This is a genomic window from Nocardia sp. NPDC005745 (genome assembly GCF_040630775.1).
GTDB lineage: Bacteria > Actinomycetota > Actinomycetes > Mycobacteriales > Mycobacteriaceae > Nocardia.
This window is the reverse complement of sequence record NZ_JBEXYF010000009.1, coordinates 1-57,671: the sequence shown is the minus strand read 5'-3', so window position 1 is coordinate 57,671 and position 57,671 is coordinate 1. Positions and strand designations below refer to the sequence as shown.

General features: G+C 68.0%; 49 protein-coding genes (1 of these 49 running past the window's edge). 26 read left to right on the top strand and 23 right to left on the bottom strand.

Features of this window, described 5'->3' with window-relative positions:
• The 4 genes from ABZ420_RS12005 to ABZ420_RS11990 all read right to left on the bottom strand — a co-directional run.
• Nucleotides 1–790: the 5' portion of an RNA polymerase sigma factor gene (locus ABZ420_RS12005; RefSeq protein ID WP_357120657.1), read on the bottom strand. 452 nt of this gene lie to the left of the window's left edge; 790 of the gene's 1,242 nt are visible here — the first part of the coding sequence; its start codon is at nt 788–790; its stop codon lies beyond the left edge, outside the window.
• A 3-nt stretch (nt 791–793) separates the two neighbouring features.
• Nucleotides 794–1,129: a YciI family protein gene (locus ABZ420_RS12000; protein WP_062970751.1), complete on the bottom strand. Its 336-nt coding sequence runs from the start codon at nt 1,127–1,129 to the stop codon at nt 794–796.
• Nucleotides 1,130–1,142: 13 nt separating this feature from the next.
• The gene (locus ABZ420_RS11995; RefSeq protein WP_357120653.1) at nt 1,143–1,730 is read right to left on the bottom strand and encodes a dihydrofolate reductase family protein; all 588 of its coding nucleotides are present in this window, start codon (nt 1,728–1,730) and stop codon (nt 1,143–1,145) included.
• A gap of 92 nt (nt 1,731–1,822) precedes the next feature.
• Nucleotides 1,823–2,659, bottom strand: a complete 837-nt coding sequence (locus ABZ420_RS11990) for an isocitrate lyase/phosphoenolpyruvate mutase family protein (protein ID WP_357120650.1) — start codon at nt 2,657–2,659, stop codon at nt 1,823–1,825.
• A gap of 64 nt (nt 2,660–2,723) precedes the next feature.
• Between ABZ420_RS11990 and ABZ420_RS11985 the strand changes: the two genes are divergently transcribed.
• The 7 genes from ABZ420_RS11985 to ABZ420_RS11955 all read left to right on the top strand — a co-directional run bounded on the left by ABZ420_RS11985 (nt 2,724) and on the right by ABZ420_RS11955 (nt 9,409).
• Entirely contained in the window at nt 2,724–3,431 is a 708-nt protein-coding gene (locus ABZ420_RS11985; protein ID WP_357120647.1) for a winged helix-turn-helix domain-containing protein, read from the top strand.
• A gap of 136 nt (nt 3,432–3,567) precedes the next feature.
• A complete protein-coding gene (gene argC, locus ABZ420_RS11980; protein ID WP_357120643.1) occupies nt 3,568–4,626 on the top strand; it encodes an N-acetyl-gamma-glutamyl-phosphate reductase in 1,059 nt (352 codons plus the stop codon).
• Nucleotides 4,623–5,840, top strand: coding sequence for a bifunctional glutamate N-acetyltransferase/amino-acid acetyltransferase ArgJ (gene argJ / locus ABZ420_RS11975; RefSeq protein WP_357120640.1), 1,218 nt, complete (start codon nt 4,623–4,625; stop codon nt 5,838–5,840). Before argC ends, argJ begins: the two co-directional genes overlap by 4 nt.
• Entirely contained in the window at nt 5,837–6,772 is a 936-nt protein-coding gene (argB, locus tag ABZ420_RS11970; RefSeq protein WP_062970740.1) for an acetylglutamate kinase, read from the top strand. The genes argJ and argB overlap by 4 nt, the downstream gene beginning before the upstream one ends.
• Nucleotides 6,769–7,971, top strand: a complete 1,203-nt coding sequence (locus ABZ420_RS11965; RefSeq protein WP_357120637.1) for an acetylornithine transaminase — start codon at nt 6,769–6,771, stop codon at nt 7,969–7,971. The genes argB and ABZ420_RS11965 overlap by 4 nt, the downstream gene beginning before the upstream one ends.
• Complete coding sequence (argF, locus tag ABZ420_RS11960; RefSeq protein ID WP_357120634.1) at nt 7,968–8,912, top strand: ornithine carbamoyltransferase; 945 nt, start codon at nt 7,968–7,970, stop codon at nt 8,910–8,912. Before ABZ420_RS11965 ends, argF begins: the two co-directional genes overlap by 4 nt.
• Nucleotides 8,909–9,409, top strand: coding sequence for an arginine repressor (locus ABZ420_RS11955; RefSeq protein ID WP_357120631.1), 501 nt, complete (start codon nt 8,909–8,911; stop codon nt 9,407–9,409). Before argF ends, ABZ420_RS11955 begins: the two co-directional genes overlap by 4 nt.
• Nucleotides 9,410–9,415: 6 nt before the next feature.
• Here ABZ420_RS11955 and ABZ420_RS11950 read toward each other — a convergent pair whose 3' ends face one another.
• The 6 genes from ABZ420_RS11950 to ABZ420_RS11925 form a co-directional block, all read right to left on the bottom strand.
• Nucleotides 9,416–12,877: a DEAD/DEAH box helicase family protein gene (locus ABZ420_RS11950; RefSeq protein ID WP_357120628.1), complete on the bottom strand. Its 3,462-nt coding sequence runs from the start codon at nt 12,875–12,877 to the stop codon at nt 9,416–9,418.
• Between the two features lie 14 nt (nt 12,878–12,891).
• Nucleotides 12,892–14,097, bottom strand: coding sequence for a restriction endonuclease subunit S (locus ABZ420_RS11945; RefSeq protein WP_357120625.1), 1,206 nt, complete (start codon nt 14,095–14,097; stop codon nt 12,892–12,894).
• On the bottom strand, nt 14,094–15,602 hold the full coding sequence (locus ABZ420_RS11940; RefSeq protein WP_357120622.1) for a class I SAM-dependent DNA methyltransferase: 1,509 nt from the start codon (nt 15,600–15,602) through the stop codon (nt 14,094–14,096). Before ABZ420_RS11940 ends, ABZ420_RS11945 begins: the two co-directional genes overlap by 4 nt.
• 818 nt (nt 15,603–16,420) lie before the next feature.
• Entirely contained in the window at nt 16,421–17,032 is a 612-nt protein-coding gene (locus ABZ420_RS11935) for an AAA family ATPase (protein ID WP_357120619.1), read from the bottom strand.
• Nucleotides 17,033–17,052: 20 nt separating this feature from the next.
• Nucleotides 17,053–17,667, bottom strand: coding sequence for a 3'-5' exonuclease (locus ABZ420_RS11930; protein ID WP_357120616.1), 615 nt, complete (start codon nt 17,665–17,667; stop codon nt 17,053–17,055).
• Nucleotides 17,664–18,494 carry a radical SAM protein gene (locus ABZ420_RS11925; RefSeq protein WP_357120613.1) on the bottom strand — a complete coding sequence of 277 codons (831 nt, stop codon included), beginning with the start codon at nt 18,492–18,494 and terminating at the stop codon, nt 17,664–17,666. The genes ABZ420_RS11930 and ABZ420_RS11925 overlap by 4 nt, the downstream gene beginning before the upstream one ends.
• Before the next feature lie 517 nt (nt 18,495–19,011).
• Here ABZ420_RS11925 and ABZ420_RS11920 point away from each other — a divergent pair.
• The 5 genes from ABZ420_RS11920 to argH all read left to right on the top strand — a co-directional run bounded on the left by ABZ420_RS11920 (nt 19,012) and on the right by argH (nt 25,851).
• The gene (locus ABZ420_RS11920; RefSeq protein ID WP_357120610.1) at nt 19,012–20,415 is read left to right on the top strand and encodes a helix-turn-helix transcriptional regulator; all 1,404 of its coding nucleotides are present in this window, start codon (nt 19,012–19,014) and stop codon (nt 20,413–20,415) included.
• Nucleotides 20,415–21,128 carry a creatininase family protein gene (locus ABZ420_RS11915; RefSeq protein WP_357120605.1) on the top strand — a complete coding sequence of 238 codons (714 nt, stop codon included), beginning with the start codon at nt 20,415–20,417 and terminating at the stop codon, nt 21,126–21,128. Before ABZ420_RS11920 ends, ABZ420_RS11915 begins: the two co-directional genes overlap by 1 nt.
• Nucleotides 21,129–21,251: 123 nt before the next feature.
• The gene (gene tyrS, locus ABZ420_RS11910) at nt 21,252–22,376 is read left to right on the top strand and encodes a tyrosine--tRNA ligase (protein ID WP_357120602.1); all 1,125 of its coding nucleotides are present in this window, start codon (nt 21,252–21,254) and stop codon (nt 22,374–22,376) included.
• Nucleotides 22,377–22,712: 336 nt separating this feature from the next.
• Nucleotides 22,713–23,915: an argininosuccinate synthase gene (locus tag ABZ420_RS11905; RefSeq protein WP_040866126.1), complete on the top strand. Its 1,203-nt coding sequence runs from the start codon at nt 22,713–22,715 to the stop codon at nt 23,913–23,915.
• Between the two features lie 520 nt (nt 23,916–24,435).
• Nucleotides 24,436–25,851, top strand: a complete 1,416-nt coding sequence (argH, locus tag ABZ420_RS11900; protein ID WP_357120599.1) for an argininosuccinate lyase — start codon at nt 24,436–24,438, stop codon at nt 25,849–25,851.
• Nucleotides 25,852–25,878: 27 nt separating this feature from the next.
• On the opposite strand, the gene ABZ420_RS11895 is transcribed toward argH, so the two are convergent.
• Nucleotides 25,879–27,141 carry a hypothetical protein gene (locus tag ABZ420_RS11895; RefSeq protein WP_357120596.1) on the bottom strand — a complete coding sequence of 421 codons (1,263 nt, stop codon included), beginning with the start codon at nt 27,139–27,141 and terminating at the stop codon, nt 25,879–25,881.
• Nucleotides 27,142–27,264: 123 nt separating this feature from the next.
• Between ABZ420_RS11895 and ABZ420_RS11890 the strand changes: the two genes are divergently transcribed.
• Nucleotides 27,265–27,588, top strand: a complete 324-nt coding sequence (locus ABZ420_RS11890) for a multidrug efflux SMR transporter (RefSeq protein WP_040866129.1) — start codon at nt 27,265–27,267, stop codon at nt 27,586–27,588.
• Nucleotides 27,589–27,722: 134 nt separating this feature from the next.
• Here ABZ420_RS11890 and ilvA read toward each other — a convergent pair whose 3' ends face one another.
• From ilvA to ABZ420_RS11860, 6 genes are all read right to left on the bottom strand, one after another.
• On the bottom strand, nt 27,723–28,943 hold the full coding sequence (ilvA, locus tag ABZ420_RS11885; protein WP_357120593.1) for a threonine ammonia-lyase: 1,221 nt from the start codon (nt 28,941–28,943) through the stop codon (nt 27,723–27,725).
• A gap of 391 nt (nt 28,944–29,334) precedes the next feature.
• Nucleotides 29,335–29,685, bottom strand: coding sequence for a hypothetical protein (locus tag ABZ420_RS11880; RefSeq protein ID WP_062970726.1), 351 nt, complete (start codon nt 29,683–29,685; stop codon nt 29,335–29,337).
• Nucleotides 29,686–29,980: 295 nt separating this feature from the next.
• Entirely contained in the window at nt 29,981–30,556 is a 576-nt protein-coding gene (idi, locus tag ABZ420_RS11875; protein ID WP_357120590.1) for an isopentenyl-diphosphate Delta-isomerase, read from the bottom strand.
• Nucleotides 30,553–31,425, bottom strand: coding sequence for a geranyl diphosphate 2-C-methyltransferase (locus tag ABZ420_RS11870; RefSeq protein WP_357120587.1), 873 nt, complete (start codon nt 31,423–31,425; stop codon nt 30,553–30,555). Before ABZ420_RS11870 ends, idi begins: the two co-directional genes overlap by 4 nt.
• A gap of 41 nt (nt 31,426–31,466) precedes the next feature.
• The gene (locus tag ABZ420_RS11865) at nt 31,467–32,969 is read right to left on the bottom strand and encodes a family 2 encapsulin nanocompartment cargo protein terpene cyclase (protein WP_357120584.1); all 1,503 of its coding nucleotides are present in this window, start codon (nt 32,967–32,969) and stop codon (nt 31,467–31,469) included.
• A gap of 14 nt (nt 32,970–32,983) precedes the next feature.
• Complete coding sequence (locus ABZ420_RS11860) at nt 32,984–34,390, bottom strand: family 2B encapsulin nanocompartment shell protein (RefSeq protein WP_357120581.1); 1,407 nt, start codon at nt 34,388–34,390, stop codon at nt 32,984–32,986.
• A gap of 788 nt (nt 34,391–35,178) precedes the next feature.
• Between ABZ420_RS11860 and ABZ420_RS11855 the strand changes: the two genes are divergently transcribed.
• Both ABZ420_RS11855 and ABZ420_RS11850 read left to right on the top strand, forming a co-directional pair.
• Nucleotides 35,179–38,130, top strand: coding sequence for an acyl-CoA synthetase (locus ABZ420_RS11855; RefSeq protein ID WP_357120578.1), 2,952 nt, complete (start codon nt 35,179–35,181; stop codon nt 38,128–38,130).
• 56 nt (nt 38,131–38,186) lie between these two features.
• On the top strand, nt 38,187–38,786 hold the full coding sequence (locus ABZ420_RS11850; protein WP_040866135.1) for a class I SAM-dependent methyltransferase: 600 nt from the start codon (nt 38,187–38,189) through the stop codon (nt 38,784–38,786).
• Between the two features lie 31 nt (nt 38,787–38,817).
• Here the strand turns inward: ABZ420_RS11850 and rffA are convergent, their stop codons facing one another.
• Together rffA and ABZ420_RS11840 are read right to left on the bottom strand one after the other, a co-directional pair.
• On the bottom strand, nt 38,818–39,957 hold the full coding sequence (gene rffA / locus ABZ420_RS11845; RefSeq protein ID WP_357120575.1) for a dTDP-4-amino-4,6-dideoxygalactose transaminase: 1,140 nt from the start codon (nt 39,955–39,957) through the stop codon (nt 38,818–38,820).
• Entirely contained in the window at nt 39,947–41,047 is a 1,101-nt protein-coding gene (locus tag ABZ420_RS11840; protein WP_357120573.1) for a glycosyltransferase, read from the bottom strand. Before ABZ420_RS11840 ends, rffA begins: the two co-directional genes overlap by 11 nt.
• Before the next feature lie 269 nt (nt 41,048–41,316).
• On the opposite strand from ABZ420_RS11840, the gene ABZ420_RS11835 reads away from it, so the two are divergent.
• The 6 genes from ABZ420_RS11835 to ABZ420_RS11810 all read left to right on the top strand — a co-directional run bounded on the left by ABZ420_RS11835 (nt 41,317) and on the right by ABZ420_RS11810 (nt 47,828).
• Nucleotides 41,317–43,488, top strand: coding sequence for a hypothetical protein (locus ABZ420_RS11835; RefSeq protein WP_357121044.1), 2,172 nt, complete (start codon nt 41,317–41,319; stop codon nt 43,486–43,488).
• The gene (locus tag ABZ420_RS11830) at nt 43,485–43,976 is read left to right on the top strand and encodes a GtrA family protein (RefSeq protein ID WP_357120570.1); all 492 of its coding nucleotides are present in this window, start codon (nt 43,485–43,487) and stop codon (nt 43,974–43,976) included. The genes ABZ420_RS11835 and ABZ420_RS11830 overlap by 4 nt, the downstream gene beginning before the upstream one ends.
• A 71-nt stretch (nt 43,977–44,047) precedes the next feature.
• On the top strand, nt 44,048–46,300 hold the full coding sequence (locus ABZ420_RS11825; protein ID WP_357120567.1) for a hypothetical protein: 2,253 nt from the start codon (nt 44,048–44,050) through the stop codon (nt 46,298–46,300).
• Nucleotides 46,301–46,338: 38 nt separating this feature from the next.
• Nucleotides 46,339–46,878 carry a GtrA family protein gene (locus tag ABZ420_RS11820; protein ID WP_357120564.1) on the top strand — a complete coding sequence of 180 codons (540 nt, stop codon included), beginning with the start codon at nt 46,339–46,341 and terminating at the stop codon, nt 46,876–46,878.
• A gap of 9 nt (nt 46,879–46,887) precedes the next feature.
• Nucleotides 46,888–47,118, top strand: a complete 231-nt coding sequence (locus ABZ420_RS11815; RefSeq protein ID WP_040866139.1) for a Trm112 family protein — start codon at nt 46,888–46,890, stop codon at nt 47,116–47,118.
• A 200-nt stretch (nt 47,119–47,318) separates the two neighbouring features.
• Nucleotides 47,319–47,828: a L,D-transpeptidase gene (locus ABZ420_RS11810; RefSeq protein ID WP_051175090.1), complete on the top strand. Its 510-nt coding sequence runs from the start codon at nt 47,319–47,321 to the stop codon at nt 47,826–47,828.
• A 31-nt stretch (nt 47,829–47,859) separates the two neighbouring features.
• On the opposite strand, the gene ABZ420_RS11805 is transcribed toward ABZ420_RS11810, so the two are convergent.
• The 4 genes from ABZ420_RS11805 to ABZ420_RS11790 all read right to left on the bottom strand — a co-directional run bounded on the left by ABZ420_RS11805 (nt 47,860) and on the right by ABZ420_RS11790 (nt 51,625).
• On the bottom strand, nt 47,860–48,504 hold the full coding sequence (locus ABZ420_RS11805; RefSeq protein WP_357120561.1) for a TetR family transcriptional regulator: 645 nt from the start codon (nt 48,502–48,504) through the stop codon (nt 47,860–47,862).
• Entirely contained in the window at nt 48,501–49,295 is a 795-nt protein-coding gene (locus ABZ420_RS11800) for an ABC transporter permease (RefSeq protein ID WP_357120558.1), read from the bottom strand. The genes ABZ420_RS11805 and ABZ420_RS11800 overlap by 4 nt, the downstream gene beginning before the upstream one ends.
• Nucleotides 49,292–50,023 carry an ABC transporter ATP-binding protein gene (locus tag ABZ420_RS11795; RefSeq protein ID WP_357120555.1) on the bottom strand — a complete coding sequence of 244 codons (732 nt, stop codon included), beginning with the start codon at nt 50,021–50,023 and terminating at the stop codon, nt 49,292–49,294. Before ABZ420_RS11795 ends, ABZ420_RS11800 begins: the two co-directional genes overlap by 4 nt.
• A gap of 87 nt (nt 50,024–50,110) precedes the next feature.
• Nucleotides 50,111–51,625, bottom strand: coding sequence for a multicopper oxidase domain-containing protein (locus ABZ420_RS11790; protein ID WP_357120552.1), 1,515 nt, complete (start codon nt 51,623–51,625; stop codon nt 50,111–50,113).
• A gap of 244 nt (nt 51,626–51,869) precedes the next feature.
• Between ABZ420_RS11790 and ABZ420_RS11785 the strand changes: the two genes are divergently transcribed.
• From ABZ420_RS11785 to tyrS (ABZ420_RS11765), 5 genes are all read left to right on the top strand, one after another.
• The gene (locus tag ABZ420_RS11785; RefSeq protein WP_357120549.1) at nt 51,870–53,042 is read left to right on the top strand and encodes an FAD-dependent oxidoreductase; all 1,173 of its coding nucleotides are present in this window, start codon (nt 51,870–51,872) and stop codon (nt 53,040–53,042) included.
• 2 nt (nt 53,043–53,044) lie between these two features.
• Entirely contained in the window at nt 53,045–53,935 is an 891-nt protein-coding gene (locus tag ABZ420_RS11780; RefSeq protein WP_357120546.1) for an RNA polymerase sigma-70 factor, read from the top strand.
• A 24-nt stretch (nt 53,936–53,959) separates the two neighbouring features.
• A complete protein-coding gene (locus tag ABZ420_RS11775; RefSeq protein ID WP_357120543.1) occupies nt 53,960–55,105 on the top strand; it encodes a low temperature requirement protein A in 1,146 nt (381 codons plus the stop codon).
• Between the two features lie 192 nt (nt 55,106–55,297).
• Nucleotides 55,298–55,939: a DNA-3-methyladenine glycosylase gene (locus tag ABZ420_RS11770; protein WP_357120541.1), complete on the top strand. Its 642-nt coding sequence runs from the start codon at nt 55,298–55,300 to the stop codon at nt 55,937–55,939.
• Nucleotides 55,940–56,196: 257 nt separating this feature from the next.
• Entirely contained in the window at nt 56,197–57,486 is a 1,290-nt protein-coding gene (gene tyrS, locus ABZ420_RS11765) for a tyrosine--tRNA ligase (protein ID WP_357120538.1), read from the top strand.
• The last annotated feature ends 185 nt before the right edge of the window (nt 57,487–57,671 follow it).

Genomic DNA, 57,671 nt, shown 5'->3' with positions numbered 1-57,671 from the left:
TGCGATCCTGTTCCGCGAGGGGGATCAGGGAGCCGTCGGGGCCGATACGCGCGGACCGGCGGGACTCGCTGAGCAGCATCAGTGCCAGCAGGCCGGTCACCTCCGGCTCGTCCGGCATCAGCTCCGCCGTGAGACGCCCCAGGCGAATCGCCTCGGCGCAGAGATCGGCCTTGACCAGCCGCGCACCGGAGGAGGCCGTGTGCCCCTCGGTGAAGATCAGGTAGACGACGGCGAGTACCGCGCGCAGCCGGGCGGGCAGGTCCGCGTCGGCGGGCACCCGGTACGGGATGCGGGCGTCGCGGATCTTGCCTTTGGCGCGAACGAGGCGCTGCGCCATGGTCGTTTCGGAGATCAGGAACGCGCGGGCGATCTCGGCGGTGCTCAACCCCCCGAGCAGCCGCAGAGTCAGCGCCACCTGCGCCTCCGGCGCCAGAGCGGGGTGACAGCAGGTGAAGATCAACCGCAGCCGGTCGTCGCGCACGGCGCTCACCGCCTCCTCCGGCTCGTCCTCGGCGTGCAGGAGGGCTGCCTGCGCGTGCCGGTCCGCGCGGGAGGCCTCGCGGCGCAGGCGGTCGATGGCCCGGTTACGCGCGGTGGTGATGATCCAGCCGGGCGGGCTCGGCGGGAGACCGTCGGCGGGCCAACGCTGGACGGCGGCGGTGAAGGCGTCCTGCACCGCGTCCTCGGCGACGCCGATGTCGCCGAAGACGCGGATCAGGCTCGCGACCGCACGGCCGTAGTGCTGCGCGAAGACCGTTTCGATCACCGAGCCGGTCACGGGTTCGCCCATCCGTCAGTCCTGGATCGGACGGACCTCGACGGGCAGGCCGACGACGGCGGTGAGCTTGCGGCCCCATTCCAGCGCTTCGTCGAGATCGGCGGCGCGGATGACGGTGAACCCGCCGATGTGCTCCTTGCCTTCGACGTACGGGCCGTCGGTGATCAGCACGTCCTCGCCGCGGGCGTGCAACACGGTCGCGGTGCCGGGCGCGTGCAGACCGGCGGCGAACACCCAGGTTCCCGCCGCCCGCATCTCGTCGTTCAGCGCGCCGAGTTCGCGCATGATCTCGTCCAGGTTCTCCGGCGCGCCCGCGTCGGGCTGGTAGATGCTGAGCAAGTAGTGCTTCATCGCGTCGTCCTCCTCATCCGCGCCGGTAGGTGGTGATGACGACACCGGTTCCGGTCGTCACCGTGTCGGTCATCCGCAGGCCGCCCAGCGCCACGCCGTCGAACAATCGGCGGCCGGAACCGAGTAGCAAGGGGTGGATCAGCAGGAGGTACTCGTCCACCAGATCGTGGCGCATCAGCGAGCGCAACAGGTCACCACTGCCCAGCACCACCAGATTCCGGTCCGGTTCCCGTCGCCGCAACTCGGGGACCGCCGTCACCGCGTCGCCACCGAGCCATGTCGAGTTCTGCCAGGCCAGCGGCCCGCTTCCGGTGCGGGAAGCGACGAACTTCTCGGTCTTGTCCAGCGCATCGGCCATCGGGTTGCCGACCTGTCGCGGCCAGTATCCCGCGAAGTCCTCGTAGGTGCGCCTGCCCAGCAGCAGCGCGCCGCGGTTCGCCGCCATGTGCCTGCCCATGACCTCGGCCTGCACCGGGTCGTCGTGCCGGTGCGCCCAGCCGCCGCCGTGCGCGAATCCGTCTCGGGTGTCCTCGTCCGTTCGCCCGGGCGCCTGCATGACGCTGTCCAGCGTCAGGTGCTCCACCGCGATGATCTTGCTCATCTCCGCTCCTTCCGGGACCGGCGCGGCGCCGGTCGCACCATCTACACGAACGGGCCCCCGGCGGATCGACAGCGTCGCCGGAAAATCTTCGCTCAGGATGAACAGCCGCGCGAAGCCTCGACGGGTGCCGGCAAGAGACGTTGGATCTCGGCATAGCTGACGATTCCCGGCGGAACGGAGGCGTCGTGCCGCACGGCGCGTGCGACGTCGAGCGCGGCCGACAGCGCAGCCCGGTACAGCAGCGATCCGGTACTGATCCGGCGCACGCCCAGCGCGGTCAGCGTCGCGAGGCCCGGGCCCTCGGCCGTGTAGAGGACGTTCACAGGCACTTCGCTCGCCGCCACGACCCGCTCGATACGCGCCGGGTCGGTCAGTCCGGGCACGAAGACGCCGTCGGCTCCGGCCGCGGCATACCGGCGTACGCGATCGTGGGTGGAGCCGTGATCGAGCCCCAGCCAGTAGGTGTCGACGCGAGCATTGACGAACAGTTCCGGTGTGCGCTCCTTGACCGCCGCGATCAGCGCCGCTTGGTGCTCGGGCGCGGCGAGCGCCGATCCGAGGCGGCTGTCTTCCAGGTTGACGCCCGCGATCCCGCAGGCCGCGAGCTGTCCGGCGAAATCCGCGACCGCGCCGGGCCGCTCGTCGAACCCGGCCTCGATGTCCACGGTGACCGGGATCGGCAGCCGCGCGAGGCGCCGGGCCGAGGCGAACGTCTCCGCCTTCGTGACGCCCGCGCCGTCGGTGCGCCCGGCCGCGGCGGCCACACCCAAGCTGGTGGTGCCGATCGCCGCGAATCCCTCGTCGGCCAGCAGGGCGGCCGAGGCGAAGTCCCAGGCGTTCGGCAGGACGAGGGGACGGTCGCGGTGGTGCAGGCTGCGGAAGATCTCGAACATGGTCGGCGGGGTCGCCGCCGCAGAAGACGAAGTCATGTCGCGACCGTAGCGACGGGACATTTCGGTGAGCGCCGAAACGACGGCCCGCCATGATGGTGTGGTGCCGACCAGAGGAACCGAACTGGCGGGCTTGGCCGCACTGCTCGCCGACCGCACCCGCGCCGACATCTGCCTGGCGCTGGTGGACGGGCGGGCCTGGACCGCGGGCGAGCTCGCGCGCCACACCGGCGTCGCGCCGTCCACAGCCACCGAGCATCTGGACCGCCTGCGCGACGGCGGGCTGGTCGTCGAGCACCGGCAGGGCAGGCACCGCTATCTGCGGCTGGCCGGCCCGCAGGTCGCGGAGTTGCTCGAAACCATGGTTGCCCATCTCGGCCCGCCCGCCGCACCGGTCACCGGGCTGCGCACCGCTACCGTCGCGGCCGGGCTGGCCCGGGGCCGCACCTGCTACGACCATCTCGCGGGGCGACTGGGCGTGGCCGTCACCGACGCCATGACAGCGCGCGGTCTGCTCAGCGGTGACGGTGGTTTCGCCCTCACCGGGGCCGGCGCGGCGTGGCTCACCGGGCCGATGGGCATCGACCCCGCCGCGTTGCGCGCCACGCGCCGCCCGGTGGCGCGGCCCTGTCTCGATTGGACCGAACGCCGAGTCCATCTGGGCGGCTCGGCGGGCGCGCAGCTGTGCCGCCGCCTGAAAGAGCTGCGGTGGATCGAGAGCGTCGGCAGCGGACGCGCCGTCCGCGTCACCGCGCAGGGCGAAGCCGGATTGGCACAAGCGCTGCACATCGATCCGCTCGCACTGCGCTGACCTGCGACGAACCGGCTGGGCGGGATTCGGGCCGCCATGCCGTTTGCGCGCGAACCGGGTGGGTATCAGGTCCTCGTGACCACGCTCGCGGCGACCAGGCTGTGAATGAGCTTGCATGGTCATGCATAATCATCACATGGTTGATTCCTCGGTCGGACCCGTCGTGCGGGTCGCGGTAGCCGGTGCCAGCGGGTACGCGGGCGGCGAAGTGTTGCGTCTGCTGCTGGGGCATCCGGCCTACCGAACCGGGCGCCTCGTCATCGGGGCGCTGACCGCGGGCTCGAACGCAGGCACCGCGCTGGGAGAATTGCAGCCGCATCTGCTGCCGCTGGCCGACCGGGTGCTCGCACCGACCACGACCGCCGAACTGGCCGGCCACGATGTGGTCTTCCTCGGCCTGCCGCACGGTCAGTCGGCGGCCATCGCCGCCGAACTCCCCGAGTCCACGGTGGTCATCGACTGCGGCGCCGACTTCCGCCTCACCGACCCGAGGGCCTGGGAGAAATACTACGGCAGCCCGCACGCGGGCAGCTGGCCCTACGGTCTGCCCGAGCTGCCCGGTGGCCGGGAGAAACTGCGCGGCGCGACGCGGATCGCGGTCCCCGGCTGCTATCCGACCGTCGCCAGCCTCGCGCTGGCTCCCGCCGTCGCCGCGGGCATCGTGGAGCCCGCCGTGCACGTGGTCGCGGTGAGCGGCGCCTCCGGCGCGGGCCGCAAGCTGGACATCGGCCTGCTGGGGTCGGAGGTGATGGGTTCGGCGCGGGCCTACGGGATCGCGGGCGCGCACCGGCACACACCGGAGATCGCGCAGAACCTGACGGCGGCGGGCGGCACGGACGTCGCGGTGTCGTTCACGCCGGTTCTCGCGCCTATGCCGCGCGGCATCCTCGCCACCTGTACCGCGCCCACGCGCGTGGACGCCGCGCAGGCGCGCGCCGTCTACGAGAAAGCCTATGCCGACGAGCCTTTCGTGCACCTGCTGCCGGAGGGCACGCTGCCGCAGACCGGTTCGGTGCTCGGCTCCAACGCCGTCACCCTGCAGGTCGCGGTGGACGCCGACGCGGGCCTGCTCGTGGTGATCGGCGCGATCGACAACTTGACCAAGGGCACCGCGGGCGCCGCGGTCCAATCGATGAACCTGGCCCTCGGATTCGAGGAGACCGAAGGACTTTCCACCGTAGGAGTGGCACCGTGACGACAGTCGACATCGCCGACGGCAAGCTGGTCCGGACGCAGGGCGTGACCGCCCCGCTCGGCTTCCGCGCGGCGGGCATCGCCGCGGGCATCAAGACCAGCGGCAAGCCCGATCTGGCGCTGGTGTTCAACGAAGGCCCGGAGTACCCGGCGGCAGGCGTATTCACCCGCAACAAGGTGAAGGCGGCTCCGGTGCTGTGGTCTCAGCAAGTGCTGACCGGCAAGCGGCTGCGCGCGGTGATCCTGAACTCGGGCGGCGCCAATGCCTGCACCGGCCCGGGCGGATTCCAGGACACCCACAAGACCGCCGAGGAACTCGCCGCCGCGCTGAGCAATTGGGGCACCGAGACCGGCGCGGGTGAGATCGCCGTCTGCTCGACCGGACTGATCGGCGACCGGCTCCCGATGGACAAACTGCTCCCCGCCGTCACCGAGATCGTGCACGAGATGGGCGGCGGACTGTCCGGCGGCTCGGATGCCGCCTGGGCCATCATGACCACCGACACCGTGCCCAAGGAGGCGGCGTTCCACCACCGCGACAAGTGGAACGTCGGCGGCATGGCGAAGGGCGCGGGCATGCTCGCGCCTTCGCTGGCCACCATGCTGGTGGTGCTCACCACCGACGCGGCGGTGACCGCCGAGCAACTCGACCAGGCGCTGCGCAACGCCACCGCGCGAACCTTCGACCGGCTCGACGTGGACGGCTCCTGCTCCACCAACGACACCGTGCTGCTGCTGGCCAACGGCGCCAGCGAAGTCACGCCCGGCCAGGAGGAGCTCGACGCCGCCGTGCTCGCGGTCTGCGACGACCTGGCCGCCCAGCTGATGGCCGACGCCGAGGGCGTCACCAAGCGGGTGCTGGTCACCGTCGCGGGCGCGGCCACCGAGGACGAGGCCGTCGCCGCGGCGCGCACCGTCGCCCGCGACAGCCTGGTCAAGACGGCGCTGTTCGGGTCGGACCCGAACTGGGGCCGGGTGCTCGCCGCGGTCGGCATGGCGCCGGTCACGCTCGACCCGAACCGGATCTCGGTGTCGTTCAACGGCAAGCCGGTGTGCATCGATGGCGTCGGCGCGCCCGGCGCCCGCGCGGTCGACCTGTCCGGCACCGACATCGAGGTGCTGATCGAGCTGAACGTCGGATCGGCGAGCGCGAGCATCCGCACCACCGACCTGTCGCACGGTTACGTCGAAGAGAACTCGGCCTACAGCTCATGACCAGTCAGGTGCTGCATTCGCTCTCCGCGCTGGACAAAGCGCACGTCTTGGCCGATGCCCTGCCGTGGTTGCAGAAGTTCCGGGACAAGATCGTCGTCGTGAAGTACGGCGGCAACGCCATGATCGACGATCACCTCAAGCAGGCCTTCGCCGCCGACATGGCGTTCCTGCGCACGGTCGGCGTGCACCCGGTGGTCGTGCACGGCGGCGGCCCGCAGATCAGCGCGATGCTGAAGAAGCTCGGCCTACAGGGCGAATTCCGCGGCGGCTTCCGGGTGACCACTCCGGAGGTGATGGACGTGGTGCGGATGGTGCTGTTCGGCCAGGTCGGTCGCGAACTGGTCGGCCTGATCAACTCGCACGGCCCGTACGCGGTCGGCATCTCCGGTGAGGACGCCGGGCTGTTCACCGCGACCCGCCGCACCGTCGAGGTGGACGGCGAGCCCACCGACATCGGCCTGGTCGGCGACGTCACCGAGGTGAACCCGGACGCCGTGCTGGACCTGATCGGCGCGGGCCGCATCCCGGTGGTGTCGACCATCGCGCCGGACGCCGAGGGCGTGGTGCACAACATCAACGCCGACACCGCCGCCGCGGCGCTCGCCGAGGGCATCGGCGCCGAGAAACTGGTGGTGCTCACCGACGTCGAGGGCCTGTACACGAACTGGCCGGACCGGTCCTCGCTCACCTCCAGCATCGATACGGCCGCGCTGGCCGAGTTGCTCCCGCGCCTGGATGCGGGCATGGTGCCCAAAATGGAAGCCTGTCTGCGCGCGGTGTCGGCCGGTGTACCGACCGCGCATGTCATCGACGGCCGGGTGCCGCACGCCGTGCTGCTGGAACTGTTCACCGGAGAAGGAATCGGAACGATGGTGACCCCCGCCCCGCTCATCCCGAACGGGTCCGGCGCACCGAACGGAACGAAACAATGAGCACAGCTGAACTGCAGAAGCGGTGGTCCGCCGCGCTGATGAACAACTACGGCACGCCGAAGGTCGCGCTGGTGCGCGGCGCGGGGGCCGTGGTCTACGACGCGGACGGCAAGCGCTACGTCGACTTCCTCGGCGGCATCGCGGTCAACAGCCTCGGCCACGCCCACCCGGCGATCCTGGAGGCGGTCACCCAGCAGCTCGGCACGCTGGGGCACGTGTCGAATCTGTACGCCAGCGAGCCGGTCATCGAACTGGCCGAGCGGTTGCTCGCGCACTTCGGCGACGGCGACGGCCGGGCGTTCTTCTGCAACTCCGGCACCGAGGCCGTCGAAGCGGCGTTCAAGATCGCCCGGCTCACCGGGCGGCCCAAGATCGTCGCCTGCGAGGAGGCGTTCCACGGCCGCACCATGGGCGCGCTCGCCCTCACCGGCCAGCCGTCCAAGCGCACCCCTTTCGAACCGATGCCGCCCGGCGTCGTGCACGTGCCCTACGGTGACGCCGCGGCACTGGAAGCCGCGGTCGACGAGGACACCGCGGCGGTGTTCCTCGAGCCGATGATGGGGGAGAGCGGCGTGGTGGTACCGCCGTTCGACTACTTGGCCAAGGCGCGCCAGATCACGGCGCGGCACGGGGCGCTGCTCGTGCTCGACGAGGTGCAGACCGGCATCGGCCGGACCGGGAAGTTCTACGCCCACCAGGCCGTCGGCATCGTGCCCGACGTGATCACGCTGGCCAAGGGCCTCGGCGGTGGACTGCCCATCGGCGCGGTGCTGGCCAACGGCCGCGCGGCCGATCTGCTCACCCCCGGCATGCACGGCACCACCTTCGGCGGTAATCCGGTGTGCGCGGCGGCGGCGCTCGCGGTGCTGCGCACGATCGACGAGACCGATCTGCTCTCGCACGTCGAGTCGGTCGGCAAGCGGCTCAGCGACGGGATCGAGCTGCTCGAGCACCCGCTCGTCGAGCAGGTGCGCGGTGCGGGCCTGCTGCTCGGCATCGTGCTCACCGACGAGGTCTCCGCGCACGTCGAGGCGCGGGCGCGGGAGGCGGGCTATCTGGTCAACCCGGCCAAGCCCGACGTGATCCGGCTGGCGCCGCCGCTGGTGCTCTCCGAGACCCAGGCGGACAACTTCGTCGCCGACCTGCCGGAAATCCTCGACGCCGCGCTCGCGGACGCGAAAGGGGCTGCGGCGCAATGAGTTTTGTCAGGCACTTCCTGCGTGACGACGATGTCAGCCCGGCCGAGCAGGCCGAGATCCTCGCCCTCGCCGCCGAACTCAAGAAATCACCTTTCGCGCGGCGCCCGCTCGAGGGCCCGCGCGGCGTCGGCGTGATCTTCGAGAAGAACTCCACCCGCACCCGGTTCTCCTTCGAGATGGGCATCGCCCAGCTCGGCGGGCACGCCGTGGTCGTCGACGGCCGCGACACCCAGCTGGGCCGGGAGGAGACGCTCGGTGACACCGGCCGGGTGCTGTCCCGGTACGTGGACGCCATCGTGTGGCGCACCTTCGAGCAGTCCCGGCTGGACGAGATGGCCGCCACAGCGACGGTGCCGGTGGTCAACGCGCTGTCCGACGAGTTCCATCCCTGCCAGGTGCTCGCGGACCTGCAGACGCTCGCCGAGCACAAGGGCGACCTGACCGGACGCGAACTCGCCTACTTCGGCGACGGCGCCAACAACATGGCGCATTCGCTGCTGCTCGGCGGCGTCACGGCGGGGCTGAACGTGACCATCGCCGCGCCCGCCGGGTTCGAGCCGCAGCCGTGGGTGGTGGAGGCCGCGCGCAAGCGGGCCGCCGAGACCGGCGCCACCATCACGCTGACCGCCGACCCGGTCGCCGCCGCATGGGGCGCCGATGCGCTGGTCACCGATACCTGGACCTCCATGGGACAGGAGAACGACGGCCTGGACCGCGTCGGTCCGTTCCGGCCGTTCCAGCTCAACGCCGAACTGCTCGCCCACGCCGAGCCGGATGCGGTGGTGCTGCACTGCCTGCCCGCGCACCGCGGCGAAGAGGTCACCGACGAGGTGCTCGACGGGCCGCGCAGCGTGGTGTGGGATGAGGCGGAGAACCGCCTGCACGCGCAGAAGGCGCTGCTGGTCTGGCTGCTGGAGCGACGATCCGGGGGAGCGACGTGACCGAGGTCAGAAGCGGCCCGGCCATCGCGCGCACCCGTGCCGGGCGGCAGTCGCGCATCATCGAACTGCTGTCGGCGCACGCGGTGCGCAGCCAGACCGAGCTGGCGGCGCTGCTCGCGGCCGAGGGCATCGAGACCACGCAGGCGACGCTGTCGCGGGACCTGGACGAACTCGGCGCGGTGAAGCTGCGCGCCGCCGACGGCGGCGCGGGCGTCTACGTGGTGCCCGAGGACGGCAGCCCCGTCCGCGGCGTCACCGGCGGCACCGACCGGTTGTCCAAGCTGCTCGGCGACCTGCTGGTCTCCACCGACGCCAGCGGCAACATCGCGGTCCTGCGCACCCCGCCCGGCGCGGCGCACTACTTGGCCAGCGCCCTCGACCGCGCCGCCTTGCCGTACATCGTCGGCACCATCGCGGGCGACGACACCATCGCCGTCTTCGCCCGCGAACCCCTCAGCGGGGCGGAAGTGGCCGCGAAGATCGAGGAGCTCGCCTGATCCGCTTTATCCGTGTGCCGCGTGCTCGGCTTCAGCGGGCAGCGCAGTGGTTCGGATGTTCTTCACGACCGCGACGATTCGGTCCACCTCTTCCTCGGAGAAGATGTCCTCCGGTCCCGTCGGCGCCACCGCTTTGAACGGCTGCTCGTAGAGCGCGCCCACCTCGATCACCCCGTTCTTCCTGACGTACTCGGTGAGTAGGTTCAAGAAGTGGAGTTGGCTGGCGGTGAGAGCGCGGCCTTTGTGGAATTCGTCGAAGGCCGTGGTAGCTGCGGTGGCGTCGAGGCCGGTGAGCGAACGGAGGAACAGGCCGAGTCCGCCGTGGGTGGCGGCGGCGTGCTCGATGTCCTCGACGGTGCCGAATCCGCTGTCCAGGAAGATCTTTTCGAGTTCGCCGAGGTCGGCCGAGGTGATCTGCTTGTTGCGCAGCAGTTTCTGCACCGCGAGCACGTCCTCATGACTGCGCAGGTAGGTGCGGACCTTCGATTCGAAGCGCGCCGTGCCCTTGCCGCCGCCGGGTAGCACGGCTATCGCGACCTCGCTGACATCGCCGAGTTTGTCCCGGAAATCGGTGTAGAGCGGATTCTGGGTGCCTTTGGGGGGAATCGCCTTGACCAATCCCCGCAGTCGTCGGCGCAGCGTTTCGAGCATCGGGAGGGTAACATCCTCCCACCATGCGTCGCCGGCCACATCTTCGAGGAATTCATGCCGCTGCCTGATGGCGGTGATGCTGTTCAGGCTGGGATCCAGGAGCGCGTTGGCGATCTCCTGGACTTTCTCCCGCAGTCCGTCGTAAGTCGTGTCACCGGTGAGGTGCGCGAGTTGGAGCCGCAGCGTGAGCAGATCGAATCGCTTAGCCGCCGGACCGGGGTCGTCGTCGTTGAACTGGGTGGGCAGTCCGGCCAGTTTGCCAACCTCCACCCGGATCTCAGGGGTGACGATGTCCCAGCTGTTCCGCTCGGCGAACTTCTCGACGTACCGCAGTTCCTTGCGCACCTCGACGTTCTGGGTGTTCATGCTGGCCACTTCCACCCGCAGACGTTCGGCCAGCTGCCACCGCACGTCGGGCAGGCTCTCCGGTTCGCTGTCCGAGATGTCGGTGGGCCGGTCATCCGGCGAATGGAGACGGTCGAGGTTGTGCAGCAGGTCGGCGCGGGCCTCGAACACTTTCTCGCTCATCGACGCCTGCGTGCGTCCTTCGGCGGTGGGCAGGTCTTGGTTGAAGTACTCGACGTTCTGGCACAGGTCGAACACCACGAACCGTTCTTTGTCCAGGTTCGGCGCGTACAGGTCTGGGCACAACCGCGTGCCGCGACCGATCATCTGCCAGTACTTGGTGCTGGTGCGCACGGCCTTCGCGAACACCAGGTTCGCGACAGCGGGCACGTCGATCCCCGTGTCGAGCATGTCGACCGAGACCGCGATATGCGGCGCCCTGTCCGGATTCTCGAACTTGTCGATGAGGCTCTGAGCATGGCTGACGCTGTGGGTGACCATCTCGATGAAATCGCCAGGCAGGTCGGGATAGAGCACGCGGAACCGTTGCACGATCAGTTCGGCGTGCCGGTTGTTGCGGGCGAAGATGATCGTCTTGCCGATCCGTTCCCCGTCGGCGACCCGGTCGCCCTGTTCCATGAGCACGAGCAGCATCTGATCGATGGTGTCGTGGTTGAAGAGGAACTGGTTCAGCGCGTGCGCGTCGACCGCTTCGGGAATGTCCTCGTCATCGCGCCATTCGAGGTCTTCCCAGTACGCCTTCTCGTCGTCGGACAGCTCGGAGTATCGGATGCCGGAGCGCAGGAACTTCAACGGCACCGCTTTCGCCACTGGCGGGACCAGATAGCCCTCGGCTACAGCCTGTTCCAGGTCGTAGACGTCGGTCGGCACACCTTCCTCGAGGTGGAACAACCGGTAGGTGTTGCGGTCGATCTCGTTCTTCGGAGTCGCGGTCAATCCCACCAGCAGCGAATCGAAATGCTCGAAGATCGCGCCGTACTTCTGGTACACCGACCTGTGTGCCTCGTCGATGACCACGAGATCGAAGTAGCCGGGCCCGAATTGCCGTTGCTGGGTGTCGTCGATCTGATTGATGAGGTTCAGCATCGTCGGATACGTCGACACGTAGACGCGGGCGCTGCTGTCCTTCTCGGTGAGCAGGTTCACCGTCGGCACGCTCGGCAGGTGGGTCTTGAACGCGTTCGTCGCCTGCGACACCAGTGCCTGCCGGTCGGCCAAAAACAGCACCCGCTTCACCCAACCGGCCCGGATCAGCTGATCAACGAGCCCGATCACTGTGCGCGTTTTCCCCGTTCCCGTCGCCATCACCAGCAGGGCTTGCCTCTGCTTGTCCTTCTCGAACGCCTCACCGATGCGACGGATCGCCCGATGCTGGTAGTGCCGGTTGACGATGGCGTCGTTGATCGGCTCCGTGGCGAGGACCTTGCGCCCCGCGCGCCGCCGAATGAGTGTGCGCAGCTGGTCTTTGGTGTAGAAACCCTGGACCGGGCGGGGCGGGTAGAAGGCGTCGTCCCAGATCTGCGTGTCGTAGCCATTGGTGTAGAAGATGATCGGCCGCTGCCCGTGCTGCTCCTCTAGCGCGTCGGCATACAGCGAGGCCTGATACTTGCCCGATTCCACACTCTTGGACGTGCGCTTGGCCTCCACTACCGCGAGCGGTTTGCCGTTGTCGTCCCACAGCACGTAGTCGACTTTGCCTTTGCCGCTGTCGGTCGGCATCCCGGTGACCGGGTATTCGCGGTCGTCTGGCCCGTCCAGCGCCCACCCCGCCTCCTGCAACAGCAGGTCGATCAGCTGAGTCCGGGTCTCCGCCTCCGAGTAGTCGTGACGGTCCGGAACCGTGGCATTGGCCGCCTTCGCCGCCTTAACCTCGGCCCGCAACCGCTTGACCTCGTCATCGAGCTCCTTGCGCTGCCGCCGTTCCGCCGCCAGCTCGGCTTGCTGCGCCGCGAAATCGGCCGCCATCTGCTGGACTTCGGCGTACTTCTTCCGCCGCACGTCGGCGGGCTCAGGCCGGGGAATCAGCGAAGTATCGAACCGCTGCCCGTCGAACGGCTTGCCCTCCTCGGTGCGTGCATACGTCCGCCCCAGCCAATACAGCACATGGAACAGCTCGCCGACCGCGCCCACCGCATCCTGTAGGGGCACCTCGCCCGTCCGGTGGACGGCGATGTTCCCGCGCCGCCGCACCACATCCATCTTCGTGACGATCACCGACCCCGCCACCCGCACCAGTGTTGGTTCCTTGATCTTGGCGCTCAGATCATCCCGATACGGCATCCGCAACGCATCGTCGGCCTTGAACAGCCAGTTGACTGCCAACTCCAAAGCTCGCCGCGCGAAGAAACACGACACCCGCGGATCACCAACCGCGCTCCGCTCCGCCCGTCTGGCCTCGGCGTACAGCTCCGGCCACTCTGCCTGCAGGAAGTCGAAGTTGCTGTCGGTCACGAAAAACCCTCCCCTTACAGATCTTTCAGGTCATCTTGCCAGAGTTCGCCGCGGAAGGCGCGGGATTGGATGGAGGCGAAGAGGGCGTTGAGGGATTCGAGGTGTCTCTCGGAAACCGCTTTTGAATGACGAATGTGTTGGATTTGCTGAGAATAGCGCTCCTGTAGTTCCAATGGTGGTATGCTAACCGGAAGAGACTTTATGATACCCATGTTCAGGCCGGCCATGATTGCGCCCTTAGCGGTCTGTTGCAGATAATTCTGCGCAGTCGGGTGTCGGAGGAAGTAGCTGTGTAGGTACTCGGGAAGGCATCTCTTGCGATCGAGTGTAATGCAGCACAGGTGCTTGGTGTTGATGGCGGTGGGGATATTGTCAGGTACGACTGCGCACCGGCCACAGGTGCCCATGATCGTGATCAGGACGTCGCCAGGTAAAACGGTATAACGTGAGAGTTTCCGATACTTCTGATCCGTGATGTAGCGCGGTCGTCCCCATTTGAATTCGTTATCTACGGCGTTGTCGATGCCCAGTACCGGTATTCCCTCGTCGACGAACTCTCCGTGGAGAAGCTGGCTCCCAAATGGTCCGGTTCGGATGGAGTTCTTTCCGTGTGCAGCGAGATCCTCAACGGTCCTGACTGGCCAATCGTAATTTGCGGTGCCGAACATGTCGAGGAAGATCGATTGGGTGAGGTCGTCGAGGAGGGCGATGGACTTCCGCCGCTTCTCCCGCAGCTCATCCACCCGATCCAGCACATCTGTAATCCGCCGCTGCGTGGTGAGGTCGGGAACTGGAATCTGGAGGCGCGCTAGCTTGGCCTTGTTGAGAGTTTTCCCCATTGCTGCATTGTCGGACTCTGTAAGCAAGTCAATTGTTCGGAGCGTCCAAGCGAGATAGTTGGGAAGTATCTTCTTATTGTCCCTGATGGGAAGTGTCGCGATTGCCTCGTTGGTGTACATCGGCTGTTGGATGACCCCCACTTTTCCGATGCTTAATTTAAAACTCAATGCAACGGTTCCAGGTGTAACTGGTTTGCCTATAGACTTGGCTGCAAGTGGGGTTATTTGCTCTTTGGTGTCGACGAGACGCGGGCCCTGGTTCATGTCTGCGATCGACAGCCAAGGAAATCCTTTACCCCAGTAGGATCGTTCGCTCCTAGATGGGGTTCGGCCGATATTTATTTCGCACAATTCCCCTAGTGGGACTGTTGGTAATATCACGACAAAATTCCCTTCAGCTCCGACAGTCCCTGTTGAATCTCCGCCTCGGTGGCCTCCAGTTCTTCGATGATAGCTAGCGGCGGCCGGTGCTCCACGTCTTCGTGGATCGTCTTCTTGTATCGGTTAAGACTGAGGTCGTAGTCCTGAGCGGCGATGTCCGCCTTCGGCACGCAAAAGCTCTGTTCGGTGCGTGCGCGGTCTCGTTCGCTGGTCGTGTGGCGAGACCAGCGGGCGAGCACGTCGGGCAGGTTGTTCTTGGCGTGCTCGTCGGCGGTAAGAGTCGCTGTGACACTGAGCTTTTCGTCGGGAAGGAGGGGGTTGCGTCTGTCATCGAGACTGAATCCGTCGGCGGTGACGTCGTAGAACCATACGTCGTCGGTCTCGTCATCCTTGGTGAAGAACAGGATCGCCGTCGACACTCCTGCGTACGGCTTGAACACACCGGAGGGAAGTTTGACCACGGCGTCGAGTCCGTGCTCCTCGACGAGAAGCTTGCGCAAGTCTTTGTGCGCCTTGGTCGACCCGAACAGCACGCCGTCGGGGACGATCACCGCCGCCCGACCACCCGTCTTGAGCAGGCGCAGAAACAAGGCGAGAAACAGCAGTTCGGTCTTTTTCGTCTTCACCACCTGGAGAAGGTCTTTTGCGGTGGTTTCGTAGTCGAGGCTTCCAGCGAAGGGGGGATTGGCCAGGATCATCGTGTAGCGCCCCGCTTCGCCCGCCACCGACTCGGCGAGAGAGTCACGGTAGCGGATGTCGGGGTGCTCGATCTGGTGCATAAGCATGTTCATGCTGGCGATGCGCAGCATGGTCGAGTCGAAGTCGAAACCGTGGAACATGCTGCGGTGGAAGTGATCCTGCTGCGCCGACTCAAGCAGAGCTTCACGGTGGGTCTTCTGGATGTACTCGGCCGCACCGACGAGGAAGCCTGCGGTGCCGCACGCCGGGTCGCAGATCTCGTCGTTCGGGCCAGGCGCCATCATCGCGACCATCAGGTCGATGATGTGACGCGGGGTGCGAAACTGTCCGTTGTGGCCAGCGGTGGCGATCTTGGACAGCATGTACTCGTACAGGTCGCCCTTGACGTCGCCGCCCTCGCTCAGCGGCAGTTCATCAAGCATGTCGACGGCCTTGGTGAGCAGGCTCGCCGTCGGAATGGTGAACCGGGCGTCCTTCATGTGCTCGCCGTAGGTCGACTCGTCGCCGCCGAGCAGCCGCAACCAGGGGAATACGTCGTCGCGGACGGTTCGCAGCAACTGATCCGGCCCGAGCTCGCGTAACTTCGACCAGCGCAGCGGCTCGGTGTCGGCGTCGTAGATCGGATTCTCGATCGCCCGCCCGCTGCGGTTGGCCTTACGCTCCTTGCCGATCTGTAGATCATCGAGACGCTTGAGGAACATCAGGTAGGTGATCTGCTCGATCACCTCCAGCGGATTCGAGATGCCACCCGACCAAAACGCATTCCACAACTGGTCGATCTTGCTCCGCAGTTCCCCTGTGATCATGGCGTCAGGTTATATCGGAGGGCGCCGACAGGTTGCAGAGACTGAGCGCTTCCGTCCCGCAGGTGCGATGGGCACGCTGGTCACAGCCGCACGCCGGGCCGCGGGCATCGGTAGGCGCGGCCGAGCTCGAGAGTCAACATTGTGCGGACCAAGTCGGTTTCCGCGACTTATGAACAGATGGACGCCAACGCCCCGGGGCCGGGGTGTGTAAACCGGTACCGGGGCGGGTCCAGGGTGCGCGCGTCAAATATGTCGAGTAGCTCGCCGAACAGCCCGCCAGCCGCTCTCGCGATGGGGCAACTTCAATGCTCAGTGCTCCCGTGATGTGTCCGGCTTCATGCGTCCGGCGTCGATCAGTGTTTGCCGTGCCGCCTCCTTGCGAGGGCACTCGATTGCGCGGCAGCCTCGGTGCTGCTGCATGGTCGCGTGGGCTTCTTCGATGCTGAAGGGCCAGTCGGGGGCTGCGTGAGGCCAGCCCGTAGGCCCCTGTCGACTGGCTCTCCACTCGGCTTGGACACGGTCGATGATGTCCTGGACGCTGTACCCCCGGCCTGTTGATTCGCCATCGTCTTGCCACCAATTGGAACTCATTGCCGCCTCGATCCTGATGTCATCTCTGGGTTGGGAGTCACCGGGGGCCGGAGGAGCACCCACTCCGGCTCCGGGACGCTTCTGGGGTCTCCGCCCATTTCCGGAGGGCGGTGAGGTAGTCGGCCAACACCTCGATGGGCAACCCGCTCCAGGGAGCAAGAGGGCCGACCGAAGGTGTTCGCTGTGGTAGGTCGTTCGTGTGTCTTGCCGTCTCGTACATCGAGCCTCTAGGCCTTGTGATCAGCGATCGTCGTTCTCGTCGGCCACACGTCGAGGCCACCCTGGATGAATGCAGTCACTTCGGCGAGGGCGCGATCGTGTCCGTCAGAGGGCAGCAGCTCGTGCCCGATGCCGAGTCGTTCGAGGACCTTTGCGATGTGCCGGTCGGCCAGCGACCGGAATTGCGGGTCGGTGCCGCGAGGCTTGCTCAGGTCGAGCGGGATTCTCGGATCCAGGACCGTGCGCAAAACGAGGTCATAGTGGCGGGCGTGCCGTGCGACCAGTTGCTCGAGCTGCTCGATGCTTACGGGATCGGGTTGCTCGCCGCGGTATTCCAGCACGGCTTCGTAGTATCCAAGGGCATCCGGTGCGGGCCGGTCGACCAGGACTACGTCGGCCCGCGTCCATGCCTGCACTTCCAGGGACATTCCGCGTGAGACGATCCATTGCGTGGATGCCCAGGTGTGGTCCTGAAGGATCGGCAACCCGTGCTTCAGGGCCTCGGCGCCGAGGTCGGCGACGACTGCCACTTCGACGCGATCGCGATGTAGCTGTTCGGCGACTTGCCGCAGGAAAGTGCTCTTTCCGGTTGAATGCGTCCCTGTGACCGCGACGGTCATCGGGCGCACGAAATCGGCGCTCACCACAGTCGACCCTCTGGCTCCCTGGGCGGAATGAACTCAGCTGGGGCTGCCGCCTGCACGAGTTCGTCCCAACCGAGTCCGCCGTCATTGACCAGCCGCGCCAGCAGCTGCCAGGCCGCCCAGGTGTCCCACCCGGCGCGGTGATGACCGTGTTCGGAGACTGCGGTGGTGTCCAGTTCAGCGTGGGTAACCAGTTTCTCCAGGGCGTAACTGCCGATGCCGGGCCACACCGCCTTGGCCAGCCTCAACGTGTCGAGCACCATCGGTGGCGTCCAGTCCGGCAGGTGTTCGGAGAGAACCCGCCTTTCCAGATTCGCGTTGTGCGCGACCAAGACCCGGCCTGTCAGGGCCTCCTCGATCTTTTCCGACACCTCCGGCCAGGTCGGGGACTCTGCCACGTCGGCGTTGGTGATGCCGTGGACCTTGCGGGTCACGATAGAGGTGATCGGCCGGGTAGGGCGGATGAGCCACGACCTCATGTCATCGACCTCCACCGTCACGCCCGAGACCGCCAGGACCGCAATCTCGATGATCTCGGGCGGCGTCTGTCCGTTGCCTTCGACGTCTACGACGACGAAGTCTCTACCGTGCAGTGCATTCGGAACCATCATCGTGTCGCCTCCTGGGTGCGAGTCCATCCGGTATCTGCGCGTCCGTGCCGGCCGAAGTGATGCGGGCGCTTGATGTCGTTGACCTGGTAGCCGAGATTGTGCTGAAGGAAGTTGCGCCGCCCTTCAGGCAGTCCCTCCACGATCACAGCCCGGTTGGTGATCTCGAGCATCTGGCCACCGAGCCGCTGAACCCATGCCGCGGTCGTTTCCTCGCCTGGGCGGCGCCAATCGTCTGCGCAGCGTTTGATCTGCGCGGCCGGGCAGATATCGCACAGTTCTCGGACACCGTAGTGCCCGTTGTAGTCGGCGACGCTATGCGCGAAGGTCACCCCGCAACTCGTTTTGCGAAACAGCGGCGATCCGAACCGGGCGCGATCGGCGAGGATCCGCTGCTCCAGGTGCTCGGGGAAGACTTTGCGTGAGGGGTTGTCGTTGTACAGCTCGGGCAGACAGTTGTCGCGGTAGTAGTCGCGGATCTGGTCTTTGAAGAAAAGGCCCGTGAATACTGTGGCGTGGGCAAAGTAGCTGAGTGCGCGCGCCCGGTCCAGGTGGGCGTCGGAGTCGTTGAGGCCCGGCACGATCGGGCGCCAGTACAGGATCACCCGATAGGTTTCGGCGCGCTCGAATGCGGTCCGCAGCGAAGCCGCCGCGATGTTGGAATCGACCGGTTCGATGCGCTCGTCTTCGATTCCACTGTGCGTGACCAGGATGGTCAGCCGGATGTTGTGGAAGGTGTTGAGTATCTCGCAGTCTTGCGGCTCGATCCGCCACCGCGTGATGACCAGGACGTGGTTGGTGATGCCCTGTTCGTCGAGCAGGCGCAGCATCTCGAAGGTGTGCGGCTTCACGGCCGGAAGCATCGGATCGGTCGCCCTGTTCAGCAGCTGGATCGGGGTGACGTGTGGTCGAAAGTGCTTGTTTCGCAGCAGCATCCGAGCCGCGGTTTCCTCGTCCATGAGCCGTCGAGGTACCTTCATCTCGAAATTGTCGAAGGCGTGGCGCACGCAGTAGGTGCAATCCAGCGGGCAACCGATGATCCAGTTCGCCGACAGCCCGCTCTTGCGGTAGTCCATCACCTGTCGCAGACCTGGATTCAGCTCCGCCTGCTGATCGGCGGTGAGGATAGGCAGCGGCCTTCGGGTGGTCGCTCGAATTCGTAGCGGAACAGTGATCGGACCGTGGAAAGTACTCATATCGGCGCCCTTCATGTGAATCGAGCCGTCGTAGCATCGACCTGTGGCTACGATTTTGGGGACATGACCAGCGCGATCAGAAGCGCTGAAAATGCATATGTTTTATGCATCCGATGACTACTCATGTCGATCGAGGGGGAAGGGTTTTCTGATGGTCGATTTCGATGCGGCACCGGATCTGTGTCCGCGGTGCGCAGCGCAGGCGCCGTCGGGGTTTCTCTGCGGCCGATGCCGCGGTGCTGATGATCGGCTGCCTTCGCTACCTGATCACGCATGGTGGTCCGGGGACCTTCGCGAGGCACTCGACGCTCGCGACATCGGCAAGGCGATCCGGGCCTACCGACGTCATCCCCACCATGGGGGGCACCGGGTAACCCAGGAGGACATGGCGCGATGGCTGTCGATCACTCAGGGACACCTCTCTCGGATCGAACAAGGCCGCGTGCGAGTGACCAACCTGGAAACTCTGTCGACGTACGCGCGAATCCTGGGGATCCCCCCGCTGCTGCTGTGGTTTGAACTCCCGCCCGATCGGCGGGAGCCAGTTTCTGCGCCGCAGCGATCGAGCGCCGCGCTTCCAGATCGGCTCGCCGCGGCAATCCATACGCCGACGGAAACTCAACTGGCCGACGCCATGCTGTCCACCTTGGCCGGGCACTCGGTCCGCGACCAGTTGGCCGGGCCCCATGACTTGATCCGAGTCGTGCGACACGACATTACATTCATCGACCAGCGCCTGGCCGCGAGCCGCGACGGCAGCAATGGTCGCAGCCGACTGCGATACGCGGCGGGGCGCTACGCCGAACTGCTGGGCTGGCTACACCAGGACTGCGGGGACCTCGAAGCTGCCGAATCCTGGTCCAGGATCGCCCTGGCGCACGCCACGGCGACGAACGATGTCCAGTTCCACGCCTACGTATTGATGCGAAGTTCCAATATCGCCACCGACGCCGGAAAGATTTCCCACGCAGGACGTTTCATCGACCAAGCGCTGTTACGCGCTGACGCCCTCACTCCGCAACAGCGCGCCGTCCTGCTGCGCCAGCAGGCGAACGTCTATGCGGCACGTGCGCGATCAGGTGAGCGCACCGACGTCATGGCGTGTGTCGAGGCGCTCACCCGGGCGGCGGAAGCGGCGGCCGAGCCAGCCGAGGAACGGGACGATCTCGCTGGCTACTGCTCACCTGCGTATGTAGCGATGGAGGCTGCGCAGTGCTGGATCGAACTCGGGGACCCCGAGCAAGCGCTGGCCATCCTGGAACAACGAATGAGCGACTGGAGTGCGGACAGCCGTCGCGATCTGGGCATGGGACTGGCCCGGCTGTCCACCGCGCACGCAGGAGTAGGTTCGTGGTCGGAGGCGGTGGAGTTCGGAGGTTATGCGGCTGGCATCGTCGCCGAAACCGGGTCTCACCGCACGCTCGGTCAGCTGCGTACCACTGCCACCGTGCTCCACGCTGCGGGCCAGACCGGTGCCGCGCGGGAGTTGACCCACCACGTACGCAGCGCACAACGTGCACGAGCCAGTCATGGTAGGAGCTTCGAGTGGAGTTGATGACCACCGCCAGTTCGACCGACGTCGCCGACGCAGGCGCCCGAATCGCAGTGCTGCCCGTCGGCAGTTTCGAGCAACACGGCGACCATCTACCACTCATCACCGACACCGTCATCGCCTGCCTGATCGCGCGGCAACTCGCCGAAAATTACCCGCTACTCCTCCTACCGCCGCTGACGATGTCCTGTTCGCACGAGCACGAGAGATTCGCCGGAACTGTCAGCCTCAGCCCGGCCACCCTGGTCGCCGTCATCGGCGATATCCGTGGCTCACTCGACCGATCCGGCATCACCACCCTCGTATTGGTAAACGCCCACGGCGGCAACTACGTCTTGGGAAACATCGCACAAGAGGCCAACACCACCGGCCGCAACGTCGTGGTCTATCCCGGCCGGGAGGACTGGAACCGAGCAAGGGAAGCCGCCGAAATGGACACCGACTCACATGGGGACATGCACGGTGGCGAACTCGAGACGTCGATTCTGCTGCACGCCAGACCCGACCTGGTGCGGCCATCGTTCCGGCACGCCGATCACGAGGCATCGGATCGTCCGCACCTCCGATTGCTCGGCATGTCGGCATACACCTCCAGTGGAATCATCGGACGGCCGTCCGCAGCGACCGACGTCAAAGGTAAGGCGGCGCTGGACGCCCTGACGAAGTCGTTCGGTGAATACTTCGCGCTGATTTCCTGCGCCGGGGCAGAAGGCTAGCTTCCTATCGAAGTCTGCTTCGTCGCGTAGCGTTGCACTTGCCGCAACGGGAGTGTCAATGAAATGCCGTTGCTCACTACACTTTTGTCGACGTGGCGACCATCCCGTCGGACGATCGTGAGGTTGTCGATCCTCAGCATTTCATCCGGCCGCATCGACGAGTCGCAGCGGCCGCACCTGCAGGCCCCGGCTACTGAGAGGACTTCCGCAATCTTGACCCAGATTCGGCCCAATGCCCTTGACGAGCTCTCCTGGCGCGGGCTCGTCGCGCTGTCCACCGATGAGGAGGCGCTCCGCGCCTCCCTCGCGGCCGGTCCGGTGACTTACTATTGCGGTTTCGATCCGACGGCACCGAGCTTGCACATCGGCAATTTGGTGCAATTGCTGACGATGCGCCGCCTGCAGGACTTCGGGCACAAACCGATCGCCCTGGTGGGCGGAGCAACCGGGCTCATCGGTGATCCACGAATGTCCGGTGAACGGGTGCTCAACGACCGCGACACTGTGGCGGCCTGGGTGGCTCGAATCCACAACCAGGTCGAGCGGTTACTGTCTTTCGACGGTGACAACGCCGCCGTCGTCGTGAACAACCTGGACTGGACTTCACCGATGTCGGCTATCAGTTTCCTTCGCGATGTCGGCAAGCACTTCCGGGTGAATCGGATGCTGGCGAAGGAAGCGGTCTCGGCGCGACTCGACAGCGAGGCCGGGATCAGCTTCACCGAGTTCTCCTACCAGCTGTTACAGGGCATGGACTTCTACCAGCTGTACCGCCGATACGGATGCACACTGCAGACTGGCGGATCTGACCAGTGGGGCAACCTGACCGCCGGCGCTGACGTGACTCACCGCGTCGAAGGCATAAGCCTGCACGTCTTGGCCACGCCGCTGATCACCAAGGCCGACGGCACCAAGTTCGGCAAGACCGAAGGCGGCGCGATCTGGCTCGACCCGGAGATGACCTCGCCATACGCCTTCCACCAGTTCTGGCTCAATGCCGAGGATGCCAAGGTCGCTGACTATCTCAGGATCTTCACCTTCCGCAGCCAGGACGAGATCGCGGCGTTCGAGGCAGCTGCACGGGATCGGCCCGCTCAACGGGAGGCTCAGTGCGCGCTCGCCGAGGATGTCACCGCCCTGGTCCACGGTGAGGAAACGATGCAGCGGGTGCGTGCGGCCAGCCAGGCGCTGTTCGGCAGCGGCGACCTGCCTGCACCATCGAACTCCGTACTTGGTTTGCCGGGTTGACCCCGGTGCGGCTCAGTGAGATGGAAGACAGTCCCGACATCGTTGAGCGGTTGAGTATGGAGGATGACGGCGATGATTTCGAACCAGCTCACCTGCCCGTCGACCTGAAGGTCCTACGGCTTTGATCGGACCGGCTGACGGGGTCGTCAGTTCGGTGTGGTCGAGAACGCCAGCCCCCAATTGTGAATGGGCTTGCATCGTCGTGCATAATCATTTGCAGAACGACGCGGGCCCGCCGAGGCTGGTCTCGAGGCGTCGGGACCGGGCCGTTCCCAACGCTCGGACACCCGCCATACTGCTGATACACCCACCGAACCATCGAGGAGCACACAGAACATGTCCGAGCGCGTCGTACTCGCCTACTCCGGTGGGCTGGACACCTCCGTCGCGATCAGCTGGATCGGCAAGGAGACCGGCGCCGAAGTGGTGGCCGTGGCCATCGACCTCGGCCAGGGCGGCGAGGACATGAACGTGGTGCGCCAGCGCGCCCTGGATTGCGGCGCGGTCGAGGCGATCGTGATCGACGCCCGCGACGAGTTCGCCGAGCAGTACTGCCTGCCCACCATCCAGGCCAACGCGCTGTACATGGGCCAGTACCCGCTGGTGTCGGCGATCAGCCGCCCGCTCATCGTCAAGCATCTGGTCGAAGCCGCGAAGTTCCACGGCGCGAGCACCGTCGCGCACGGCTGCACCGGCAAGGGCAACGACCAGGTCCGTTTCGAGGTCGGCATCGGCGCGCTCGCGCCCGACCTCAACGTGATCGCCCCCGTCCGCGACTACGCGTGGACCCGGGAGAAGGCCATCGCCTTCGCCGAGGAGAACTCGCTGCCAATCAACGTCACCAAGAAGTCGCCGTTCTCCATCGACCAGAACGTCTGGGGCCGCGCGGTCGAGACCGGGTTCCTCGAGGACCTGTGGAACGCCCCGACCAAGGACGTGTATGACTACACCTCCGACCCCACGGTCAACTTCGAGGCGCCGGACGAACTGATCGTCACGTTCGACAAGGGCGTGCCGGTGGCCATCGACGGCCGCCAGGTGAGCGTGCTGGAGGCGATCGTCGAACTGAACAAGCGTGCGGGCCGCCAGGGCGTCGGCCGGCTGGACATGGTCGAGGACCGCCTGGTCGGCATCAAGAGCCGCGAGATCTACGAGGCGCCCGGCGCCCTCGCACTGATCACCGCGCACCAGGCGCTCGAGCACGTCACCATCGAGCGCGAGCTGGGTCGCTACAAGCGCCAGGTCGAGCAGCGTTGGGGCGAACTGGCCTACGACGGCCTGTGGTTCTCCCCGCTCAAGCGGGCGCTGGACGCCTTCATCGGCGACACCCAGCAGCACGTGTCCGGCGACATCCGGATGGTCCTGCACGGCGGCTCCGCCGTGGTCAACGGCCGCCGCTCGGAGCAGTCGCTCTACGACTTCAACCTGGCCACCTACGACGAGGGCGACACCTTCGACCAGTCGCTGGCCAAGGGCTTCGTCCAGATCCACGGCCTGTCCTCCAAGGTCGCCGCCCGCCGCGACCTCAACCAGAAGTAGGCACCGGGCGTGCCGGTGCCCTGACACGCACCGGCACGCCGACGGCCCGCGCCCGCTGGCTCGAGATGGCATCGGCCGTGCGCGATGCCACTCATACCAGCGACGCGTCGACCCCGGAGACATCGGTCTCCGAGATCAGCGCGGTGCAGCCCGGACGCGAGGTCGTGGCTCGAAACAGTCTTCGGCGTGTGGCGTGAACAGGGGAGCGGTGCTACCCCCTGTCAGCAGCCGCACACAGGGGCGCAAGCGCCCTATTGCGCGCCGGGTGCCCTTGTCGGTAGGTGGCGTCGGAGAGCCTCCCCATCGGAGTGTGTTCACCGTCGACTATTCCGCGGTGGACGGAGCGGCAGGGCGACCCCCGCCGTGGACGCACGACCACGACCGCGACAATTGATCTCGTAGGGACATGGGTAACTCACCGGGTACGCCCAGAACCCGAGCGACATCTGACGCAGGACATGAACGCAACCCACCAGTCACCCGACTGGTACGGCCGGAGAACTCGGAGAGGCGGACGAGCATGAGTGGCGGCACGAACCAAGGCGCGCTGTGGGGCGGGCGCTTCGCCTCCGGCCCGGCCGAGGCCATGGCCGCGCTGAGCAAGTCGACGCATTTCGACTGGGCGCTGGCCCCCTACGACATCCGTGCCTCGAAGGCGCACGCGCGGGTACTGCACAAAGCGGGCCTGCTGTCGGACACCGATCTGTCCCGCATGCTGGACGGGCTGGATCGCCTCGCGGCGGACGTGGCCTCCGGCGCGTTCGGCCCCGTCGAGTCGGACGAGGACGTGCACGGCGCGCTGGAACGCGGCCTGATCGAGCGGGTCGGCGCGGAACTCGGTGGACGTCTGCGGGCGGGACGTTCCCGCAACGACCAGGTGGCCACGCTGTTCCGGATGTGGCTGCGCGACGGTGTGCGCCGGGTGGCCGCGGGCGTGATCGCGGTGATCGACGCACTGGTCGAGCAGGCTGCCGCGCACCCGGACGCCGTGATGCCGGGCAAGACGCACTTGCAGGCGGCGCAGCCGGTGCTGCTGGCGCACCATCTGCTCGCGCACGCCCATCCGCTGCTGCGCGACCTCGACCGGCTGCGCGACTTCGACCGCCGGGCTGCGGTGTCGCCCTACGGTTCCGGCGCGCTCGCGGGTTCCTCGCTCGGACTCGACCCGGAGGCGATCGCCGCGGAACTGGATTTCGACGCGGCGGCCGCCAACTCCATCGACGCCACCTCCGCGCGGGACTTCGCCGCCGAGGCCGCGTTCGTGCTGGCCATGATCGGCGTCGACCTGAGCCGGATGGCCGAAGAGGTGATCATCTGGAGCACCCCGGAATTCGGCTACGTCACGCTGGCCGACGCCTGGTCGACCGGCTCGTCGATCATGCCGCAGAAGAAGAATCCGGACGTCTCCGAGCTGACCCGCGGCAAGGCGGGCAGGTTGATCGGCAACCTCACCGGTCTGCTGGCCACCCTCAAAGCGCAGCCGCTGGCCTACAACCGCGATCTGCAGGAAGACAAAGAACCCCTCTTCGATTCGGTCGCGCAACTGGAACTGCTGCTGCCGGCCATCGCGGGCCTGGTCTCGACGCTCACCTTCCACACCGAGCGCATGGCCGAACTCGCACCCGCCGGCTTCACCCTGGCCACCGATATCGCCGAATGGCTTGTGCGCCAAGGCGTTCCGTTCCGGGCTGCGCACGAGGCGGCGGGCGCGTGCGTGCGCGCCGCGGAGTCCCGCGGCGTCGGCCTCGACGAGCTCACCGACGAGGAGTTCGCCGCCGTCGACCCGGCGCTGACCGGGAAGGTGCGCGAGGTGCTCACCGTGCAGGGGTCCATCGCGTCCCGCAACGCCCGGGGCGGCACGGCCGGTGTTCAGGTCGCGGCGCAGCTCGCCGAGGTGCGTGCGGCGGCGGCCGCGGCGCGGGACTGGCTGGGCTGACGTCGGTCGGGATCGCTGTCGGCGAACTCAACCGGTGACCGTGATATCGGCGCCGCTGAACAGCAGATCGCTGCGCCGCTGGGGACCACTGGAATACGGCAGCAGGTCGGCCTCTGGAACCAGCTCGCGCAACTGCCGCAGGAATACTTCGACGGCCAACGTCGCCATGCTCTTGCCGGGGCACACGTGTCTGCCGAAGCCGAAGGTCAACGGCAACTTGCCGGTCCCGTCCAGGGCCAGGCAGTCGGGGAAGGCCTCCGGGTCACGGTTGGCCGCGGCGAACAGCACGAGCACCGGTCCGGCGGGCAGCCGCGTGCCGCTGGACAGCACGACCGGCGTCCTGGCCTGACGTTTCCATGCCACCAACCCGGGATCCAGTTGCAGGATCTTCGCCGCCACCCGGGTGCCGCCGTCCGGCTCGGCGAGCAGGTCCCACCACACGCGGTCCGGATCACCGAGCAACCGCTGGACGCCTTGCTGGATGCTGCCGCTGACCGTGTGCACTCCCGCGGCGAGCGAATTCGCCATAGCGGACACCGCGATCCGATGGGAGAGCCCGGCGTCGCGCAGCCTGCGGGCGAACCCGGTCGCCTCGCTGCCCCGGCCCTCCCGCACCGCCGCTCCGCTCACCGTGAACAACCAGCCGAGCGCGCTCACCGCGTCGGCCAGTTCACGTCCGCGCATGACCCGGCCGAGCAGTCCCGATTGCGCTCCGCTCCATGCGGCCACCTGCGGCCAGTCCTCGGCGGGCAGGCCGACCGCCGCACCGACGGTCCGGGCCGCGTAGCCGATCGATAGCGCGGTCACGTCCAACGGAGCCCCGGTGTGGAACCCCGTATCGCGCACAGCCTCGTGGAAGTACTCGGCCATCGCCGCGGCCCGGGCGGGCCGATCGGCCGGGGAGATGGTGAAATGTCCCGTCGGTCCGGCCATGGTGTTCCACACGCGCTTGTGCAACCGGTCGTCGGCCAGGTTGGCGGTCGCCTTCGCGGGCGGCGGGATCAGGTGCCGGACGAACGGCGGGATGGCTCGCGGTGTCGCGGCGATCCGCGCGTAACCCACGAGCGGGTCCAGCGAATTCGCGTTGGAGATGCCCGGCGTGGCCGCCTCCAGCACCTCGCGCACGTCGGCGTACTTCCAGATCATCCGCAGCCCGGATCGATGCGCATAGCTCGGCTCGGGCCACTCGTGCAATCGCCGATACCGTTCGTCGCGCCCGGCGTACGGCAACTCGTTGCACGTCACCTCATCGAACGGAAAACCGGTTACCGCAACGCCCGAGCTACGCATCGGCCGATCGTATCGGCGCGCAGTGCACGACGACCGGGCCGCGAATCCCCGGGGCTGGGGAGCGGCTGCGCCGGTGGCCGAGTGCCGCTGTGCTTGCCCCGCGACTCTGGCTACGCTGCGAAAATGACCTTGCTCCTGCTCGCATTGGCCATCGCTTCCGAGGTGACCGCGACCGTTTCGCTGAAACTATCCGACGGATTCGCCAAGCTCGTCCCCTCGATCGTGGTGGTCGTCGGCTATTGCGCCGCGTTCTTCTTCCTGGCCCAGGCGTTGAAGCGGGGCATGCCGATCGGCGTGGCCTACGGCATCTGGTCGGCGGTCGGTGTCGCCGCGATCGCCCTGATCGGCGTGCTGTTCCTGGAGGAGCGGCTCACCCTCGTGCAACTCGGCGGCATCGCACTGGTGATACTCGGCGTACTGGCCTTGGAACTCGGGGGAGCGCACTGACTTCCCGTTGCCGCACCGGTGGCACATGGCTGTGGCAATTCGCGAGTAGGCCCCTCGGTGGTGTACCAGTCGACGGAGGTGGGCGAGCCAGGCCGTGGAGTTGGACGTGGCCGTGGTGGGCCGGCGGTGTCCGGTCAATCCGCGGCGCGGACCGCGTATCCGGCGTTCGCGAGGGCGGTGAGTACGTCGTCGCGATGGTCGGAACCGCGTGTTTCCAGCGTGAGCGCTACCTCGACCTCGTCCACCGCCAGCCAGGTCCCGGTGCGCGAATGCGCCACGTCGACGACGCTGGCGCTCGTCTTGCCGATCACCGCGAGCAGTGCCCCCAGCGCACCCGGGCGATCGGAAATCGTCACGCGCACCGCGAGGTAGCGGCCTGCCGCGCTCAGCCCGTGCCCGATCACCCTGGTCAGCAGCAACGGGTCGATGTTGCCGCCGGACAGGATCGCGCAGACCGGCCCACGCAGGCCGAGTTCCTGCGGCGTGCGACTCATCAGGGCGGCGACCGCCGCGGCGCCCGCGGGCTCGACGATCAGCTTCGCGCGTTCCAGACACAGCAGCAACGCCTGCGACAGGGCTTCCTCGTCTACCGTCACAATGTCCGAAACATGCTGCGCCACGTGGGAGAACGGCACCACGCCCGGCCGGCCGACGGCGATGCCGTCGGCCATCGTCGCCATCCGCTTCACCCGGACCGGACGTCCCGCCGTCAGCGAGTCCGGCCAGGCGGCCGCTTCCGCCGCCTGCACCCCGATGACGCGTACGTCCGGCGCCAGATGTCGCAGCGCGACCGCGACGCCGGCCAAGAGCCCACCGCCGCCGGTGGGTACGAGGACCGTCCCCACCCCCGGCAACTGCTCCGCGATCTCCGTGCCGACGGTGGCCTGACCGGCCACGATATCGGGATGGTCGAACGGGTGGATGAGCGTCGCGCCGGACCGGTCGGTGAACTCCAGCGCGGCGTCCAGTGACTCGTCGATGGTCTCGCCGACTTGGCGGACCTGCGCCCCGTACGCCTTGGTGGCCATCAGTTTCGGTAGCGACGCCCCGATCGGCATGAACACCGTCGACATGAGGCCGAGCGCCGCCGCCGACCACGCGACCCCTTGCGCGTGGTTACCCGCGCTCGCGGCCACGACGCCGCGTTCCCGCGCCTCCTGGGGCAGATTCGCGATCCGGTTGTAGGCGCCGCGCGGCTTGAACGAACCGGTGCGCTGCAAGTTCTCACACTTCAGCCATACCTCCGCACCCGTACGTTCGGACAGCACCCGCGAGGGCAGCAGCGGTGTGCGCCGGATCACCGGGGCGAGCAGCCGCGCGGCCGACTCGATCCGGGACATATCGACCGACTCCATACCGTCATGCTGCCATCCGGCAGGCGGGACCGGAGGCAACCGCTCACGCGCTCGTAGGTCCCGGCCAGGATGTGCGGGAGCGTCACCGCCGATTTCTGTGCGCGCGGCTACTTGCTGAAGTCCGTACCGGTGGTGGACAAGCGGGACGCGTGCGCGATCGTCACGGGCGCGGGCCGGGAAGCGGTCGAGGCGTACGAACACGATCGGCCCGAATTGCCCGACATGGTGGATCCGTGGGTGCAGATGTCCGCTGAGGTCGGTGTGGCAGTGGGGGACGGTGTGGTCGGGACGCCGAGCGACCGTCGCTGCGACCGTCTGCGCGAGCCGGAGCGAGAGTCCCCACCGCACCACCGCACACCGGCCCGCTGCGAGCAGGCGGCGCTCGAACGGGTCAGGCAGCCACAGCGGTGGCGAGCTTGCGCAACTCGGTGTCCGGGTCGGCCACGTCGACCACGAGCCGTGTGACATCAGCGCCCGCCAAGTCGATACGGATGGCGTGCCCGTCGAAGCGCGTGTCCCAGAATTCCTTGCGGCCCTTGCCGCGGAATGTCCCGGCCGCGATCACGCCGGGGAAGAAGGTGCCGGGCGTGCGCACCCACGGCGGGCGGCGGTCGACTCCGGCCACGCCGAGCGCGGTGATGTCGGACAGGTCGAAGGTCAGCTGGTCGCGCAGCGCCAGCAGTTGATGGGTACCGAGTACGTGCACTGTCACCCTCGTTCCGGTGACTTCGAATTCCACCATCACGCACCTCACTTCACCGAGAACTCCGACAACGTCAACGATGCCGAACGGTCCTGGCCGCAGCCTGTGCCGTTCCTTTGAGTTCTCTCAGTTTCCGTCCATGGTGTTACAGAAATATGCGCATCTATGGATGTGGCCAGGTCCGTGAGCCAGGGCGACAGGGGGCGACTCGACCTGCAACACAGCCGGGAAGGGAGGCCCTTCCGAACTCCGAAGCTGGGCCGAGGCAGCCGCGCGGCCGCAGGCCATGACGCGCTCGACTGCCTCGGACCAGAATAGTGCTGAACGCCGACGATCAGGGGGCTGAGATTCTTCTGCCCTGCGCGTGCTCCGCGACGTCGAGGACACCGGCCAGCCACGGCGTGTAGGCATCCGGATTGTCGGCCAGCGCGTCCCGTAGGGCGTCCGGGTGGATCCAAGCGAAATCGGCGACCTCGGCCGGGTCCGGGCGAGGCGCGCCGATGTCCAGCCGCCCGATCAGGACGTGGTCCCATTCGGACTCGACGCGCCCGGTGCGGAGGTCTGCCGCGTGGTAGCGGTAGATCCCCGCCTCGGTGAGCGCGATGGTCAGGCCCATTTCCTCCGTCAGCCGCAGGCCCGCCGCGGTAGCGACCGGTTCACCCGGTGCCGGATGGCCGCAGCAGGTGTTGGCCCACAGCGACGGGAACCTGGTCTTCACCGCCGCGCGCTGCTGCAGCAGCACGCGGCCCGCCGAGTCGAACAGCAACACGGAGAACGCGCGGTGCAGCCGTCCCGGGGCTAGGTGGGCCTCCGCGACCGAGCACGCGCCGACCGCGCGGCCCGCGTCGTCGACGAGTTCGACGGGCAGGGCCTCGCGGTCGGTGTGCGGCTGGGCGAGGGCGTCGGTCACCTTCCCACCTTATCGGCGGCTATGAGCAGGTACTGGAAGCTGCCCTCCCGATAGGCGGTCAGGAACGGCTTCTCGACACCCGTGGCGAGCTCGGATTTCGTGCGCAGCTCCCAGTACGGGATGGTCGCCGCGGTGAGGTCGGTCACGGTGATGGGCACCAGGTTGTTCTCGGCCATGGCGCGGAAGTACTCGCTGCGCGGATGGATCATGCAGCCGTAGTGCGCGTCGATCCAGCTCACCGAGGACGATCGGCCACCGGTCACGTCGTTGGAGCAGCCGGTGATGCACACGTAGCGCCCACCCGGCTCCAGCAGCCGGGAGAACTCGCGGAACAGATCGAACAGGTCCACATACATGGTGGTCTCGTTGGTCCAGATGCCGCGCTTGGAACCGGACTCGAAGCCGGTGTCCAGCATGTTGCGGAAGTGGAACCTCACCTTGTCCGCGACGCCGCGATGCACGGCCTGGTCGTTGGCGAAGCCCACCTGATATTCGGAGATGGTCACGCCGTCGACCTGACAGCCGAAGCGCTGATTGGCCATGAAGCTGGTGCCGCCGCGGCCGGAGCCGCCGTCCATCAGCCGGTCGCCGGGCCGGATGTCGCCGAGATGGTCGAGCAGGAAATCGGCCTGTGCGGTCTCCAGTCGATGCAGTTCGGTGACGAGACGTTCCTCGCGGGTGTCCTCCGGACCGGTCAGCACCGACAGGTCCGGGTCGCCGATGCCGTAGTGATGGTGGTAGAGCCCGTCGACCTCACCGAGTTTGGTGTTGACCCGGTCGTCGTTCGGGTTGTTGTTCCAGTACGCGGCGACAGACTTCTGGTAGCTGGTACGCAGAACGGTCCCGGTCTCCGGGTTGAGCATGGTCATGCGCGATCATCCTCTCTCGGTGCGGTACTGCTTCATTGCTTTCACTGCGGGTCGCGATAGCGTTTGCTGTCGGCGTGCCAGGCGCGGTTTCCTCCCATCCACGCCCACAGGCCGGTGAGGAAGCGGCGTAGTTCCGGCGACCCCGCCGCGGCCAACGGCGCCGCCTCCCGTTCGAACCGGTGCACCAGCTCGTCGTGCACCTCGGCGGTGCGCAGCACGGCTTCGCGGCGCGAGCAGCGCTCCTCGGCGGCGAGGACGGTCGGCAGATTGAACTCCCTGCCGTTGGACAGGTCCTCGCGAGCCATCGAGTACAGGTCGTTGACCATCTGGCTGGCCAGCGCCGCCGTCGTGACCACGCGGCGCACCGCGGGGGCGGTGTACTCCGCGGCCTGCAGCTCGTAGCCGCCCACCACGTCGGTCGGTGCCATGCACGGCAGGAAACTGTGCGGTTGCCGGTTGGTGAGGTACTCCCAGACCGGCGGCATCCGCCCGGCCGCGCGCCACCCAGCTTCCGCACCGAGGGCGATGAACCAGCCCGCGATCTCGGTGCGTAGCCGGGCCAGTTGCGCCGGGCGCGCGTAGCGAGCCATGTGGTCGAAGGACGTGCGAAACGCGCGCAGGATCGGGTCGGCCTCGAGGGCCGCCTCGAGTTCGGCGACGTAGCGCGCGGGAAGGTGGACCGGATCCATGGCCGCGGCTGCCAATTCGAGCCGGGGACCCAACTCCGCCTCGGCGCTGGAGGGGGTGCCGTCCGGTGCCCGGTCGTCGGCATCCTCCTCGCAGTAGTAGTCGTCCACCGACCATTCCGAGACCGCGCACTTCGCCGCCGCCAGCAGGCGATCGGCGTCGTCGCAGTCCGGGTGGGCGAGCATGATCAGCCGTCCGAAATCGGCGTCGCGCAGTTCGTCCAGCCGGCCCTCGTACAGCCCGATCTCTTCGGCCCAATCCACGATCCCGGTGTTGACCGCCTCTGCGAGCGCCGGATCGTCCCGCAGCGGCGGCGGGCAGTACAGCGGCGGAATCGGATCCGGGCGGTCCCGGTCCACCGTCGCGGTGCCCGGGCCGCTCGGCCCCCGCGGAACAAGTGCGGGACCGCGAGCGGAGTCCGACCCGGTTCGCGGGGCGGGCGCCGCATGCGTGGCCGTGCGTGGCGTTGCGGCGATGCCATGTCGTCCGAGGAACGCCGACGCGGTGCCGAGCCCGGTGGGGCCGGTCGGCAACGGTGTCCGTCCCGCTAGCGGAATCGGTCCCGGTGCTACTCCCACTCCGTCGGTGGCGGCGGCCGGAGTGACGGCGGGCATCGTGGCACGGTCCGGGCTGCCCGGAAGCAGCAGCGCGGCAGCGCCCAGGCCGGACGGGCCGAGCAGCCCGCGAGGCGTCACACCGGACGGTCCATCCGAAGCCGAAATACCCTGCGGTTCAGTCACTTTCGGTGAAAAGAGCTCGGACGGAGCGGTCGTCCGGGTGTTGGTGAGTAGCGCGACGACGGTGGCGGCCACCTCATCGGTGGCATGCGCCGCCGCGGCGCGGGAGAGCACCGACATGCCCATCACCCCGGTCAGTCGGCCTGCCGGGCGACCAGGACGTTGCCGAGCACGCCGAGGGCATCCGGTACCAGGACGGCGGCCGAGTAATAGCAGCTGACCAGGTAGGAAATGATCGACTGGTCATCGATGCCCTTGAAGCGCACGTTGAGGCTCGGTTCGTATTCGTCCGGGATCCCGGTCTGGTGCAGGCCGATGACGCCCTGGTCCTTCTCGCCGGTGCGCATGGCCAGGATCGAGGTGGTCTGGGCATCGCTGATCGGGATCTTGCCGCAGGGGAAGATCGGCACGCCCCGCCATGCGGGAACGCGGTGCCCGTCCACCTCGACCGGGTCCGGGTAGAGCCCCCGCTTGGTGCATTCGCGTCCGAACGCGGCGATCGCCTTCGGATGGGCCAGGAACAATTTCGTGCTGCGCCGCATGCTGAGCAGTTCGTCCATGTCGTCCGGGGTGGGCGCGCCGGACTCGGCGTAGATGCGCTGTTTCAGGTCGCAGTTGTGCAGCAGGCCGAAGTCGGGGTTGTTGACCAGGTCGTATTCGCGCCGTTCGTAGAGCGCTTCGATGGTCAGGCGCAGCTGCTGCTCGACCTGATTCATCGGGTCGTTGAACAGGTCGGCGACGCGGGTGTGCACCCGCAGCACGCTCTGCGCGAGGCTGAGTTCGTACTGGCGCGGGGAGGCGTCGTAGTCGACGAACGTGCCCTCCAGCAGCGGCTCGCCGGAGTGACCCGAGGCGACCTCGATGTCCGCCTCGCCTTTGTGGTTCTGCGGACGCGTGGGCACGGAGGCGACGCGGGAGAGTTGCTCGCGCAGTGCCGGAGCGCTGTCGATGAACTCGGTCAGCGATCGCCGCGGGAGGACCAGCATGGTCGTCGGCGTGACCGTCTTGATCGTGACCGGCCAGATCGCCGATGGCTCGGTGAGTATCGTGTCGCCGAAGAAGTCGCCGCCACCCAGGATTCCGAGCTTCGTCTGCTCGCCGTACTCACCCGACCCGATCTTGCTCAATTTGCCGTGCACGATCAGCAGAACCTGATCCATCGGATTTCCGAATTCCGCTACTACAGTGCCCGGTTCGAGATCGCGCTGTTCGAAACGGTCTGCGAGGCCGCGCAACACGTCCTCGTCGTCGAAGCCGCGCAGTGCCGGAAGCTCTTGCAATTCGAGGGGAATGACCCGAGCGGTGGACCCGTCGATGACGAATTCCACCTCGCCGTTGCCCACCGTGTGGGTCAGACGGCGGTTCACACGATAAACCCCGCCGTTGACCTGCGTCCATGGCAGCGCGCGCGTGAGCCACCGCGAGCTGATGCCCTGCATCTGCGGTTCGGATTTGGTGGTGTGCGCGAGCAGGCCCGCCGTGCTGGTACTCAGGCTCTTGCGCACGTTGTTTTCCGTATGGACTGGCATTTCTATGGTCATGCGTGGTCCTCACCTCGAGACGGCCGCCGAGACATGGTGACGGGTTTTGGGGCAGGGGAAATCGAGAAGTCGTCGATAGTTCAGAGTCGCTGGGTGTTCACATCAAACAGCAGCGGGCATGCCCGCGGAGAGCTCATCGAACGAAATTGCCTACGCGCCACGGCGTTCCAGACGTGTTCGATGGTAGACGCCGAAAGGGGCTGTGCACAGGAAAATTTCGAAGATCGTCCCGGTGGCCCACGGATGGTCACGACACGCGCCCGATTCCGGTAACGGCGGGTGGCGTTGCGGAGCGATGCCGCAATTGCCTTCTAGTAGCGATGAATTAGCTGTCTGCGGCGGTCTGCTGGCCTCCCCGCCCGGCGCTCGTCCCGCGCTCATGCCGATGGGTCCGAGAGCCGGGGCGATCCATCGGAGCCGCGCCGGGTGGTCGCCGAGGACGTCGCGTCCGGCCGCCGGAAAGCGATGAGACGTTCGACCGAAGCCGGACGTGTCGTGTCGCTCCTCGGTCGAGCCGGGTAGGCGATCACGTCCCGAACGGACACCGGCCTCTACTCGCTGTGCGGGAGTCGGCCGAGGCGGCGCGCCCGGTCGCGCCGGGCGGTGCGGTTCGAGCGTCCGCGGGGGTGTGCTCGGGGTCGAGAGGGGAATGCCGAGGGGGAGCCGACCGTGGCAACCTGGCATGCGACGTGTCACAGCGGACACATAATGGACAGGTGGTATGGGAAGCTCGTCTGAACACCTCGCGGTGTGTGATGCGGGTCACGTTCTAGGGTAGGCCAGGAGCGATGGTGAAGTTGAACGCGAATGTTGTGGTGGGCTCGGTGCAGCGGTTGATGGCGACCGCGCAGAACGGCCTGGAGGTCATCCGCTTCGGCGGGCTGACCCATGACGTCGCGTCCTCGCCGTTCGAGGTCGTGGAACGCAGACGCATGTACCGGCTGCGCCATTACTTCCCCGACGACACGACCCCGGGGCGGCCGGTGGCGCTGCTGGTGCCGCCGCTGATGGTCAACGCCGACATCTGGGATGTGAACGCCGAGGACGGCGCGGTCGGGATCCTGCACCGCGGTGGAGTCGACTGCTGGGTGGTGGACTTCGGCTCGCCCGCGAGCGAGGAGGGCGGCTGGCAGCGCGACCTCGCCGATCACGTGCTGGCCGTCAACAGCGCCATCGACACCGTCAACGAGGCCACCGGCTCCGGCGTGCACCTGATGGGTTACTCGCAGGGCGGCATGTTCGCCTACCAGACCGCCGCCTACCGGTACGGCAAGGGCGTGGACAGCATCGTGACCTTCGGCAGCCCGGTCGACATCGTCGCCGGCATGCCGTTCGGGCTGCCCTACGGCATGGTCTCCGACCTCGCCGACTTCCTGGCCGATCATGTGGTCACCCGGCTGCCGATCACCGATTCCATGGTGCGGATCGGCTTCCAGCTGCTCGACCCGGTGAAGACGGCCAAGTCGAGAATCGATTTCCTCCGGCAATTGCACGACCGTGAAGCGCTGCTGCCCAAGGAGCGCCAGCGCCGCTTCCTCAACAGCGACGGCTGGGTCGGTTACGCGGGCCCGGCCGCGGCGGATCTGCTCAAGCAGTTCGTCGCGCACAACCGGCTGATGCTCGGCGGTTTCGTCATCCGCGATCATCCGATCTCGCTGGCCGAGCTGAAATGCCCGATCCTGGCGTTCGTCGGCGAAGTCGACGACATCGGACAGCCCGCCGCGGTGCGCGGCATCGTGCGGGCCGCGCCGAACGCGGAGGTCTACGAGGCGACGCTGGTCGCGGGACACTTCGGCCTGGTGGCCGGGAGCACGGCCACCAATCACACCTGGCCGCTGGTGCGGCAGTGGGTCGGATGGATGAACGGCGACAAGCCGCTGCCCCCCGAGATCGTGCCGATGGCCGAGCACGTGGCGAGCAATCGCCCCCGGTCGGCGGCGACCCGGGTGGTGCACACCGCCGCGTCGCTGGCGGAGGCTGGCACCGGCGTGGGCAAGGCCCTCGAGGGCATCGCGAACAACACGGTGCGCGGTTCCATCGAACTGGCGGGCGAAGCGGCGCGGGCACTGCCCCGGCTGACCCGCCTCGGCATGATCCAGCCGCACACCCGGGTATCGCTCGGCCGGTTGCTCACCGAGCAGGCGCGGCGCGCGCCGCGGCGGGACCTGTTCCTGTTCGACGACCGTGTGCACACCAACGAGGCGGTCAACCAACGCATCGACAACGTGGTCCGCGGCCTCATCTCGGTCGGCGTGCGCCCCGCCATGCGGGTCGGCGTGGTGATGGAGACCCGGCCCAGCGCGCTGGCCTCCGTCGCGGCGCTGTCGCGTCTCGGCGCGGTGGCGGTCCTGCTGGCCCCGAACGGCGAACTGAGCCGCGCGATCGAGCTGACCGGCGTGGAGACCCTGATCGCCGACCCGGAGAATCTGCGGCGGGCCGCCGAGACCGGCGCCAGGGTGCTGGTGCTCGGCGGTGGCGACACCAGGGAGCTGGCGCTGCCCACGAGTGACCGCTTGATCGACCTCGAGCAGATCGATCCGGCGCGGGTGCGGGTGCCCGCGTGGTACCGGCCCGATCCCGGCCTGGCGCGGGAGCTGGCGTTCGTGCTCGTCACCGGCACCGGCGAGCGGCTGGAGACGAAGTACATCAGCAACCACCGCTGGGCGCTGTCGGCGTTCGGCACCGCGACCACGGCCGACCTCGATCGCAAGGACACGGTGTACTGCCTCGCGCCGCTGCATCATTCGTCCGGGCTGCTGGTCAGCCTCGGCGGGGCGGTCGCGGGCGGAAGCCGGATCGCGCTGGCCCGGTCGCTGGACCCGCAGCGCTTCGCCGAGGAGGTGCACCGCTACGGCGTCACCGTGGTCACCTACACCTGGACCATGCTGCGCGACATCCTCGATGCCGAGGTGTTCCCGGTCGGCCATCGCCATCCGATCCGGTTGTTCATCGGCTCCGGCATGCCCGCCGGGCTGTGGCGGCGCACCGTCGAGCAGTTCGACCCGGCCCGCGTGCTGGAGTTCTACGCCTCGATCGAGGGCGACGTGGTGCTGGCCAACGTGGCCGGAGTGAAGCGCGGGTGCAAGGGCAGGCCGGTTCCCGGCACCGCGAAGGTGGAGCTGGTCGCCTACGACCCGCTCACCGAACGCATCCTGGTGGACGGATCCGGCTTCGCCAGGCGTTGCGCGGACAACGAGGTGGGCCTGCTGATCGGCAAGGCGTCCGACGGCGTCGACATCTCCGCGGGTGGCCTGCGCGGGGTCTTCACGGCGGGCGACTCCTGGATGCCGACGGAGAATCTGTTCCGCCGCGACGGCGACGGCGACTACTGGCTGGTCGACCGCACGGACACGGTGATCCACACCCGGCGCGGACCGGTCTTCGGTCAGCCGATCGTCGACGTGCTCAACGACATCACCCCCGTCGACATGGAAGTCGCCTACGGGCTCAATGTCGGCGACCACTGCCTCGCGGTGGCCGCGGTGAGCGTGCGCGAAGGCTTGCGCCTGGAACCGAAGGACGTCACCGAGGCGTTGCGGGTGTTGGAACCGGACCAGCGGCCCGATCTGGTCTACGTGGTGGACGACATCCCGCGCAGCCCGTCGTTCCGTCCCTCCGCCCGTGCGGTGCAGGCGTCCGAGCGGCCGGAGCCGGGACCGGACACCTGGTGGTACAACCGCGCCTCGGACGCCTACGAGATCCTCACCGAGGACCGAGCGAGCATCCTGTTCGGCGGCTGATGCGATTCCTGTTGCCGAAACACCGGATTCGCCGACCGATGGCATAGTTTGTGCCTGTGAGAACGAGCCTCATCTACCGCAACGGGACCGTCTACGAGGTCCTGATGCGCGGGTTGTACGGCAGGCACTACGCGGCTCGGTATCGCGCTATCGCGGAACTCGTCCCGGAGGGTGCGAGCGTGGTCGATCTGTGCTGCGGACCCGCGACGCTCTACACCCGCTACCTGCGCCACAAGTCGGTCGACTACACCGGCCTCGATCTGAACGAACGCTTCGTCGCACGCGTGAACGAAGCGGGCGGGCGCGGGCGGGTGTGGAACCTGCGTTCCGGTGACGCGCTGCCCGCGGCCGATTATGTCGTCATGCAGGCCAGCCTCTATCACTTCCTGCCCGAGCCGGGCCCCCTGCTCGATCGGATGCTCGCGGCGGCCACCGAGCGGGTGATCGTCGCCGAGCCGGTGCGCAACCTGGCCAGCAGCGCCAATCCGTTCCTCGCCACGATCGGCAAGCGGTTCACCGACGCGGGCGACGGCGAGCAGGCGCATCGCTTCACCGAGCGGACGCTGGACGAGTTCTTCACGCCGTACCGGCCGCGGGTCGCCCGGCAGTCACTGATCGCGGGCGGCAGGGAGAAGCTCTACGTCCTCACCGCGTGAGGCCGGGGTGTAGCGCGCCGGGCCGGCGCGCTCACACGGTGAACGCGGTGACCGCATCCACGACGCGGGCTACCTGCGCGTCGGTCAGATCCGGCCACAGCGGCAGGCGCACGACCGTTCCGGAGAACTCGGCGCTGCGCGCACACGCGCGCGGCGTGCGGCCGAGCTTGAAGCCGGCCGGGCTGGAGTCGAGCGGGATGTAGTGGAACGGCGCGGAGATGCCGTGTGCGGCGAGATGCGCGATGAGGTCGTCGCGGCGGCGCTCGGTCGGGGTCCGCAAGTAGTACAGGTGGGCGGTGTGCTCCCGATCGCCGGGCACGGACATCAGGCGCACGTCGTTGCGCAGGGCCCAATCCGGCAGGGCGGCGGCGTAGGCGTCCCATACCCGGTGCCGTCCGGCCTGAATGGTGTCGAACTCGTCCAATTGCGCGTCGAGCACGGCCGCGTTCAGCTCGCTCGGCAAGTAGCTGGAGCCGATGTCCTGCCAGGAGTACTTGTCCACGGCTCCGCGCAGGAACCTGGCCCGGTCGGTGCCCTTCTCCCGGATGATCTCGGCGCGCGCCATCAGGATCTCGTCGGTGAGCAGCAGCGCGCCGCCCTCGCCGCAGTGCACGTTCTTGGTGTCGTGGAAACTGAGCGTGCCCATCGTGCCAATGGTGCCCAGTTTCCTGCCGCGCCAGGTGCCGCCTAGCCCGTGCGCGTTGTCCTCCACGACGGCGAAGCCGTGCGCGCCTGCCAGGTCGAGCAGGCCGGCCATATCGGCGGCGACGCCACCGTAGTGGATCACCACCACGGCCTTCGTCCGCTCGGTGATCAGCGCGGCCACCGACTGCGGGTCCAGGTTCCCGGTGGCCGGATCGATGTCGCCGAAAACGCAGGTCGCGCCGCGCAGCGCCATCGAGGTGGCGGTGGAGGTGAACGCGAAGCTGGGCACGATCACTTCGTCGTCGGGGCCCAGCTCCAGCAGCAGGCCCGCCATTTCCAGCGCGGACGTGCAGGAGGTGGTGAGCAGGGCGTGCGGCGCGCCCGTGATCGCCTTCAGCTTCGCGGTGGCCGACGCGGTGAACTGTCCGTCGCCGTGGCTGTGATCGGAGGCGAGCACGGCCTCCAGGTTCGCTAGTTCCCGGCGCGCCCGGTACGGGCGGCTGAAGATGACGCGGTCAGTGCTCAACCCGGTCGGTCCCCCTGCTGGCTGCGGTCGCGGTCGGTTCCGAAGCGTCGGCCGGACGCGGTGTCGGCGTCTCGACGGTGAGATAGAGCGGTTTGCCCACCAGGATGTGCAACGCGACGCCCAGGTACTCGGCGATGAGCCCGAGGGAGAACAGCACGGCGCCGGAGCACAGCAGCAGCACTACGATGGTGGATGCCCAGCCTTCGGGCGCCCAGCCGTCGGTGGTCAGCGCTTCGAACACGACGATCGCGGCCATCACGCCACCGGCCAGCGCCAGGGTGACGCCGAGCATGCTGACCAGCCGCAGTCCGCGGGTCCCGCTGCACAGCACCATCTTCCAGAACAAGGAGAACAGGCGGCGGTAGTTGTAGCCGGACTCTTCCCTGCCCTCGGCGCGCAACGTCACCGGCGCCTGCGCGACGGCGCCGACCACCCAGGTCAGCGCGACGTCCAGGTAGACGCCGTTGGAGGCGACCTCGGCCAGCTGCCTGCCGATGTCCCCGCGGATCAGCCGGTAGCTTTCGAACCGGGTGGAATCCGGGAAGGCGAACAGCGTCGCGAGCACCAGCTTGGCTCCGCGCGAGGTCAGATTGCGCAGGAATCCGTGCGGCCTGGTGTTGGTCGGCTTGGAGTAGACCAGATCGGCTCGCTGCGCCAGGGCCGTGTCCAGGAACGTGCTGATGAAGCCGGGATCGTGCTGGCCGTCCTCGTCCATGGTGACGATCCAGTCACCGGCCGCGACGGACATTCCGGCGATCGTCGCGGCGTCCTGACCGAAATTGCGGCTGAGCCAGACGGCGCGCACCGTGGGATAGGTCCGTTGCAGTTCCTGCAGGACCACATCGGAGCGGTCGGGACCGTGGTCGTGCACCAGAATGATCTCGGTGACGGCGAACGTGGTGCCGCCGGGTGTCTCGGCGGGGCGGGTGAGATCGTGCAGCTCGGCGACCAGACCGGCGATCGTGTTCTCGCCCCGATACACCGGCACGACCACCGACACCCGGTGCGGCCGGTCCACGCCGGGCCGTGCCGGGGCGCCGTTCGTCGCGGAGGCGCCGGAACGGAGTGCGCGGGCGGAGGGAATCGGCATCAGCTGGATCGACTTTCGATGACGGTGCGTGCCGGTACTCGTCGCAGAACTGCGGAGCCCGAACCGGTGTGGACTTTAGCACGGTGGGATATCCGGCTACCGGAGCAGCTGATCATGCCCTCATCTTGGTGGCGTCCACGACCCATGCCAAGCGGAGAGCCGCCCTGTAGGGTTTGGAACTCGTGACGGACAGTGCAGTGCCCGGCTCGCGGCCGGATGTCTATTCGCGGCGAGAGGTCTACCGGTGGGGGGTCATCACCGCGCTCGGAGTGGTCGCGGGTTACCTCGCTGTCCTGCTCGCCAACGCCCGCCATTTCTTCACCGACGACACCGAATCCCAGTACACCTCGCTGTGGGTGGGCCTCGGTCGCGCGCTGCGTGCCGGTGAGTTCCCGGTCATGGTGCCCGAGCAGTGGATGTCGGGCAACAACACCATGGACGACGCGGGCCTGTTCAACCCGCCGCAGCTGCTGATCGATCTGATCGCGCCCTCGGTGGACAACGTCGCGCTGTACGCCACCGTCGTGAAGCTGATCTTCTCGATCATCGCCGCACTCGGCGTCTACCGCATCTGCCTGGTCTACGGCGGGCGGCCAGCGTGGTCGGCGGTGGCGGGTATCGCGCTGCCGCTGTCGGGCTTCTTCCTGTTCTTCGACGAAGCCAGCTGGATGACCGCGCTCACCGGCACCGCGTGGATGGTGCACGCCTGGGCGGCCTCGGTGCGGTACACACGAGGACAGGGCGGCCCCATCCCGGTTTTCGTCTACCTGTATCTGACCATCTCGACGCAGTACATCTTCCCGGCGGTCGAAGCGGTGCTGATGCTGCTGGCGGTGGCCGTGGGGGAACTCGTCTACCAGCGCAAGTGGCAGCCCGTGCTCCGGCTGACCGTCGCGGCGGGCTGCGCCGGGCTCGCCGGCCTGCTGACCTTCCTGCCGAGCATGCTGTCGGCGAAGGTGACCTGGCGCGGCACCGCGCAGATCAACAACGACCAGTTCCTCACGGTCCCGTGGTCGGAGTCGCTGAACGCCAGCCTGCCCAGCTCGCTGCCCGCGTTCAGCTCGTGGTGGGGATACGTGCAGCCGCTGCCGGTCACCTACATCGCCTGGTTCCTGATCCCCGCGCTGGCGTTCGTCGACTGGCGCCGGGCCAAGGAGGCAGGGCGGGAACTGAGCGCCGTCGCGATCTTCGCGATCATGATGCTGATGTGGACCGCAGGCCCCGGTTCGATCGGACCGCTGCGCTGGCCGGCGCGCGTGCTCCCGATGCTGGCCATCGGCCTGCTCGTGCTGGTGTGCGTGCTGCTCGGCCGCTACGGGACGGTGCGCGATCCGAAGAACCGCGCCGTCGCGGCGGGTGTGCTGATCGGTCTGCTGTGGGTGCGCTCGTTCTCCGCCGACCCGCACGACGCGATCCGGCACGTGATCGCGGCGTTCGCGCTGGCCGCGCTGGTGGCCGGGGCGGTGTGGCTCGGGCGCACGAAGGGGACCGCGGCGGCGTGCGCGCTGACCATCGTCGCGATGTTCCCGATCGCCTATTTCCAGGTCGAAGCCGCGCAGCCCACGCCGATGTCGTGGAACCTGCCCGTGCAGCGCTCGGTGGCGAAGGAGGCGTTCCCTGATTTCGCGGGTAACACCATCCAGCTGGGTGATCGCGGACTGTTGCAGCCGCAGGACAAGAGCATCGAGGGCGCCTACGGGTCGCTCGTCTTCGGCAACTACGCCCGCGGACTCGAACTGGACTACGTCAACGGCTACACCCCCAGCGGCCACTTCTACTTCGGTGAGCTGCTGTGCATGCGCTGGGATGGCAGCGTCTGCCCGGACGCCTACCGGCGGATGTTCGCACCGGAGCCCACCACCGGGCGGCCGCTGGTCGACCTGATGAACCTGGACCGCGTGGTGCTGCAACGAGCGCTGTTCCCGGACGCGCCGAACCAGGCGGCGCCCGAGGGCTGGAAGTGGGTCGACTACCCCGGGCACGAACGTTTCATCGCGGTGCTGGAACGCGTGGGCGGCCCCATCTCGACGACCAACGGCCGCGTGACCGATGCGGCGAAGGTTCGCGCGACATCGATCTCCGAGACCGACACCACCAGCCGCGTGCGCGTGTCATCGGCCCAAGGCGGCCGGATCGTGTTCGCCCGGCTGGGCTGGCCGGGATATCGCGTCACGCTGAACGGGAAGTCGCTGCCGATCACCACGGTCGCCAAATCGTTCATCGCGGTCGACGTTCCCGCGGGCACCCAGGACGCCGAACTCGTGCTGACCTGGCGCCCGCCCGGGTGGAAGATCGGCATCGCCGCCGCGGTGGCGGGCGTGCTCGGCATCGGCGTCCTGCAATGGTTCCAGGTCCGGTCGCGCCGCCGCGACGAACCGGAGGAGCCCGGCGACGCCGAGGGCGCCGAGCCGGATCGTGAACTGGCGGACGTCGTTTCGTGAGGACGAACGCGCGGCCGGTCGCCGCGGATTCCGACGCGGCGGGCGACGGGCCCGCGGTGGGGCTTCTGCTGCGGCTGGTCCGGCGCCAAGAGGTCGCGTTCGCGATGGTCGGCGCGTGCAACACCCTGCTCGGCATCGGGCTGACCGTCGCGTGGCTGGCGGTGCTGGGTGACGCGTGGCCGCCCGCCGTCGCGGTGGTGCTGGCCTACGCCGTGGGCATCGTCGTCGCCTTCGTCCTGCACCGGACCCTCGTATTCCGGGTCCGCGGCAGGCTGTTGCGCGACTTCGCGGGCTTCGTCGTGGTGAATTCCGGTGGCTTGCTGATGAATACGGTGCTGCTGTCGCTGGCCGTGTCGGTGCTGCACCTGCCGCGGATTCCCTCGGCGGTCGTGGTGATGGGCCTGGTCGCGGTCGCCAGTTTCTTCGGCCATCGCTACATCTCGTTCCGCCGCGGGCCCGAGGCCGGGGCCGCGAGCGGGGCCGGATAGCGCGGTCGCGGATCGCATCCCGGCACTGGCTTGCCGGACGGGCGGACAGGTGCGGGTAGGGTCTGGGACTCGTGGCCGAACGTAGCACCATTTCTTCGCGAGAAGTCCGCACATGGGGCGTCATCACGGCGCTCGGGGTGATCGCGGGATACGGTGCGGTTCTAGTCGCCAACGTCCGGCACTTCTATACCGACGACACCGAATCGCAGTACGCGCCGCTGTGGGTGATGCTGGGGCGATACCTCCGCGAAGGACGGTTCCCGGCACTCGTGCCCGAGCACTGGATGGCGGGCAACTACACCATCGAAGAAGCCGGGCTGCTGAATCCGCCGCAGCTGCTGATCGACCTGATCGCGCCCTCGGTGGACAACCTCGCGCTGTACGCCACCGTGGTGAAACTGATCTTCGCGATCATCCTCGCGCTCGGCGTCTACCGGATCTGCCTGGCCTACGGAGCGAAGGCGCCGTGGGCGGCGGTGGCGGGCGTCGCCATACCGTTCAGCGGGTGGCTGCTGTTCTTCGACGAGGCCAGCTGGATGACCGCGTTCACCGGCACGGCATGGATGGCGCACGCGTGGGCCTCCGGGGTGCGCTACGCCCGCGGGCGCAGCGGGCCGATTCCCACCTTCGTCTTCTTGTATCTGGCCATTTCGGTGCAATACGTCTTCCCCGCGGTGGAGGCCGGTCTGATGGTGGGTGCCGTCGCGATCGGCGAACTCGTCCATCAGAAGGCGTGGCGCCCGTCGCTGCGCCTGCTCACGGTCGCGGCGTGTGCCGCGGTGGCCGGATCGGCGACCTACCTGCCGAGCATGCTGTCGGCGAAGGTGACCTGGCGCGGCACCGCGCAGATCAACAACGACCAGTTCCTCACGGTGCCGTGGTCGGAGTCGCTGAACGCCAGCCTGCCCAGCACATTGCCCGCGTTCAATTCCTGGTGGGGCTACGTGCAGCCGATGCCGGTGGTCTACATCGCGTGGTTCCTCGTTCCGGCGCTGGCCTTCGTCGATTGGCGCAGGGCGCTCGGCTCGGCGCGCGAATTCGTCGCGCCCGCCCTGTTCGCGGTGATGGCGCTGATGTGGACGGCCGGTCCCGGCGCCATCGGCCCGTTGCGCTGGCCCGTCCGTGTGCTGCCGATGGTCGCGCTCGGCCTGCTGGTGCTCGTATGCGTGCTGCTCGGCCGCTTCGCGACCGTTCAGGACTGGCGGCGGCGCGGAATCGCGGCCGCGGTGCTGATCGGTCTGCTGTGGGTGCGCTCCTTCTCGGCCGCACCCCACGAGGTGATCAGGCATGTCATCGCGGCGCTCGGTGTGGCGGCGCTCGGCGCCGTCGCGGTATGGCTCGGTCGCAGCCGTGGCGCGGCCGCCGCGTGCGCGCTGATCGTCGTTTCGGTGTTCCCGATCGCGTATCTGCAGGTGTGGGACGCGCAACCGACTCCGATGGGGTGGAATCTGCCGGAGAAGCGGTCGGAGATGAAGGCCGCGTTCCCGGATTTCCCCGGCACCACGCTGCAACTCGCGGACCGTATGCTCATCCCGCCGTCGGAACGGAACCTCTCCGGGGCGTACGGCTCGCTGGTCTTCGGCAACTACGCGAAGGATCTCGAGCTGACCTACGTCAGCGGATACACCCCCAACGGGCACTACTGGTTCGGCGAGACGTTGTGCATGCGCTGGGACACCAGTGTCTGCCCCGATGCCTACCGCCGCGCGTTCGCGACCGAGCCGACCACCGGCCGGACCATCGTCGACCTGATGAAGGTGGACCGGGTGGTGCTGCATCGCGCCTTGTACCCGGACGCGCGCGACCAGCCCGCGCCCCCCGGCTGGAAATGGGTCGACTATCCGGGGCACGAGAAGTACATCTCGGTCCTGGAGCGCACCGACGGTCTGATCTCTACCCGCGACGGCCGGGTGGCGGCCGCCAAGGGCGTGACGGCCACATCGATCGGGGAATCGGATACGACCAGCCGGGTGCGGGTGAGTTCCCCGGACGGCGGGCGGATCGTGTTCGCCCGGCTCGGGTGGCCCGGTTACCGGGCGACGCTCGACGGCCGGGAGATCCCCACCACGCTGGTAGGGAAAACCTTCGTGGCCGTCGATCTCCCGCCCGGCGCCTCCGGTGAGCTGGAGTTGTCCTGGCAGCCGCCGGGCTGGTGGATCGGCGTCGCCGCGGTACTGCTCGGGCTGCTCGGCCTCGGTCTGCTGGAGTGGGTGTACCTGCGTAGCAGGCGGCGGCTCGACCTGCCGAACGGCGAGAGCGGCGAGCCGTCCGCACCCGATGTCGCTGTGACACCGGAAACCGACTTGGCCGACGCCGCCCGATGAGCGCGGGCGCGGGGGACGGAGCGGGGGCGGCATCGGAGGTGCGACGCTTCGATGCCCCGGCCGCGACGAGCACACCACCGCCCGTCGAGGCGGATGCCCCGCTTCCGCGTGCCACGGAACTCCCCACCGACCCCGGCCCGCTGCTGCGTTTGGTGCGTCGCCAGGAGATCGCGTTCGCCGTCGTCGGTGTGGTGAACACGGGTCTGGGCATGGCGCTGACGGTGATGTGGCTGGCGGTGCTCGGCAACCGGGCGCCCGCCGCGCTCGCGCCCGCCCTGGCCTACAGCATCAGCGTGGTCGTCGCGTTCGTCCTGCACCGCACCCTGGTGTTCCGGGTGCGCGGGCGGCTGATGCGGGATTTCGCCGCGTTCGTCGCGGTGAACTCCGGCGGGCTGGTGCTGAATATGGTGCTGCTCCAGCTGGGGGTGTCGCTGCTGCACCTGCCCAGCATTCCGTCGGCGGTCGCCGTGATGACGCTGGTGGCGGGCGCCAGCTTCTTCGGGCATCGCCACATCTCGTTCCGCCGCGCGCCCACACTCGACGCGGACGGTTCCCGGTCCGGCACGGCAGGCAGGTAGGTTCCTCGTATGCCTGAGCACACCACTTTGGACGCCACACTGCTGAGCCTGCTGGCCTGCCCGCAGGACAAGGGCCCGCTGCGGCTGGTCCGCGCCGCCGACGGCAGCGCGCTGCTCTACAACCCGCGCCTGCGCCGGGCATACCCGATCGAGAACGGCATCCCGGTCCTGCTCGTCGACGAGGCAAGGGACGTCACCGACGCCGAGCACGACGCGTTCACCGCCCAGCCCGACGCCTGACCCGCCGACCTCCCTTCTCACGACTCGCCCGCCGCCGGGCAACGGATGCGTCACGGTCGTTTTGCGGCCATTGACCGTTTGGAGCCGGGTCCGCCATGATCATTTGCACTTCGCGACGGTCAACGCGCTCCAGCGAAGGGGCGCTGCGGCCGACCTGATGAGCGGCACAGGTGGCGTATGGGAGAGAGGTCGGGAACGTAATGAGCGCTTCGCGTTTACGTAACTGGACGGCTCGATGCGCGATCGCCTGCGGAGTCGCGGCGGCGGCATTCGCCATGGCGGTGCCCGCCCAGGCCGAACCACTCTGGCCGGGCGGCCCGGACATCCCCGGTATGCCCGCGCTGATTCCGCCCCCGCCGCCCGTCGCGCCGTGCTCCACGGCGGCCCGCGCGTGCATGCGGCTGTCCACCGACGAAGCCTGGCTGATGGACGAGGGCAAGGTGGTCTACGGGCCCACGCCGATCTCGCACGGGATGCCGGGGTACGAGACGCCGCCAGGAGTCTTCCATGTGTCGTTCAAGAAGGAATTCCACTGGAGCACCATGCACAACGCTCCGATGCCGTACGCGACCTTCTTCAACGGCGACATCGCCTTCCACGTCGGCCCGATCGAGAAGAAGTCGCACGGCTGCGTCCGGATGACCCACGAGGGAGCCAAGGCGTTCTACGAATACCTCTGGCCCGGTGACGTCGTCGAAGTCGTGGAGTGACGGCTCCGGCGTGCCCCGGTGATCGCCGCGGTCATCGGGACGCCGGTTCCCCGCCGATGTCTCCGGTGAGATAGCGCTGCAGCGTCGGGCCCACCGCGGTGACCAGGTCGGCCACGGGCATCGAGGCCAGCGGTTCGACCCCGACGATCTTGCGGCCCACCAGCACACCGATCATCTGCGACGCGACCAGGCCGATCCGGACCCGGCCGTCGTCCTCCGGGGTGGCGATGCGCAGGCGGACGCGCTCCAGCACCACCTCCAACAGGAATCTTCTGGCCAGTGAGGGGTCGTCGCTGCCGGCCAGGATGCTGCGCACCACGGCGACGACGCCGGTCCCCGCGGGGGAGTCCCACACCCCTACCACCGCGCGAATGATGGTCTCGCCCAAGCGATCCAGCGGCGCGGCATCGATGATGCGCAGTGTCGCCTCGGGATTCACCGGGAATTCCACCACCGCGGCGAAAAGTTGCTGCTTGGTGCCGAAGTAGTGATGCACGAGGGCCGGATCCACCCCCGCGTCGGTGGCGACCGCGCGCACCGAGGTCTTGTCGAAGCCCGCGTCGGCGAAACGCGCGCGGGCGGCCGCGAGGATGGCCTCGCGGGCGCCCGATTGCCCCGGTCGGCGGCCCGAGCGGGTAGGCCGCTCGGCGCCGCCGGAGCCGTTGCCTGCCGTCACGTGGTCCGCCGTCGTAGCGTGGCAGCGCCCAGGCACAGCGCGACGATCGCGAACCCGGCGACAATGGCAAGATCACGCCACATCTGGCCGGTGACCTCCGGATGCGTCGAAACCTGCTGCAGCGCGTCGACCGCGTAGCTCAACGGCATCACGTTGCTGATCACCTCCAGCCAATCGGGCAGCTGGCCGCGGGGGACGAGCAGGCCGCACAGGAAGATCTGCGGCGCGACCACGACCGGCATGAACTGTACGGCCTGGAATTCGGTGCGCGCGAACGCGCTTGCCAGCAGTCCCAGCGCCACCCCGCACACCGCGTCGACCACCGCGATCAGGACCACCCAGCTCGGACTGCCCGCCGCGTCGAGCCCGAGCAGCCCGAAGGAGACCAGGCAGGCGACGACGGCCTGCGCGGCCGCGGCCAGCGAGAACGCGGTGCCGTAACCGGCGAGCAGGTCGAGTTTCGACAGCGGCGTCGACAGCAGCCGCTCCAGCGTGCCCGAGGTGCGTTCGCGTTGCATGGCGATCGCGGTGATCAGGAACATCACGATGAACGGCAGGATGCCGAGCATGCTGATGCCGACCCGGTCGAACAGCGAGACGGGATTCAGCGGGTTGGTCGGAGTGTCCTTGTAGATGAAATACAGCAGCGCCATCAGCAGCGCGGGGACCACCAGGATCATGGCGACGGTGCGGTGGTCGTTGCGCAGCTGACGCAGGATGCGGCCGGTGGTAGCGGCGTAGGGGCGCAGCGTCGGCGTACGCCGGGGCGCGGCTTCCATGATGGCGGTCATGCGTTCTGTCCCATCGTGATCAGGGTGAGGAAGGCGGTCTCCAGGTTCTGCTCGCCGGTCTGCGCGCGCAGTTCGTCGGGGCTGAGCTCGGCGAGCAACTGCCCCTCGCGCATCAGCAACAGCCGGTCGCAGTGCTCGGCCTCGTCCATGACATGGCTGGACACCAGCAGCGTCGTGCCGTTCGAGGCCAGTTCGTGGAACTGCTTCCACAGTTCGACCCGCAGCACGGGATCGAGGCCGACGGTCGGTTCGTCCAGAACCAGCAGATCGGGCTGGGCGACCAGCGCGCACGCCAGTGACGCGCGTGTCTTCTGCCCGCCGGAGAGCTCGTCGCCGCGCTGGTGGGCGTGATCGGTCAGACCGACCGCCGTGATGGCGTCGTCGACGTCGGCGCGATCACGGCCGTAGAGCGCGGCGAAGTACGCGACGTTCTCGCGGACGCTGATGTCGTTGTAGATGCTCGGCGCCTGGGTGACGTAGCCGATCAGGTGGCGCAGCGCCGCGGAACCCGCCGGGCGTCCGAGCGCGCAGACATCGCCCGATTCGATGATCTGCGTGCCGACGATGCTGCGCATCAGCGTGGTCTTACCGCATCCCGACGGGCCGAGCAGCCCGGTGATCGAGCCGCGCGGGATGGTCAGCGAGACGTCGTGCAGTACTTCGCGGCCGCCGCGACGGACCCGCAGGTTCCGTACCTCGACGGCGGGGGATGGGATGGCTTGCGACACGGTCGCCTCAATTCATCGAGTGTTGAATTCACTATGCGATGAATTTAGCGCGCTCGCACTGAACAGGCAAGAGGGTCGGTCGAGGCGTCAGTGGCCGTGGTGCGTCGGCGGGGTCCCCGGTGCCTGGCCCGGGTTCACGACGACGAACTGGCCCATCATTCCGAGGTCTTCGTGCCAGAGCAGGTGGCAGTGGTACATGTAGGGCGCGTCCGGATCGGCCGGGCCGTCGAAGCGCATGGCCAATCGCACCGTGCTGCCCGGTGGCAGGAAGACGGTGTCCTTCGGGCCGGTCAGCGCCGCCGGTGGCGGGCCGTCGTCCACCGCGAGCACGCGGAATCGCACGTCGTGGATGTGGAAGTTGTGCGGCATGCCGTCGCCGTTGCGCACCACCCACGTCTCCGTGGTGCCGCGCGTCACCGCGAAATCGATCCGGTCCATGTCCATCGGGGTGCCGTTGATCCCGGCGAGGTTCAGGTCGAAATTCCGTTCCCGGACCGAATCGCCGCCGTCCGGGGTGCTGGGAGCGGCCAGGGCCGCGGGCAGCTCCGGTGACGGCCGCAGCGTCTCGGCCGCGCGCAGTTCCAGGATGTCGAAGGTGTCGTCACCCCCGGCGAAACGCTGTGTCCAGAAATCGAGTCCGGCGTCGAGTTCGCCGGAGCGCAATACGGTGCGCTCGCCAGGTCGCATCCGCACCACGATCTCGGCGCGTTCACCCGGCGACAGCCGCAGCCGATCCTGGGTGCTCGGCCGTTCGGTGAAGCCGCCGTCGGTGGCGACGAGCGCGAACGGTCGCCCGTCGGAGAATTCGAAGGTGTAGATCCGCGCGGTGGAGGCGTTGAGCAGGCGCAGCCGCACCAGTTCGTCGCCGACGTTCCGGTACGGCGCGAGCGTGCCGTTGACCATGGTCCGGTCGCCGAGGAAACCGACATCGCGGAACATTCCGTGCGAGGAGTCGAGTGCCGCGCCGTTGAACTTCACGTCCTGCACGATCACCGGGAGATCGTCCACGCCGTAGGTGGAGGGGAGCGCCAGGGAGGTGGACACGTCGTCGTCGAGCAGGAACATGCCCGCCAACCCGCGGCGCACGTGAGTTTCGGTCGCGCCGTGCGGATGCGGGTGGTACCACAGCGTCGCGGCGGGTTGATCGACGGTCCACCGCGGCGTCCAAGCGGCGCCGGGCGCCCCCATCTGGTGCGGGCCGCCATCCAGCGCGGCGGGCAGGTGCATGCCGTGCCAGTGCACGGTGGAGGCCTCCGGCAGGGTGTTGCGCACGGTCACCGCCACCTTCTCCCCGCGCCGCGCCCGCAGTGTCGGACCGAGGTAGTCGCCGTTGAACCCCCAGGTCGGCGTGGCCCGGCCGGGAAGGAGCTCCCGTTGCCCGGCGCGCATGTCGAGTTCGAACGTGCGCGTGCCGTCGGCGCCGACCCGCGACGGAGCCAGCGCGGGTACGGCCAGTTCGTTGCGGAATTCCGTCTTGTCAACGGTGGATACGTCCGCCCCGGCGTACACCCATGCGACACCACCGAGGACCAGGACCGGCAATGCCGCGAGGCAGCCGAGAACGAGGAACAACCGCCTGCGCGGCCGGGAATCCGAAGACATGGACCGACGGTAGAAATCCGCGGTGCCACAACACATCCGGAAGCGTCCCGATTTCCTCCCCGATCCCGCCCCTGATACCCGTGCCGCGGCCTCAGGGTGCGCGCGGGATTCGCTCGGCCGCCCGCGCCCGTCGAATGTGACTCGGAACACACCGTGGGGTGTCACGTTCCGGACCGTTCAGCTGTCCCATGGTCGTCACCATCCGCCAACACTGCCTCGGTGACCCGACCATTGGAGCACTGTCATGAACACCGCACATCGGATCGTCATCCTCGGCGGCGGCTACACCGGCATGCTGGCCGCCGTGCGGCTGGCCCGGCGCACCCGTGCGCTGGACGTCCGGATCACGCTGGTCAACCCCTCGGCGCGATTCACCGAGCGCCTGCGCATGCACCAGGTGGCCGCGGGCCAAGAGCTGGCCGACCACCGGATCCCCGCGCTGCTGGAAGGCACCGGCGTCGCCTTCGTCCAGGGCTGGGCCACGGCCATCGACCCGATGGCTCGAGAGGTCACCGTCGACGGCGCCACTCACCTTCCCTATGACGAGTTGATCTACGCGCTGGGCAGCACCGCCGACACGAGCATCGTGCCCGGCGCCGCCGACCATGCGTGGACCCTGGACAACCCCGCCACCGCACACCGATTCGGCCATCGCCTCGCCGAGGTGGCGGCGCGCGGCGGCACGGTCGCGGTCTGCGGTGGCGGCTTGACCGGCATCGAGGCGGCGGCCGAGATCGCCGAGAGCCATCCCGGCGCGCGCGTCACCCTGATCAGCAGCGGGGAGCCCGGCGCCATGATGGGCACGAAGGCCCGCGCCTACCTGAATCGGGCACTCGATCGGCTCGGAGTCACCCGGCAGACCGGCCGGGCCGTGGTGAAGGTGCTGCCCGACGCGGTCGAACTGGCCGGCGGCGAACTCGTGCACACCGACCTGACGCTGTGGACGGCCGGTGTCCGCGTCTCCCCACTGGCCGCGCAGGCCGGGATCGAGACCGACCCGCACGGGTTGATCGTGGTCGACCCGACCCTGAAGTCGGTGTCGCACCCGACGATCCACGCCATCGGCGACGCCGCCGCGGTCCGCCAGGCGTGGGGGCGGATCCACGGCACCTGCCAGAGCGGGATGCCGACCGCCGCCTACACCGCGGACGTCATCGCGCGGCAGCTGCGCGGCAAGCGGGTGCGGCCGTTCCGCTTCGGTTATTTCCACCAGCCGGTCAGCCTCGGGCGCAAGGACGCGGTCATCCAGTTCACCGAGGCCAACGACCGTCCGCGCCGCGGCTACCTGACCGGACGCGCCGCCGTCCGCTACAAGGAGGCCGTCAGCAGCAGCCCGGTGCCGGTCTTCACGCTGAGCAAGCGGATGACGGTGTCGGTCACCCTGTCCAAAGGTGGCCGGGCAACCAGGAGAATCTAGCCATGGCCGACCCGACATCCGAGCAGGACCCTTTTCTCGAGCACCGGCGTCTGTTGTTCACCACCGCGTACCGGATGCTCGGCACCGTCACCGACGCGGAGGACGTCCTCCAAGACGCCTGGCTGAAGTGGAACGAGACCGACCACTCCACGGTGCGTCACCCCAAGTCCTACCTGGTTCGGGCGGTCACCAACCTGTCGCTCAACCGGCTCACCTCGGCCAGGGCCACTCGCGAGAGTTATGTCGGGCCCTGGCTTCCCGAGCCGTTGCTCACCTCACCGAACGTCGCCGAGGAGACCGAATTGGCCGACACCGTATCGACGGCCATGCTGGTGGTCCTGGAAACACTCGGTCCCGTCGAACGCGCGGTCTTCTTGCTGCGCGAGGTCTTCGGCTACACGCACGCCGAGATCGCCGAGACCCTGGACCGGCCGGAGGCCGCGATCCGGCAGATCGCGCATCGCGCCAAGCGGCATGTGCAATCCCGCCGACCGCGTTTCGACACCGACAAGGCCGAGCGCGACCATGTCACCGCCCGGTTCATGGCCGCGTGTTCCGGCGGCGACCTCAACGCGCTGATGGACCTGCTCGCCCCGGATGTCACCTCGTGGTCGGACGGCGGCGGCGTGGTCACCGCGGCGCGCCGGCCGTTGTACGGGCCCGACCACGTGGCGCGCTGGATACTCGGCGTGCTGGCCAAGCCGATCGTCGCCGGATTCGTGCTCGAACCCGCGCACATCAACGGTGAACTCGGCGCGCTGGCACTCATCGATGGGAATCCGGTGGCCGTGTTCACCTACGACATCGCCGACGGACGGATCCAGAACCTCCGGTTCCAGGTCAACCCGTACAAGCTGAAGGGCCTCTCCATGGGCACCGACACGCTGGGGTGACGGCGGTCGTTCTAGGCTCCAGCCGTGACCAACCAGAGCGCCCTGTCCGCCGACGGCGGGCAGCTGCGGGCCTCGACGCTCGAACTGTTCTTCGATCTCGTCTTCGTCCTCACCATCACCCAGCTCTCGCACGTCTATACGCATCATCCGGGCTTCCAGGCGCTCGTCCAGGTCGCGCTGCTGTTCGGACTGGTCTGGTGGATGTATTCCGGCTACGTCTGGCTCACCAACGAGGTCGCGCCGAACAGTTCCAGCAGGCGGACCTGGCTGCTGGTGGGCATGTTCGCGTTCTTCGTCCTCGCCTTGGCGATCCCGGATGCGTTCCACGGCACCGGCATCGCGTTCGGCTTCGGATACGTCCTGGTCACCGCCGTTCACACCGCGCTGTTCGCCTCCGCGGGCGGGGCATCGGCGGCGGACGCGATCCGCAGGCTCGCGCCGCTCAACGCCCTGGCCGCCGCGCTCGTACTGGCAGGCGGATTCGTGCACGGCTGGATGCAGTACGCCTGCTGGACCGCAGCGTTCACGGTGCAGGTGATCAGCCCCTATCTGGTCGACACACGCGACTTCGTGATCCGAGCGCGCCACTTCTGCGAGCGGCACGGGCTGGTCGTGATCGTCGCGATCGGCGAATCCATCGTCGCCGTCGGCGCCGGGCTGGCCGGAGAGAAGATCACCCCGCAATTGATCGCCACCGTGGGCCTCGGCCTCGCCCTGGCCTACGTCCTGTGGTGGGCGTATTTCGGCGTCGACGACGAACGTGGCGAGCACGCGCTGGCCGCGGTGCCGGACCGGGAACGTTCCCGGCCCGCCCTGCTGGCCTACGGCTACTCCCTGTACCCGCTGCTGATCGGCGTCATCGTGGCCGCGGCGGGCATTCAGATGAGCGTCGCCCACGGCGACGAAGCGACCTCGGTCGCCGTGGCCGCCGCGCTCTCCGGCGGCGTCGCGCTGTATTTCCTCGGCCAGTTCTTCTTCCGCCTGACCCTGCGGCTGCCGCGCCCATGGGCTCGCTTGCTCGCGGCGCTCGCGGTGGCGGCTACAACGCCGATCGGCATCTTCTGGGTGTCGTGGGCCCAACTGGTCGCGATCGTCGTCGTGGGCTACGCGGCGGTCATCGCCGACGACCTGCTCACGCTGCGGTCCGGCGAGCACAGTACGTACTTCTGAGTGCCGTGGTCGCCGTCCGCCCGGCTTCCCTCGGGCGGACTTGCGTTTTCGGCTCGTAGCCGGGTGCCCCGGCCTGCGCGCGCGAACGCGTGCCGCGCACTCGGCGTTGCTTCTACCCGCGCGATCGCCCGCGCCGAGGGCGGTACGGTCGCCGAGCGGCTGGGCGAACCCGTGTCGCACCAGTCGAGGACAATGGCGGCTGTGTGTGCCCAGTCTGTCGAGGAACTCGCCGTCGAACCACCCGCTGCCGCCCGGCGTCTGCTCGGGGCGACCCTGTGGTCGGGCTCGGTCGGTGTCCGGATAGTCGAAGTCGAGGCCTACGGAGGAGACCCGGCCGGGCCATGGCCGGATCCGGCATCGCATTCCGGGCGCGGCCGGACCAAGCGCAACGATGTGATGTTCGGTCCCGCCGGTGTGCTGTACGTCTACCTCAGCTACGGCATGCACACCTGCATCAACGTGACGAGCGGCCCGGATGGGGTCGCCAGCGCCGCGCTGATCCGCTCCGGCGAGGTCGTCGAGGGGCTGGAGACGGTGCGCGAACGGCGCCCCGGAGCTCGAAGCGACCTCGACTCGGCCCGCGGCCCGGGCAACCTCGGCAGCGCGCTGGGAATCACCTTGAGCGACTACGGAACCCCGCTGTTCGATCCGGCGTCACCGATTCGGCTCGAGTTGCACGATCCGATCGCGGACGCCGAGATCGCCAGCGGTCCGCGGGTCGGGGTCAGCAGCGCGGCGGACCTGCCATGGCGTTTCTGGCTTCCGGCTTCACGGGCGGTATCGGTCTACCGACGCAGCCCGCGTGCTCCACTGCCCACCGAGAAATCGGCCTGAGCACTCTGCGGAAGTCTTCGCCGCGGCGATGATTTCTGGCCGCCCCGGCCTTGGCGCCGTTCCCGCTGGTACTGGCCGCGGTGTTCGCCTGGATCGCCTACCAGCGGCGCGACGGCATCGTCGCGGTGCGGGAAACCCTGTCGCGGTGCGCGGCAGGGTCGTCGGTGCGCAGCAAAATCGTTCGACTCACGCCGTGCCGCGCCACGACACCGAGGTGCGCACGAAGCCCCGGATCCGGTGCGGAAAGATAGGACAACGTGAGCGGCGACATCATCGACGAACTGACCTGGCGCGGACTGATCGCGCAGTCCACCGATCTGGATGCCCTGCGCGCGGCGGCGGCCGCCGGGCCGCTGACCCTGTACGCAGGCTTCGATCCCACCGCAGCCAGCTTGCACGCGGGACACCTGGTGCCGTTGCTCGCCCTGAAGCGTTTCCAGCGCGCCGGACATCGCCCCATCGTGCTGGCCGGCGGCGCGACGGGGCTGATCGGTGACCCGCGCGACGTCGGCGAGCGGACCATGAATTCCACCGACACCGTGGCGAGCTGGGCCGAGCGGATCCGCTCCCAGCTGGAGCGCTTCGTCGACCTGGACGACTCGCCGACCGGTGCGGTCGTCGTCGACAATATGGAGTGGACCGGGCGGCTGTCCGCGGTCGACTTCCTGCGCGACATCGGCAAGCACTTCTCGGTGAACGTCATGCTGGCGCGCGACACGATCAAGCGGCGGCTGGACGGCGAGGGCATCTCCTACACCGAGTTCAGCTACATGCTCCTGCAGGCCAACGACTACGTGCAGTTACGCCGCGACTTCGGCTGCACGCTGCAGGTGGGCGGCTCCGACCAGTGGGGCAACATCATCGCGGGCGTCGAACTCAACCGCCGGGTGGACGGTGCGTCCGTGCACGCCCTGACCGTTCCGCTGGTGACCTCCGCGGACGGCAAGAAGTTCGGCAAGTCCACCGGCGGCGGCAGCCTGTGGCTCGATCCCGAGATGACCAGCCCCTACGCCTGGTACCAGTACTTCGTGAACACGGCCGACGCCGACGTGGTGCGGTACCTGCGCTGGTTCACCTTCCTGTCCCGCGAGGAACTCGATGAACTCGAGCGGGCGACCGCAGAGCGACCGCATGCCAGGGAAGCGCAGCGCAGGCTCGCCGCCGAGATGACGACCCTGGTACACGGGGAGGCTCATACCCGTGCGGTGCAGCTGGCCAGCCAAGCGTTGTTCGGTCGCGGTGAACTCCGCGAGCTCGACGAGGCCACGCTCGGCGCGGCCCTGCGCGAAGCGGCGGTCGACGGTGAGGTCGCGCAGATCAAAGCCGGCGAGCCGAGCACCATCGTGGATCTGCTCGTCGCCACCGGCCTCTCCGAAAGCCGCGGCGCCGCGCGCCGCGCGGTGAACGAAGGCGGCGCCTCGGTGAACAACGTGAAGATCTCCGATATCGAGTGGACCCCGGCGGATGCCGACTACCTGCACGGACGCTGGCTCGTCCTGCGGCGCGGGAAGAAGAACCTCGCGGGGGTTCTGCGGGCAGGTGCATGAAGATCGCGGTGGCTTGAATCACATTCGTGTGATTCAAGCCGGTCATCACTGCGATCCCATGCTCCTGACCTGCGGAAACGCTAGATTGTCCAGGCGATTTGACGTAGCGTTTTCCGCCGCGTAACTTTATCCAAGTCAGAGCGACACGGACACCGACCCGGAGCCGAAGCGAGGCGGAGACGCCG

What these genes read in the sequence shown, in the direction of transcription:
- ABZ420_RS12000 (WP_062970751.1), bottom strand. Translation starts at nt 1,129, where the DNA reads ATGAAGCACTACTTGCTCAGCATCTACCAGCCCGACGCGGGCGCGCCG.
- ABZ420_RS11995 (WP_357120653.1), bottom strand. Translation starts at nt 1,730, where the DNA reads ATGAGCAAGATCATCGCGGTGGAGCACCTGACGCTGGACAGCGTCATG.
- ABZ420_RS11990 (WP_357120650.1), bottom strand. Translation starts at nt 2,659, where the DNA reads ATGACTTCGTCTTCTGCGGCGGCGACCCCGCCGACCATGTTCGAGATC.
- argC (WP_357120643.1), top strand. Translation starts at nt 3,568, where the DNA reads ATGGTTGATTCCTCGGTCGGACCCGTCGTGCGGGTCGCGGTAGCCGGT.
- argB (WP_062970740.1), top strand. Translation starts at nt 5,837, where the DNA reads ATGACCAGTCAGGTGCTGCATTCGCTCTCCGCGCTGGACAAAGCGCAC.
- ABZ420_RS11965 (WP_357120637.1), top strand. Translation starts at nt 6,769, where the DNA reads ATGAGCACAGCTGAACTGCAGAAGCGGTGGTCCGCCGCGCTGATGAAC.
- argF (WP_357120634.1), top strand. Translation starts at nt 7,968, where the DNA reads ATGAGTTTTGTCAGGCACTTCCTGCGTGACGACGATGTCAGCCCGGCC.
- ABZ420_RS11940 (WP_357120622.1), bottom strand. Translation starts at nt 15,602, where the DNA reads ATGATCACAGGGGAACTGCGGAGCAAGATCGACCAGTTGTGGAATGCG.
- ABZ420_RS11935 (WP_357120619.1), bottom strand. Translation starts at nt 17,032, where the DNA reads ATGACCGTCGCGGTCACAGGGACGCATTCAACCGGAAAGAGCACTTTC.
- ABZ420_RS11930 (WP_357120616.1), bottom strand. Translation starts at nt 17,667, where the DNA reads ATGATGGTTCCGAATGCACTGCACGGTAGAGACTTCGTCGTCGTAGAC.
- ABZ420_RS11925 (WP_357120613.1), bottom strand. Translation starts at nt 18,494, where the DNA reads ATGCTGCGCCTGCTCGACGAACAGGGCATCACCAACCACGTCCTGGTC.
- ABZ420_RS11920 (WP_357120610.1), top strand. Translation starts at nt 19,012, where the DNA reads ATGGTCGATTTCGATGCGGCACCGGATCTGTGTCCGCGGTGCGCAGCG.
- ABZ420_RS11915 (WP_357120605.1), top strand. Translation starts at nt 20,415, where the DNA reads ATGACCACCGCCAGTTCGACCGACGTCGCCGACGCAGGCGCCCGAATC.
- ABZ420_RS11905 (WP_040866126.1), top strand. Translation starts at nt 22,713, where the DNA reads ATGTCCGAGCGCGTCGTACTCGCCTACTCCGGTGGGCTGGACACCTCC.
- argH (WP_357120599.1), top strand. Translation starts at nt 24,436, where the DNA reads ATGAGTGGCGGCACGAACCAAGGCGCGCTGTGGGGCGGGCGCTTCGCC.
- ABZ420_RS11895 (WP_357120596.1), bottom strand. Translation starts at nt 27,141, where the DNA reads ATGCGTAGCTCGGGCGTTGCGGTAACCGGTTTTCCGTTCGATGAGGTG.
- ABZ420_RS11890 (WP_040866129.1), top strand. Translation starts at nt 27,265, where the DNA reads ATGACCTTGCTCCTGCTCGCATTGGCCATCGCTTCCGAGGTGACCGCG.
- ilvA (WP_357120593.1), bottom strand. Translation starts at nt 28,943, where the DNA reads ATGGAGTCGGTCGATATGTCCCGGATCGAGTCGGCCGCGCGGCTGCTC.
- ABZ420_RS11880 (WP_062970726.1), bottom strand. Translation starts at nt 29,685, where the DNA reads ATGGTGGAATTCGAAGTCACCGGAACGAGGGTGACAGTGCACGTACTC.
- ABZ420_RS11870 (WP_357120587.1), bottom strand. Translation starts at nt 31,425, where the DNA reads ATGACCATGCTCAACCCGGAGACCGGGACCGTTCTGCGTACCAGCTAC.
- ABZ420_RS11865 (WP_357120584.1), bottom strand. Translation starts at nt 32,969, where the DNA reads ATGTCGGTGCTCTCCCGCGCCGCGGCGGCGCATGCCACCGATGAGGTG.
- ABZ420_RS11860 (WP_357120581.1), bottom strand. Translation starts at nt 34,390, where the DNA reads ATGACCATAGAAATGCCAGTCCATACGGAAAACAACGTGCGCAAGAGC.
- ABZ420_RS11855 (WP_357120578.1), top strand. Translation starts at nt 35,179, where the DNA reads ATGGTGAAGTTGAACGCGAATGTTGTGGTGGGCTCGGTGCAGCGGTTG.
- ABZ420_RS11840 (WP_357120573.1), bottom strand. Translation starts at nt 41,047, where the DNA reads ATGCCGATTCCCTCCGCCCGCGCACTCCGTTCCGGCGCCTCCGCGACG.
- ABZ420_RS11815 (WP_040866139.1), top strand. Translation starts at nt 46,888, where the DNA reads ATGCCTGAGCACACCACTTTGGACGCCACACTGCTGAGCCTGCTGGCC.
- ABZ420_RS11810 (WP_051175090.1), top strand. Translation starts at nt 47,319, where the DNA reads ATGAGCGCTTCGCGTTTACGTAACTGGACGGCTCGATGCGCGATCGCC.
- ABZ420_RS11800 (WP_357120558.1), bottom strand. Translation starts at nt 49,295, where the DNA reads ATGACCGCCATCATGGAAGCCGCGCCCCGGCGTACGCCGACGCTGCGC.
- ABZ420_RS11790 (WP_357120552.1), bottom strand. Translation starts at nt 51,625, where the DNA reads ATGTCTTCGGATTCCCGGCCGCGCAGGCGGTTGTTCCTCGTTCTCGGC.
- ABZ420_RS11785 (WP_357120549.1), top strand. Translation starts at nt 51,870, where the DNA reads ATGAACACCGCACATCGGATCGTCATCCTCGGCGGCGGCTACACCGGC.
- ABZ420_RS11780 (WP_357120546.1), top strand. Translation starts at nt 53,045, where the DNA reads ATGGCCGACCCGACATCCGAGCAGGACCCTTTTCTCGAGCACCGGCGT.
- ABZ420_RS11770 (WP_357120541.1), top strand. Translation starts at nt 55,298, where the DNA reads ATGGCGGCTGTGTGTGCCCAGTCTGTCGAGGAACTCGCCGTCGAACCA.